Annotated in this window: 38 protein-coding genes, 1 tRNA gene and 3 pseudogenes; 8 read left to right on the top strand and 34 right to left on the bottom strand. The window is 49.4% G+C overall.

Annotated elements, in window-relative coordinates:
* The first annotated feature begins 222 nt into the window (after positions 1-222).
* Entirely contained in the window at positions 223-1,542 is a 1,320-nt protein-coding gene (fadL, locus tag Q1A40_RS13675) for a long-chain fatty acid transporter FadL (protein WP_300000957.1), read from the top strand.
* A gap of 114 nt (positions 1,543-1,656) precedes the next feature.
* On the opposite strand, the gene mlaA is transcribed toward fadL, so the two are convergent.
* Positions 1,657-2,415: a phospholipid-binding lipoprotein MlaA gene (gene mlaA, locus Q1A40_RS13670; RefSeq protein WP_300000955.1), complete on the bottom strand. Its 759-nt coding sequence runs from the start codon at positions 2,413-2,415 to the stop codon at positions 1,657-1,659.
* Between the two features lie 518 nt (positions 2,416-2,933).
* On the opposite strand from mlaA, the gene Q1A40_RS13665 reads away from it, so the two are divergent.
* Together Q1A40_RS13665 and Q1A40_RS13660 are read left to right on the top strand one after the other, a co-directional pair.
* The gene (locus tag Q1A40_RS13665; protein WP_300000953.1) at positions 2,934-3,296 is read left to right on the top strand and encodes a hypothetical protein; all 363 of its coding nucleotides are present in this window, start codon (positions 2,934-2,936) and stop codon (positions 3,294-3,296) included.
* A 404-nt stretch (positions 3,297-3,700) separates the two neighbouring features.
* Positions 3,701-3,775: transfer RNA gene (locus Q1A40_RS13660), tRNA-Arg, on the top strand.
* A 358-nt stretch (positions 3,776-4,133) separates the two neighbouring features.
* Here Q1A40_RS13660 and Q1A40_RS23195 read toward each other — a convergent pair.
* The 9 genes and pseudogenes from Q1A40_RS23195 to Q1A40_RS13620 all read right to left on the bottom strand — a co-directional run.
* Positions 4,134-4,208, bottom strand: a pseudogene (locus tag Q1A40_RS23195) (PAAR domain-containing protein); the annotation flags it as partial.
* Positions 4,209-4,275: 67 nt separating this feature from the next.
* Positions 4,276-7,742: pseudogene (locus Q1A40_RS13655) on the bottom strand (ImcF-related family protein).
* Positions 7,739-8,947: a hypothetical protein gene (locus tag Q1A40_RS13650; RefSeq protein WP_300000951.1), complete on the bottom strand. Its 1,209-nt coding sequence runs from the start codon at positions 8,945-8,947 to the stop codon at positions 7,739-7,741. The pseudogene Q1A40_RS13655 and the gene Q1A40_RS13650 overlap by 4 nt, the downstream one beginning before the upstream one ends.
* 97 nt (positions 8,948-9,044) lie before the next feature.
* Entirely contained in the window at positions 9,045-9,266 is a 222-nt protein-coding gene (locus tag Q1A40_RS13645) for a hypothetical protein (RefSeq protein ID WP_300000949.1), read from the bottom strand.
* Between the two features lie 377 nt (positions 9,267-9,643).
* Positions 9,644-10,348, bottom strand: coding sequence for a hypothetical protein (locus Q1A40_RS13640; RefSeq protein WP_300000947.1), 705 nt, complete (start codon positions 10,346-10,348; stop codon positions 9,644-9,646).
* A gap of 3 nt (positions 10,349-10,351) precedes the next feature.
* On the bottom strand, positions 10,352-12,640 hold the full coding sequence (locus tag Q1A40_RS13635) for a M23 family metallopeptidase (RefSeq protein ID WP_300000945.1): 2,289 nt from the start codon (positions 12,638-12,640) through the stop codon (positions 10,352-10,354).
* 13 nt (positions 12,641-12,653) lie between these two features.
* Entirely contained in the window at positions 12,654-15,005 is a 2,352-nt protein-coding gene (locus tag Q1A40_RS13630) for a type VI secretion system Vgr family protein (RefSeq protein WP_300000944.1), read from the bottom strand.
* Positions 15,002-15,208 (bottom strand): hypothetical protein, encoded by a 207-nt coding sequence (locus Q1A40_RS13625; RefSeq protein WP_300001082.1) that lies wholly within the window; start codon positions 15,206-15,208, stop codon positions 15,002-15,004. Before Q1A40_RS13625 ends, Q1A40_RS13630 begins: the two co-directional genes overlap by 4 nt.
* Positions 15,209-16,045: 837 nt before the next feature.
* Entirely contained in the window at positions 16,046-17,320 is a 1,275-nt protein-coding gene (locus tag Q1A40_RS13620) for a putative acyl-CoA thioester hydrolase (RefSeq protein WP_300001074.1), read from the bottom strand.
* A gap of 350 nt (positions 17,321-17,670) precedes the next feature.
* On the opposite strand from Q1A40_RS13620, the gene Q1A40_RS13615 reads away from it, so the two are divergent.
* Positions 17,671-18,618, top strand: coding sequence for a nucleoside hydrolase (locus tag Q1A40_RS13615; RefSeq protein WP_300000942.1), 948 nt, complete (start codon positions 17,671-17,673; stop codon positions 18,616-18,618).
* 58 nt (positions 18,619-18,676) lie between these two features.
* Here the strand turns inward: Q1A40_RS13615 and potI are convergent, their stop codons facing one another.
* The 10 genes and pseudogenes from potI to Q1A40_RS13565 all read right to left on the bottom strand — a co-directional run bounded on the left by potI (position 18,677) and on the right by Q1A40_RS13565 (position 29,395).
* Positions 18,677-19,525, bottom strand: a complete 849-nt coding sequence (potI, locus tag Q1A40_RS13610; RefSeq protein ID WP_300000941.1) for a putrescine ABC transporter permease PotI — start codon at positions 19,523-19,525, stop codon at positions 18,677-18,679.
* Positions 19,522-20,481: a putrescine ABC transporter permease PotH gene (gene potH / locus Q1A40_RS13605; RefSeq protein ID WP_300000940.1), complete on the bottom strand. Its 960-nt coding sequence runs from the start codon at positions 20,479-20,481 to the stop codon at positions 19,522-19,524. Before potH ends, potI begins: the two co-directional genes overlap by 4 nt.
* Before the next feature lie 13 nt (positions 20,482-20,494).
* Positions 20,495-21,628, bottom strand: coding sequence for a putrescine ABC transporter ATP-binding subunit PotG (potG, locus tag Q1A40_RS13600; protein WP_300001072.1), 1,134 nt, complete (start codon positions 21,626-21,628; stop codon positions 20,495-20,497).
* A 113-nt stretch (positions 21,629-21,741) separates the two neighbouring features.
* Positions 21,742-22,851, bottom strand: coding sequence for a spermidine/putrescine ABC transporter substrate-binding protein PotF (potF, locus tag Q1A40_RS13595; RefSeq protein ID WP_300000938.1), 1,110 nt, complete (start codon positions 22,849-22,851; stop codon positions 21,742-21,744).
* 311 nt (positions 22,852-23,162) lie between these two features.
* Positions 23,163-24,071: a DUF808 family protein gene (locus tag Q1A40_RS13590; RefSeq protein ID WP_300000936.1), complete on the bottom strand. Its 909-nt coding sequence runs from the start codon at positions 24,069-24,071 to the stop codon at positions 23,163-23,165.
* A gap of 297 nt (positions 24,072-24,368) precedes the next feature.
* Entirely contained in the window at positions 24,369-24,902 is a 534-nt protein-coding gene (locus tag Q1A40_RS13585) for a 4Fe-4S binding protein (RefSeq protein ID WP_300000934.1), read from the bottom strand.
* On the bottom strand, positions 24,899-25,495 hold the full coding sequence (locus tag Q1A40_RS13580) for a molecular chaperone (protein ID WP_300000932.1): 597 nt from the start codon (positions 25,493-25,495) through the stop codon (positions 24,899-24,901). The genes Q1A40_RS13585 and Q1A40_RS13580 overlap by 4 nt, the downstream gene beginning before the upstream one ends.
* Positions 25,496-25,547: 52 nt before the next feature.
* Entirely contained in the window at positions 25,548-26,324 is a 777-nt protein-coding gene (locus Q1A40_RS13575; protein ID WP_300000930.1) for a DmsC/YnfH family molybdoenzyme membrane anchor subunit, read from the bottom strand.
* Entirely contained in the window at positions 26,317-26,943 is a 627-nt protein-coding gene (locus Q1A40_RS13570) for a DMSO/selenate family reductase complex B subunit (RefSeq protein WP_300000928.1), read from the bottom strand. The genes Q1A40_RS13575 and Q1A40_RS13570 overlap by 8 nt, the downstream gene beginning before the upstream one ends.
* Before the next feature lie 13 nt (positions 26,944-26,956).
* A pseudogene (locus Q1A40_RS13565) lies at positions 26,957-29,395 on the bottom strand (DMSO/selenate family reductase complex A subunit).
* Between the two features lie 451 nt (positions 29,396-29,846).
* Between Q1A40_RS13565 and Q1A40_RS13560 the strand changes: the two are divergent.
* From Q1A40_RS13560 to Q1A40_RS13550, 3 genes are all read left to right on the top strand, one after another.
* The gene (locus Q1A40_RS13560; RefSeq protein WP_300000926.1) at positions 29,847-31,832 is read left to right on the top strand and encodes a ligand-gated channel protein; all 1,986 of its coding nucleotides are present in this window, start codon (positions 29,847-29,849) and stop codon (positions 31,830-31,832) included.
* A 440-nt stretch (positions 31,833-32,272) separates the two neighbouring features.
* The gene (locus Q1A40_RS13555) at positions 32,273-33,937 is read left to right on the top strand and encodes a carboxylesterase family protein (protein ID WP_300000925.1); all 1,665 of its coding nucleotides are present in this window, start codon (positions 32,273-32,275) and stop codon (positions 33,935-33,937) included.
* A 216-nt stretch (positions 33,938-34,153) separates the two neighbouring features.
* On the top strand, positions 34,154-34,624 hold the full coding sequence (locus Q1A40_RS13550; RefSeq protein WP_300000923.1) for a GNAT family N-acetyltransferase: 471 nt from the start codon (positions 34,154-34,156) through the stop codon (positions 34,622-34,624).
* A 48-nt stretch (positions 34,625-34,672) separates the two neighbouring features.
* Here the strand turns inward: Q1A40_RS13550 and pbpC are convergent, their stop codons facing one another.
* From pbpC to Q1A40_RS13525, 5 genes are all read right to left on the bottom strand, one after another.
* The gene (gene pbpC / locus Q1A40_RS13545; RefSeq protein WP_300000921.1) at positions 34,673-37,042 is read right to left on the bottom strand and encodes a penicillin-binding protein 1C; all 2,370 of its coding nucleotides are present in this window, start codon (positions 37,040-37,042) and stop codon (positions 34,673-34,675) included.
* Between the two features lie 58 nt (positions 37,043-37,100).
* The gene (locus Q1A40_RS13540; protein WP_300000920.1) at positions 37,101-43,112 is read right to left on the bottom strand and encodes an MG2 domain-containing protein; all 6,012 of its coding nucleotides are present in this window, start codon (positions 43,110-43,112) and stop codon (positions 37,101-37,103) included.
* 494 nt (positions 43,113-43,606) lie between these two features.
* A complete protein-coding gene (locus tag Q1A40_RS13535) occupies positions 43,607-43,804 on the bottom strand; it encodes a YbdD/YjiX family protein (protein ID WP_300001070.1) in 198 nt (65 codons plus the stop codon).
* A 59-nt stretch (positions 43,805-43,863) separates the two neighbouring features.
* The gene (gene cstA, locus Q1A40_RS13530) at positions 43,864-45,969 is read right to left on the bottom strand and encodes a pyruvate/proton symporter CstA (RefSeq protein ID WP_300000918.1); all 2,106 of its coding nucleotides are present in this window, start codon (positions 45,967-45,969) and stop codon (positions 43,864-43,866) included.
* A 316-nt stretch (positions 45,970-46,285) separates the two neighbouring features.
* Positions 46,286-47,290, bottom strand: a complete 1,005-nt coding sequence (locus Q1A40_RS13525) for a linear amide C-N hydrolase (protein WP_300001068.1) — start codon at positions 47,288-47,290, stop codon at positions 46,286-46,288.
* Between the two features lie 177 nt (positions 47,291-47,467).
* Here Q1A40_RS13525 and Q1A40_RS13520 point away from each other — a divergent pair, with 177 nt between their 5' ends.
* On the top strand, positions 47,468-48,304 hold the full coding sequence (locus tag Q1A40_RS13520; RefSeq protein WP_300000916.1) for a hypothetical protein: 837 nt from the start codon (positions 47,468-47,470) through the stop codon (positions 48,302-48,304).
* 43 nt (positions 48,305-48,347) lie between these two features.
* Here the strand turns inward: Q1A40_RS13520 and Q1A40_RS13515 are convergent, their stop codons facing one another.
* The 9 genes from Q1A40_RS13515 to Q1A40_RS13475 all read right to left on the bottom strand — a co-directional run.
* On the bottom strand, positions 48,348-50,783 hold the full coding sequence (locus tag Q1A40_RS13515; protein ID WP_300000914.1) for a DUF3772 domain-containing protein: 2,436 nt from the start codon (positions 50,781-50,783) through the stop codon (positions 48,348-48,350).
* Between the two features lie 458 nt (positions 50,784-51,241).
* A complete protein-coding gene (locus Q1A40_RS13510; protein ID WP_300000912.1) occupies positions 51,242-52,147 on the bottom strand; it encodes a DUF6708 domain-containing protein in 906 nt (301 codons plus the stop codon).
* Positions 52,148-52,248: 101 nt separating this feature from the next.
* A complete protein-coding gene (locus Q1A40_RS13505; protein ID WP_300000910.1) occupies positions 52,249-53,190 on the bottom strand; it encodes a DUF6708 domain-containing protein in 942 nt (313 codons plus the stop codon).
* A gap of 101 nt (positions 53,191-53,291) precedes the next feature.
* On the bottom strand, positions 53,292-54,233 hold the full coding sequence (locus Q1A40_RS13500) for a DUF6708 domain-containing protein (protein WP_300000909.1): 942 nt from the start codon (positions 54,231-54,233) through the stop codon (positions 53,292-53,294).
* A 101-nt stretch (positions 54,234-54,334) separates the two neighbouring features.
* Positions 54,335-55,276 (bottom strand): DUF6708 domain-containing protein, encoded by a 942-nt coding sequence (locus Q1A40_RS13495; RefSeq protein WP_300000908.1) that lies wholly within the window; start codon positions 55,274-55,276, stop codon positions 54,335-54,337.
* 101 nt (positions 55,277-55,377) lie between these two features.
* Positions 55,378-56,292 carry a DUF6708 domain-containing protein gene (locus Q1A40_RS13490; RefSeq protein WP_300000906.1) on the bottom strand — a complete coding sequence of 305 codons (915 nt, stop codon included), beginning with the start codon at positions 56,290-56,292 and terminating at the stop codon, positions 55,378-55,380.
* 11 nt (positions 56,293-56,303) lie between these two features.
* Positions 56,304-56,753 carry a hypothetical protein gene (locus Q1A40_RS13485; RefSeq protein ID WP_300000905.1) on the bottom strand — a complete coding sequence of 150 codons (450 nt, stop codon included), beginning with the start codon at positions 56,751-56,753 and terminating at the stop codon, positions 56,304-56,306.
* The gene (locus Q1A40_RS13480) at positions 56,753-57,013 is read right to left on the bottom strand and encodes a toxin VasX (protein WP_300000903.1); all 261 of its coding nucleotides are present in this window, start codon (positions 57,011-57,013) and stop codon (positions 56,753-56,755) included. Before Q1A40_RS13480 ends, Q1A40_RS13485 begins: the two co-directional genes overlap by 1 nt.
* Positions 56,991-57,671: hypothetical protein (locus tag Q1A40_RS13475; protein ID WP_300000901.1), on the bottom strand; the 681-nt coding region annotated here is incomplete at its 5' end. The genes Q1A40_RS13475 and Q1A40_RS13480, both read right to left, overlap by 23 nt.

Raw genomic sequence — 57,671 nt, 5'->3', positions numbered from 1 at the left:
ACCGCTATACGGATTCAACATTACTATTTTTTGCTGCCTCGATCATATTTTCGACAACAACTTACAAATAAACACGAAACATTCTTGCAACACACCCACTGGTCGTACCTATACTCCGGTAACTGGTCTGCTTTCTATCTAACAGCACAGTCCCTACTATGCGCGCTTCTGTTACGGTAAGTAGCATTTCTTATATAAATATAAATCAATGAGGTTTTGGTTATGAGCCAGAAAAACCTGTTTACCAAGTCATTTATAGCAATTGCTGTAGCAATGGTCAGCTTACAAGCTCATTCCGCGGGCTTTCAGTTAAACGAGTTTTCTTCCTCCGGGCTGGGAAGAGCCTATTCAGGGGAAGGCGCTGTCGCAGACAATGCAGGATCGGCCAGCCGCAACCCGGCCACTATCATGATGTTTGACAGACCGTCTTTCTCAGGTGGTGCAGTTTTTATCCAACCTGATGTCAACATTTTTGGTAACTCTCCGGCAGGAGGCAGTACCACCGCCAAAAATATTGCCCCTAATGCTTTGGTACCCAACCTGCATTTCGTTGCCCCAATCAACGAACAGTTTGGCTGGGGTGCATCCGTCACCTCTAACTATGGGCTGGCCACCGAGTTTAATGATAACTATCGCGCGGGTTCAGTCGGCGGAAAAACCGACTTGCAGACCGCTAACTTCAATCTGAGCGGAGCCTGGCGGCTTGATCCTAACTGGAGTTTCGGTTTAGGTCTGAATGCAGTTTACGCCAAAGCGAAAATTGAGCGTTATGCAGGTGATTTAGGTACTATTTTAGCAGGTAGCGGACAGCTTCCTGCCGGAACTGAGGGTCTTGTGAGTAGTATTCCGGCAAACAGACTGATTACCAGCCTGAAAGGGGATAAATGGGGCTTTGGCTGGAACGCCGGTGTTCTTTACGAGATTAACAAGGGAAATCGCTACGCGTTAACCTACCGTTCAAAAATCAAAATTGATTTTGATGGCGACTATAAAAGCGACCTGCCTTCTGCCTATAACCCAATACTAGGAAGTTATGGCTTATACGGTACCGGAGGTGAAACCATCCCGGGTTCTTTAGACCTGAACTTACCTGAAATGTGGGAAGTGTCTGGTTACAATACCGTGGCACCTAAATGGGCGATTCACTACAGTATGGCTTATACCCGCTGGAGCCAGTTTAAAGAGCTGAGAGCCACCGCGAAAGATGGTCAGGTACTGTTCCTGAAAGACGAAAGCTTCAGAGACGCCTATCGTCTGGCTATCGGTACCACCTATTTTATGGACGAGAACTGGACCTTCCGCACCGGTATTGCATTTGATGACAGCCCGGTACCGGCAAATAAACGCTCAATTTCCATTCCCGATCAGGATCGTTTCTGGCTCAGCGCCGGGACAACCTATGCCTTCAATAAAGATGCTTCGGTTGATGTCGGTGTTTCCTATATGCACGGGAAACACGTTGATATTAAAGAAGGTCCTTACAGCTTCCGTTCTGAAGGTAAAGCCTGGCTGTACGGGGCTAACTTTAACTACGCATTCTAATCGCGCTCAACAGGCGGCTTTTAGCAAGCAAAAAGGCGAACTCAGGTTCGCCTTTTTATTGCTGACAAAGAAGGAAAAAACGCGATTTTTCCTTCTTTGTCTTTTCAGGAGATACTACATAGCATCGATCTCCGCGAGAGAGTCCTGAATCGCTGCCGCGTTTGGATTCGTTTCCGGACTCAGTTTGCCGCCATTCGCCAGGAAATCGTAACGCTGGAAGTAAGCCTCACGCACCAGAATATAAGGGTCGGAAGACTGACGGAGCAGGCCATCGCTATCCAGTAAACGCGCACGCGTTTCAATCCCTTCCAGGGTCCATTTGCCGACGGACATCGGCCAAGTCAGCCAGGACAACACCGGATAGAGGGTATCAACAACCTCCCCCCCATCTTCACGCGGCGTGACGCTGCCGTATCCAGGTAACACGATATAAGGGCCGTAACCCACCCCATAGTGTCCCAGAGTGCTGCCAAAACGTATCGGATAGGTTCGTTCCAGTTTCGGGTTTGCCATACCAGCAACATCAATAAAGCCGCCCATACCCAGTATTGTATTCAGGAAGAAACGGGTGAAATGCACCATGCCCTGATAAACGTCACCCTGAGCAAAGTTGTTCACCATAGAGGCCGGCTCTTCAAGGTTACTGGTAAAATTGCTCAAGCCGTTACGCGCAGGCTGAGGCACGTAATCACGCCATGCAACAGCAACCGGACGAACAAGATAAGGATCCAGCACGTTCATATTGAAATTGAACATGGTTCGGTTGAACCCTTCCAGCGGATCGGAACGCTCTTGTGGTTTTTTATCAGCCGAGCTGGCGCACCCCAGCAATAAGGTGGTCGCCAATGCCAGTCCGGTCAGGCGAAAATTCATAAGCGTCTCCAATTTTTTTAATCTGCGCTTTCACTGCTCTGCTCGCCCCTACCGGGCGCAAAAAATAAGGTAGTGGTTGCCAAAAAGTTCATCTTCCCTGGCGGAAGTCTACCCAGATACCTGTTCAGTTTTGTAGCGATTACTGCTTTTACTGTATTATACACTAAATAACAGGTATGACAGGAGAGTCGTCGTTTCCCCCTCCTCATCTTAATAACTTCCCGTAACGCGCCAGCTGCCCCAGTCACGTTTGGTCATATTTGTTACAGCATAACAAAAAAAAGATCCGATCGTCTCAATAAAATCATAGATAGAGCCCTGTTATCAACCTGCAACTTCACATACAAAGAGAGTCATGGAAAAATAGAATGCTGATAAAATGAAGGCTGTATGCCAAATAAATCGGGGCTTTCTGAAAACAATATAAATAAGAGTAAGAAAAACCAGATTAAGACTTATTGAAGATTACCGTAAGCATAATATCTCAGTCGAATATCATAATCATCGCAGTAGTAACAATGCACCTATCTACAGCAGGGGATACCACGGTAAAAAAACATCTGCACTTTGGTCATGGCGATAATGATAGTCTCACCATTACTGGTTTATGCAGGATCTGGTGGCCTGTGGCACCCCGCCTGGACTGGCTTCCGGCGCTGGCAACCACATTAATTCCTGGCGGACTGACATACTATATTGTCAATGACACTTATTACAGAAAGCAAGGCACTGAATATATTCTGATTCAGCCACCAGAATATATGCGGCCCGACCTTAACGTTGTTGATTATAATAACAAGCGTTATTACGCACGCAACGGCAGTTATTATCAGAAAGATATCGATGGTAACTATACCCAAAATAATTCGAGTTGCTTGTAGGCACCCAGTTCAGCCCGTCGATGAGCATAGATAAACTCTGTGATTCGGCGGGCTGGACGCAGGTAACACCCAAGCAACTTGAAGTATGACGGGTATATATTGAAGTCCCTCGCCCTGCCGAACTCTGAGTCTTATTGCATCACTGTATATCATTTATATCGCCGTCATACTTAAAGCATTTTCTATTCAGGCGGTCGTGAAAACTCGCCTGAATAGAGATAACACGCCTCTGTTTGCAACATTTAAACCCTACCTCCCCTGCTGAATAATAAATAAACGAATCGGCACCGACATGAAGTTAATAGCGGAAACTACTGCTCTTAGCCCCATAACAGCTTGATGAATCACCCAATATTGCGTAACATCGAAACGCTTCAAAACGGCGGCAAGTACTCGCCAGTAAAGTCCCCTTAGTTAAATGGATATAACGAGCCCCTCCTAAGGGCTAGTTGCAGGTTCGATTCCTGCAGGGGACACCAGTTGACAATTCTCTCGACTTCGCCGCAGTTCACAAAACCCCGCTATTACTGACTTTCCCAAAACACATTATTCTTAGTCGTTCTCTACAGCTCATTGGCAGCCGCATACTTTAACGGATAATCATATAGAAAAGAGAACCATCAATACTGCGTACAAAGGGAGGAGTCTATGACATATTTTTTGCCATACCAGGTGTCCAACCTGCCTGGCATTCTGTATAACCTTTATGCATTAAAGATGTTGTGTATTTTTCTGAAAAGAAGAACATTCCCAGGACAGTTAACCAGACAGCTCAGGAGAGGTCCGCTTCGGAGCCACTGTAAAACCTGATGCCTATTCTGCAGCGGAAGCTACACTGCCCTTCTCGTACCTATCATCCATCATCGACGGAATAAATTTTGCCTTACAGGGGCAAGTACTGTAGCTGTCGAGGTGCGCAGAAGATATAGCTGCGTGTCGCCAGCCTGACAGGCCGCGACCAGATTCTGCATTGTGCTCATTATTCGACGCCATCCATGTCACTGTTTCCGGTGTTGGCCATCAGCGCCTGGGCAGTGGCCGCGCTGCGACACTGAATATTTGATCCGGCAGCGTGAAACCACGTAGATCCAGCAACGCCAGCGGACCTTTTCCGAGTTGTGAACGCAGGCTCCACTGCAGAGTCCGGCCGTCCGGGGCAGTAAAGCTCATCATCCACTGGCTGCGGTCAAGCTGCTGGCGTTTGCCCTGACCCAGCCAGCGAATAAAGCCCCAGGCTCCGCTGTAATCTCCGAACAAACGCGTACCAGCGTTGACTGAAGTCCAGGTCAGCATCGTCCCCGGCTTGTAAGTCTCTCCCGGCCAGCGGAAGCTCTGCCAGTCAGCTATCTGATTGAAGTAGTGCAGCTTTTGTCCATCGATGGTTAGCTCCGTCTCCACTACCTGCGGCACAGGATGCGCCTGTAGTTCAAAGCTTATGCCCTGGCTGCCATCGGTGAACAGAATATCTGACAGCTGGTTCAGCTGGTTAACGGCCCGCAAAAAGGCCGGGTTAAAGTTCAGTCCATGACTGTTGACCCTATCCGGCACCCACTGGCCGCCCTCTTTGTGCAGGACACCGTTAAGCTCTGTCGATAAGAAGCGATCAATACGTCCACTGTCCCTACGCACAAATTCAGCCAGCATCGGTAAAGAGGCATCACTTTTGCTGGAGGCAAAAGGGAAACGACCATCAAAGGCGGCATGCCAGTTAGCCACCACCGAACGGCTCCATTTGTCATTCAGGCTGGCTGCCGACGGCTGAAGCACGGTTTCCCAGGCTTGGGTCAGTGGCTGCACAAACACTGTCCTGCCAAATCCGCTCCACTCCTCGCCAAGACTTGCCGAAATCAGGCTGCCGTACTGCTGGGTGTCGGTAAGATCCACACTTTTGCCCTGGAACACGGTCTGTGCCAGGGTCTGCATCATTGCCTGCGGGTCAGAAGCGCTGGCCACCTGTTGCAGTCGCAGACGCACGCGGGTGATACGGGTCAGATACGTCTGCAGGCTCAGAGAGTTGTCCGCCGACATGACGTTGTTGTCCGTGTTTTTACCCAAAAGCTGAAGCAGCGGAGCGAAAGTTTCATCCAGCGGTCCCAGGGGCACTGCCGCAGACTGGTCAATTGTGGGTTTGTCTTTTCCACCAACCAGAACTTTTGTCGATTTGATAATGGAGTCCGAAAGACCTTCGTTTTGCAGGCCTGTCTGTCCCTGCCAGGCGAGGGTGTTCATCAGGGCAATCAGGGGCGACTGCCGGACATCGCTCATCAGCGTAAGCTGGTCGGTAACGTCCGCAATATTGTTCGCAGGATTAAGTCGCAGGCTGTTGACGAAGCTCAGCCAGCGGCCAGTAAAGTCAGTGAAGTAGCGTTGCGTCAGACGTGCTTTCAGTGTTTCCGGCGACAGGTCTGAGGACATCGCTTTCCGGTTGTCACTCAGCACCCAGCCAATTTCATCACGGCGCGACGTTGCCGCCTTCTCAATGGCCTGCTGAATACCGCCTTCCCAGGCCTGGCGGGTAAACATGCCCGGCACCACCTCATCGGTGGTGAACAGTCGCCGCGCATCGCTCCCGTTGGTCATGTCTTCCAGAGACACATCGGCAAAGTTACGTCGCACGGATTTGAGCATGTTTTCATACAGGGTACTTTCGGCATTACGCCGTCCGATTTGCTGCAACAGGATCTGGCGACTCTGGCTCACCAGTTGCGCATCCGGCGTGATTTTCCACTGTGGTTGCTCTGCCAGTTCGGTGATATAGAAGACCCACAAATCCGGCGACAGGCTTTGCCACAGGCCGGTTGAAATGCCTATCCGTGTCGGCTGCACGGTTTTCAGGGTCTGCGCATAAAACGCGCCGTCGACTTTATCCGGACGGGCCATCATCAACCAGGCTTTAAGCTGGTCATAACCTGGTTTCGCTAACTGTGCACGCTGGTTGCTGTTGGGGGCTGAGTTTACCAAAACGCTGAGTTTCTGTGTCAGCGCCTGATTCGCCGGGTCGCGTATCAGGCGGTTGTTTGCCACACCGTACCAGGGCAGCAACGCATCGAGCAGTTGCCGGTTATGGTCAAGGCCAAAGCGCTGGTACCAGGGTGTACCTTCCTGAATACGGTGCTTCAGGCGACCGGCGTCATTACGCAGCGTATACAGAGCCGTCAGCTGGTAATCCGATACAGAAGGATGTTCCACCAGGGCATGAACCTGATCGGCAACAGAGACTATCTGCATGCGGTTGATCACGAAAGAAAGCAGTATTCCCACACCCCAGACACCAATAATGGTCATCAGTGTCCAGGCAAGGGTCTGCTCCCAGGCCATACTGACACGGCGTCCATGCACGCGGGTACAGTCATCCACGATGCCCTGCCAGGTTGCTGGCAGGATCAGGGCGTGATGCTGAGATTCGGGGACATATTTCTCAGCGCTGGCTGTTCCCGCAGGCGTATGAACAGGATGACTGTCCGGCAGGCTGAACATCAGACCACGCAGCGGAACACGCTGCTGGGAGGAAGTTAACCATGGCACCAGTTGTTGAGTCCAGCGGGCGATACCGCGGTCTTTGAGGTGCTGACCCAGGCGCAACAGGAAGTCGTGGCCGTTGTTCTCGGCGACCTGACTCACCCCCTGTATTCGCAGGGTCGGCAGCATCAGCTCGAGCTGACGGGTAATATCGTCAGCTTTGGCACGCAGCGGGAAACTGGCTCCTACCGCTTGTTCAGTACGTTTTGCCTGTGACCACTTGCTGTCACACAGCTGCCATAGCCAGACCGGCGCGGAATAACGGAGCAGTTCGCTAATTTTTTCCAGCCCACGTAAATCGTTGTCGCTGATTTGTGGAGTCAGATTAAGCGACCGCGGCATAACGCGCACAATAGCGTCCAGTGGTCGTCCGCGGCGCAGTTTTCGCAGCGCGGTGTATTTCTCTTTATCGGGCTCAGTAGTCAGGCTGCCGCCGTAAATCAGAACGGTACAATTGCCTTCAAGCCACTGGTTTTCCTGCAGGCCAGGTACCAGCTGTTCGATTGCCGCCTCATCGCCAGTGATTAACAACAGACGGGTTTTACGACACCAGTAAAAGCCAGTACGGGCGAGGAGATGTCCCCGAATCTTGTTACACATATCCACCGCAGGGTGAACAGGCGCTTTATCATTTTCCCGTTTCTTTTTCTCATCATCACCGTGGGTGTTGTCGACAAGCGTATTAAACTCCTGCTTACCGGTACTGCATACCGCCACCAGAAGCACCACAGATACGATAAGGACACAGCCTGAAATACATCCGCCAGCGATAAGCCAGTAAATTTGTTGCGGGCTACCATTTTCAATCCCGGCTATATCAGGACGCTTCCAAACCATGAACGTCATAACGGCTAGCAGCAAAAAGAAAATCAATACGGCAGCAAGATAGCGGCCTTCCGTAGTCTTCGGTGCTAAAGGTAGCTTCACGGATCCATCTCCTGTCGGGAAGAAATCGGAGTAATGAGCGTGCTCCACAGCACATTCTGTGTGGTATCACCGCAGATAATCATCTGTGGTGACTGAGTTTGTCGGGCAATTTCAGTAGCAGCAGCGATAGCCAGCCAGGGGGCCGCAGCACCGGCATGTCCCATGGAGGTATCGAGCGAAATGACGGCTCCGTCCTGTACAGACTGCGCAGGGTGAGCATTCTGGCACGCGATAACTTCCGTGCGCTGCTCCCCTGTCAGCCCGGCAAGCCATAAATTTTTCACGATATTTTCTTTGAGCGGGACGTTATAGGCGGCCATGTTCATCCCCTCCCTCAGCTCACCAGTTGGGGCAGCATCTGGCCGGTGCAGCAGCGCGAGAGGTTCGAGTGCCTCTTGGGTCAGGCGGTTGCCAAGGAGCAGAGCAACGGCTGCTTCAGCAGTATTGTCTGAAACAACCGGATCAATCTGAAGGCCAATAATCAATAACATCGCATCATCTTTAATACGCTGATCCAGCCAATGGCTGACTACCCCCGGCCCATTGCTGCCTGTGTACTCAAGAGCGCAGGTTATGCCACTCTCCTGCCAGGCTTCCTGCCAGATATCCCTGACAGCAGGGAATGACAGAGATGACGAGACATCGAGGATGACAACAAGCGAAGCGGTCTCCAGAAACGGGTGAACGGGAAGATCAGCAATGAGTTCAGAGAACAAACGTGAGATGAGCAATCCAGGAGTATCTTCTGGTTCTGCAGTAATACGGCTCAGCCTCCTGCCTTTTTCGCCTTTCCAGTCCGACTGCGAAATGATAATGCTGTGATTATTGAGCATATTATCAGCGACAGAGCGATGTCCGTCTTCCTGATGGGCTGTAATAAATGTCGTATTCAACACCTGAAGTGCACGACGAGCCCTACGCGTCTCACTCAAGATCCATTGCTCCCGACGCCGGTCAAAACCATTCGCTTTACTGTCCAGTAATGACCAGATCAACATGCGAAAACCGAAAGTTACAATCCAAACAACAATGGGGGTAGCAATAGCGACCAACCAGAAATGGTTGTTATCGATGTATCGCCCAAATATACGCATGAAGATCACGCTGATGACCGACATCGCTACCAGGACAACAAACCAGCGCGATATTTTTGGTCGTTCTGGCCTAGGGTAACGTTCAGGAAGATGTTTAAGTGAATACGACATTAATTATCTCGATATGAAATCACCACAAACTAATTTTATGATTATGAGAAACGCTCATCGTAATAAAACTTGGTTTCATACTGCATCCTCAAGATCTCTACTCAGTAGATACCTTGGATAAAACACTTTTAGGGTAATGGCTCAGACATTCAGGGCTTGCACTTACATTAAAATGGCTAACTCGGCCTATAATATTAATATACATAGCATTTACTTCAGGCAATCCATCTTTAGTAATATCACGATAAAATACCCCACCAACTCCACGATTAGATTCACTTAAATATATGACTTCGTTAGTTGGCTTGCCATTTTTCATGCTAAATATAACCAATGAATCTAATTTTAAAAGAGTGTCATTTAAAATATAAGATGGCCATCGATTGTTAACCTGTCGTCACCCCAAGAATAATTTACTTCACTGCTACTCGTTAGAAGAATATATGAATTATCTTTGCTAGCTTCAGTGTTCGTAACTTCATAAACATCAGAAATTACATTAGTACGAATCATAGTGCACATTAACATGGATTCTTTGTCAACATTATCATTTGCAAGACAATAACTTGTAAATAAAAACACGCCAAGAATGTAAAAGATTAAATTTGATATCAATCCACCGATCGCGATAAAAAACTTTTTGAACATCATTATTCATACTCTTACAATTAACAGTAGCAACGACATAATCGCCCCCTAATTGACCTTTTGTTTGTTTCTGCCGTTTAATATTTTTTCATTTACTTTATTATCCAACCCTATTTCCATACTTTCTAAAGTTTTTAATACGTAAGGGATTTGATTACTATCTGAGGCAAGGCTACCTAAACCGCAAAGTGCATTGTAAGTAGAATCTTGAACTAAGCAAAAACTAACCAGTTCCTTTGCATTTTTATAGGTTCCTTTATTATCCTTTGTAATATTTTCATCAAATACAACATATCCTTTAGCATTCTTTGCTTTGATATTGTATAGTTTCAGCGGTTTGTAAGGTCCATCTTGATCTGAAAGAATAATGTCAGATTTTTTATTGTTTACTTTAACCCATGAATATTTACTTTTCGAGTAAATGATTTTTTCATTCATACTTCTGTCATACCCGTTATTGTACACAGTATCGGACGATAAACAGACCCAAGTATTGACAGGGAATGTGTTAGCGGGATTCTTACCTTCGGTGCTTACTGTATTTTTAGGTGAGGACCTATACTCTTTAAATTTTATAATGCTGCAACCGCCAGACTCTGCAGTATTGTAAGAAACCGACGAATTGTCATTAATTTCTCTTGCTATGAAATTATCATCATTAAAATCAGCGGGCATGTTTATCTCAGGATTAATATCTGCAAAAGTAAATTTACAAATTAAAAATATGAACAAAGCAAAATATTTTTTTTCCATCTTTTATCTCCTTAATACAATGCCTTCAGGATTATCTAAAGTAAATGCATTGTTTTCATCAGGGAATTTAATTTCTGTCAACACAGCCAAAGCACAAGTATATGCACAGCAACGTTCTATAAATCCATTTATTCCTTGATAATTTCGTCTGCTAATAGCTCCTGGCAAATTCACGGTTGCACTCGTCCGCCAGAATGCTGGGCTACGATAATAGATCTTAACACCATGCCCAGCAGCTACTGCCTGTCGCTGTAGTTCATGAACTTCATCGGCATATTTTGCCATGCTGGTTAATGACCAATAAAACCCTGCGCTATCGGATGGGGCGAATAGCCCAACATCGACATCTTCACGCCAAGACACCACTTCTTGCTCAAGTTCAGGATGTTGCCCGTCATATAGAATCCTGTTATCTAATCTTTTTTCCCGTTCCCTGAGAGCACGGTCACCCTGGCCCCTTCTGTAGTCACTAACCAGTTCGTCTCGAACATCTTTATTAAATGATCTTCCCCGATATGTAAAATACTTATAGAAATTATCAGGATTAGTTAACTGCAGGAATCCCCTGCCGTACCACGGGAAATACCAAATATTATAATGGTATCTATGCCCATGCTCGTCTGTAGCGGAATATCGATAGTCTTCTCTAGTTACATTCAGCCATTTAGTTTCCTGTACTGAATTCCCTAAAAAACTCACCAATCTGGAAGGTGTGTTAATGCAATATTTCCTAAACATCTTATTCAGCATTGGATAATGTTTTGAGAAGACAGATATATCACTTTCATGAAACGCCACTGGTTCCCAACTATAGCGAGAGCCCATAGGTCTTATTATATTACGTGGCACAACCTGTTTAAATTCATCTCGACTGAGCCAATTACATTTACGAAAATGAGAAATAAATACTTTCGGTTCAAAATGCCACAATCTTCCGCTACCGAGAGTGCCTGAATCAAAGCACAGCGCTTCTGCGTGTTGCTTAAATTTGCCATAGTCTTCCTCACTCATCAGAACACGGTCCTTCTTTTTCTGCGTTCCCGGGATCGTCCATACGGCCGTTCTTTCCAGTGTACACTGCTCCCAGGGCAGGCCCGTCATCAACCATTTATACCTGGCATCTATTGTGCTTTTTTCCCACTCGAATGGTAAACGGCAGATAAGCCTGTTGCTTTGAGTTTCGTAACGGCCTTCTTTCTGCAACTTTTTAACGATCGCCGAATTGCACTGGCTGTGGGTGTCATTGTCATCATCAACCAGCAGCCATCCCGTCCAGTGGGGGAAATCTGCATCGCTAAACTTTTTGATATCGGGAGCGGCAAGATTGACAACCCCTGTTCCACCCGGATAGCTGACCGTCATCCATAATGGTGCGTCAGCCGGCACCAGGGTTTCATTTTCCGTATTGATAATCCGGCCAAAACGAAGCAACTCAAATCCGGCACTGGGGCTATCCTTATAATTCCGCATCGCGGTTTTATAAAGGTTGTATTCATAATCTTCACCATCGGCGTTAACCAGCGGCTCCCCCAGCAGATCATACTTCCCGTCAGTCTGCGTGTTCTTCTGTCGGGTCACCATCGTGCAGTTGCCTTTTGCCAGGGTCATGCTGACATACAGAGGCGCATTGCTGGTATAAAGCGCAGAAAGACCGGTCAGGGAAGTACTGTTATTTGCGGGTGCTTTATCGTAAAACGTTGTTCCTGCTGGCAGATAAAAATGGATATCACCGTAAACCGCATCAGTGCGACCATCTTTCGAAATATCCAGTTCCTTCGTTTTTCGGCCCGTCAGTTTACTGATGCTGGCTTCATCGCAGAAAATCTGAAAGTGAAACTCGTTCTGACCGTCAGTCATTCCGCAAGAGCCTATCGGGTCTTTCCGGTAAATTTTGGCGTCAGCTTTTATCTCAGCTTCCAGAAATTTAAGATGCATATACAAAGAGTAAAATACGACCTTACCGTCCTCGCCGGAACCAATTTCTGTCTCATGTTTCAATAAAACATAACCATCATCCGTCCCTCTTACAGGGGCATACTTCAGTGGGAACTGGTCTCTTTTTTCTGGCGGAGACGGATTGCGGAACGACACCACGGTCCCGTCAGCGATGGCCCTCACTTTCTCCGGTGTTATGCCTGCATCCGTATGTGATATATGGATGCCCCCATGCCAGGACTCTGATGCATTGAGAGGATATCCCCGGCGAGCATTGACAGGCATCATCGCTTCAATCCAGTCGGCGTCAGACTGAGCGGTATCTTTATCTCTCAGAAACGGAGGACTGATAATCATATGTGACTCCTTGTCAGGAAAAGCTGAAGTTACTGGAAGGTTCGGTCGTTTCAGGTGCCACATTCGGAAAGTCTTTTGGCTCATTGGCCTTCTCTTTTCGCCCGTAATGCCCGGCTTTGGTCCGGTACTCTCCCTGAGTGGCAGACTCAATGCCATTGGCATCAAGCGTGATATAACTTCCTCCGCCGTTAATCGTGACTTTTTTCTTCGCAGTAATATGGATTTCATCTTCGGTGCTGGTGAGACTGAGTTCGCCCCGGGCAATCAGATCCATCAGGTCATTCTGCGCCTGTATTTTTACCGGCCCCTGGTTCGCGATAAGCTTGATCCCCAGCTTACGAACGAACACGCTCAGGGCATTACCCACCCCGATGAACAGATTTTTCACCACGCTGACATCTGCATTTTTACCGGCGGTGGCTATCAGATTCTGGCCAGCCGATACCTGCAGATGTTGTCCGCTGGTCAGCGCCATCCCATCCGGTGCGCTGAGCAGCAGCACTGATTGTTTGAGGTCTGTCAGCTGCTGTTCCAGTAGTTTGATTTGCGCCTGGAGATCGGCCGGGTTCGCGGTCGCCTTCTGTGCGTCATCAGAGAGGAATGCCATCTGCTCCCGGGCATCACCCAGATTGCTGACCGCTGGTTGCATCTCCAGCACCTGACCCTGTGCCTTTGCCTGCCCGTCAGCGCTGATAAACAGCCCTTTCTGTGCCCGGATGGCTCCCCGGCTGTCGGTTCTGAGCTCAAAACCCTCACCACGCTTCTGCTTCTCCGCATCCACTAAATGTCCGAGATTCAGCTGACTCTTGCCGCCGTACTCGGTGGAGATCTTGATATGCTCCTGATCACGGCTGTCATCGAGGCGAATTTTGTTTTTCGCCGGGGTGCGCAGGACGTTACGTTTATAGTTTCGGATAGTGACATGATCACCGTGCGCCGAGTCGTGAAGTACACCAGAAATGTACGGTCTGTCCGGATTACCATCTTCAAAGCCAATCGCCACTTCGGTTCCCGCCAGCAGCGGCAGATGCAGACCGTAAGTGTCGCCGGCATACGGACGGGACTGGCGCACCCACAGGCTCTCGAATCCGGTCTCCCAGTTATCACGGTCAAACAGCATGTTGACGCGATAGCGACCATTTTTATCAATATGCCCGTAGGTGTCGTTCTCGGTGGTGCTGGTGACACGTGCTGGCAATGTACCCGCCATCACCGGACGTCTGCCGGGGTCCGGGCGAAAACTAAAATCAGGGCTGTCCGGAATGCCATTGAGGTTGATACCAAAGTCTTCATCCCGCCGCGCATGGCTGTGTATCGCCGTGACGACCACGCCCTGAGCAAACACGTCGGCTACTTCGTACCCGCCGGTGACTTTCAACCGCATACCCGGAGAGAGCGTCGGGCAGCTGGTAATGGCCTGCGTCTGCGTCTGGCCATTCAGGTAGCGCTCATGACGAATGCGGGCATAAAACGTCCCAGACTCGGGGGCCGGATTACGCTCATGCGCACTGCCCGGCGTCAGGTAGTTATCCGCCCAGTGATAGGCATCACCGTACGTGGTGACATCCCCGCGGGTCACATCGACCTGGGTATTCATATCATCCGTGGCCTGACGGTAGTTGTAGTCCCGGGTACTGACCTGCTTCTGCACCACATTGTGATGGCATTCCATGCCCCAGACCGCATCCACCCCGTCCGAATGCTGCCCTGACGGGGGAACTGACGGCAGGATCAGGCCTTTTTCATACCCCTGCTGGCCGTCGTAAAACTCCACCACGTCGATATTCAGGCGCGTGTCAGTGGTGAAGCGAAACCAGATGCCGACTTCCCCCAGCAGGCGGGTAATAAAGTGCAGATCGTCCTCACCGTACTGCATCACCTGCTCACGCCGCGGGTATTCTTTTGACAACGAGAACAGAAAATCCTGGCCGCGCATACCGTGACGTTCGCGCAGGATTTTTTCCACGATTTGCGGGACCGACATGTCCTGGTAAATGGCGTTCTGGTGGGATCGGTTGAGTAGCGCCAGGCGTGGCTGGAGCGTCAGGGCATAGTGAGTTTCATCTTTTGAGGTGCTGAGGCGTTCAAAGCCGCTCACCACCCCCTGAAGGGTGCGCACGGCCTGCTGCATTTTAATGCCGTATCCTTGGTCAACCGTAACCTGCAGCGTCAGCGAACCCTGTTTCATCAGCATCGCTTCTTTGGCGATAGCATGGTCAGAACTTGTGAATTCAATACGGTAGCGGAACGGTGTGCTCAGGGCTTCATCGCCTTCAAACGCCAGCACGTCGAGCGCTGACTCACATCCTTTCACCGCCAGCAGGTGGTGATTATGGCTGAATCTTAACGGAGAATTATTACTCATGCATCCACTCCCTGTTTCACGTCCAATTCCAGCCCGATGCCCTCTTTCTCACTCCAGCTAAAGCGTAACGACTGTGGCTTCAGCTTTGCGGCCATATGGGTTAACAGCTGCTGACTCAGCACCGGCAGAATTTGCTGATTGAGCAGACTATCGACGTTGCGTGCGCCGGTATCCCTGTTCTGTGGAGTAACAGATACGGTCAATGCCAGTGAGAAATAAAGAAGACAAAATTACCCTGCCAGAACAACTTTCCGGTTCGCGTCATCCGACGTAAATAAAATCCCGGAACTAAAAGCGGGCGTATTCCCTCCACCAGCATGCCGACACTGTATTTTTGAGCGTTTGTCTAAAATGAAAAATTTCGGATAAGACCCAATAGCCGGAGTGTAGGAACATAACCTGCCAGATAGGAAATGAAAAAATGCAACAAAACATGACATTCTCAAGCTTCAACAATCACAAGTCATCTTTCTGATTTATAAGAATTTCCTCACATAACCCTTCATGCCTTATGGGATAAGGGTATGCAGTAAACAATCAATTTATCTCAGGGTTAAAAGACGTACAAAATACCACCAGCCATGTGAAATATCTGATTTTGTACTCCGTGTAAATGAACACCTGTCTGTGCGACTGATAATGAAAGGCACCATACTGATGACGTGCTATCAGTACTCGTTACCGTCAACTGACACCAACCCGTTTCAGCGTGAGTTCACGATCAAACGGAGCCGTCTTGATGATTTTCTCCAACGATATTGAGGCTCCCATATGCCTTTGAATGCTCTTCAGGAGAACCGGCAAGCTTGTCGATGAAGGTAAATGATACCTTCAGACTCAGCCACATGAGGCTGACTGTTTTATGGGAGCCATCTGTACAGCGGTTTCTGTTATAACAAGGGTTTTATACCCGTCATACTTCAAGTTGCTTGGGCGTTACCTTCGTCAATCCTGCCGAATCACATAGTTTATCTATGCTCATCGCCAGGATTGACTCTGCGCCTACAAGCAACTTGAATTATTTAGGGTATATACAATAATCACTTTACCTGTCGGGTATTATTAAACTCCCATAATCTATTGAATTCAATATTATTTAAATCACGATCTTGCGCGATATTTCCCCGAAAAGCACGATTGGTTGTTGCCGCTGGCCCCCAGGGAGAGTGGGCATCATATCCGCTATCAAAAGTGGAAAGCATAATCACTGCCTGGCCGTTTGACGTTTTGCCCGGTATATAGCCCGTCGCCCTGGCACCCTGGTCCCAGGCCCTTCCTGACTGGGCATGATTTTTTTCACCAAAACCGTCGTCACTGGTAAAACGGCTCCGGGTGACTAAAAATCCGTAAGGATTATCTGTTAAGGTATTTGGGGCAAGTACATAGGCGCCATCGGCAGTGCGGCTGGAAACAGTGTGAAAATGAACGCCATCAAACACCGCCGTTGCCCGGCCAAAGACATAATCGACGTCTCCCTCAATATAGCTGTCTTTTATCAGCGCGCGGCTGATCCTGTCTGTGACATATCGATTATGCTTATCGCTGGTATTAACAAAAAAGGTATCTTGTCTGCCAATAAGGCGTACGTTGTCGATCTGTACTTTATCGCCGTCAGTACGTAAAGCCACGCCCTGGTGAGCGCTGCTATCGACTGTATCTAATAAGCTATTTTCAACGGTTAAATTGGTTAACTGAAAGCCATTATTTTGTGACCAGACTACGGCAGAACATAACGTCGTAACGACCTCCTCGGGGCTTGTCGCACAGGTCTGGTACATTTCCCATGCCGGATCGCCTGGCTGGTATTGTCCCTGGCTGTTTACCGTTTCACGCCACACTTCAGGTGAAATCATGGAATCCAATGCCAGGGATAACACCACTTGTTGAGGATTTTCTCCGCTACCAAAGAGTGTCACAGGAGGGGCATCTGCTGGAATATACAGCGTGCCGACATAGGTTCCAGGTAAGATCTTGATATAAATTCGGCTCTCTGGGCTGGCCGATTTCTCTTTTAGTGCGGCATTTAGCGCCTGTTGTACAGTCTGATAGGCCGCATCTTTACCCACAACCCAAGGTGTTGATTCATCCGTCTTAACCTGTTCATCTGGAACCCAGGCGTCAGAGAGGGTCTCAGTTAATAAACCTCCCCGTGAGAAATAGTTTTCCTGCGTAAAGGTGGCGACTTCCTGTGGGGTTAACTCTGGCCGAGTTGGGCTACCTGGCGCTTGCTGAGGTTGCGCTGCGTGACTGGGGCTGGTTTGTATTAACAGAGGAAAACAGAAAGACATCAGTGTGAGTTTATAGATTTTTTTTATCATTTTATTTCCTTCTATCTCTAGTCCGGGGGAGAAGTAAGAAAACAAATATTAATGAATAATAATTTTAAAAAAATTGAAATGGCGTTTACTTTTTGCAAAATTGTAATTTTTTCGCAAGCAAATCTCTCTATAAGAAAGAACTCAGGTGGTTAAAAAGCAGGCTAATCGTTCCCCTTTCTGTTTTAACCAGTCATGCATGGCTACAGACACTTTTTTCTACGGAAACACAGTATTATAAAAAGAACGTGAAACACTTTATATGTTTACAGAAACAGCTGGGCATTGCAGAGTGACTCAGCAAAATGAAAACTGGACGTAACACCCTCGTTAAAAAGGAAAATACCGGCATGACGAAGAAAATTATCCTTGATTGCGACCCCGGTCACGATGACGCTATTGCAATATTATTAGCGCACGGTAATCCAGAGATTGAGTTGCTGGCGGTCACTACCGTTGTCGGCAACCAAACCCTGGAAAAAGTGACTAAAAATGCGCTGGCTGTTGCCCGTATCGCCAATATTACCGGGGTTCCTTTCGCTGCAGGCTGCCCAAGACCGCTGGTTCGACAGATAGAAGTGGCGCCGGATATTCACGGCGAGTCGGGACTCGATGGCCCGGTATTGCCTGAACCTGCGATTGATCTGGACACCCGTCATGCCGTTGACCTGATTATTGACACCATTATGGCGCATCCGGCAAAGACCATTACGCTTGTGCCAACGGGAGGATTAACCAATATCGCTCTGGCAGCCAGAAAAGAGCCACGCATTGTTGAGCGAGTGAAGGAAGTGGTCCTGATGGGGGGCGGTTACCATGTGGGAAACTGGAGCGCCGTGGCTGAATTCAATATCAAAATTGACCCTGAAGCAGCCCATATTGTGTTCAATGAGAAATGGCCTCTGACCATGGTGGGTCTTGACCTGACACATCAGGCTCTGGCGACTCCAGAAGTGGTGGATAAAATCAAAAAGGTTGGTACGCAACCTGCCAAGTTTGTCCTTGAATTATTAGATTTCTTTGGCGCTGCGTATAAGGATGCGCAAGGTTTTGACGCTCCGCCGGTGCATGATCCTTGTGCCGTTGCTTATGTGATTGACCCGGCAGTAATGACGGTCAAAAAAGTCCCTGTGGATATCGAACTGACAGGAACACTGACCTTAGGGATGACCGTGGCAGATTTCCGGGCTCCCGCCCCGGCGGACTGCCATACGCAGGTCGCCGTTAAACTCAACCACACTTACTTCTGGGATTTGGTTGTTGATGCACTGACGCGTATTGGGGAAGTGAAAATCTGACGCGAACTGATATCCGGGCAGCGAGTGGGGAACACCCCACCCGCTTGTCCGGTAAAGTTTAGTGCCCGGAGGCGCGTGCTTTCTGAATATCTTTCAGATGCTGTTTCTCTTTCTGAGCCATCAGACGCCAGGCAATAAAGCCAACCAGCCCCACCACAAACAGGATCAGCGTGGCGAGTGCGTTAATTTCCGGATTCACACCCCGTCGTACTGTCGCAAAGATCTGCATCGGTAATGTAGTGGCTCCCGGCCCGGTCACAAAGCTGGATATCACCAGGTCGTCCAGCGACAGCGTAAACGCCAGCAGCCAGCCGGTTACCAGCGCCGGAGCAATCATCGGTACGGTAATCACAAAGAAGACCTTTAACGGCGTAGCGCCAAGATCCATCGCCGCTTCTTCAATGGAACGGTCCAGCTCGCGCAGGCGTGAATTGATGACCACTGCCACATAAGCCGTACAAAAGGTCACGTGGGCCAGCCAGATAGTCAGCATACCGCGTTCAGCAGGCCAGCCAAATGCATTGGCCATCGCCACGAACAGCAGCAGCAGAGACAAACCGGTAATCACATCGGGCATGACCAGCGGAGCTGTCAGCATAAAGGCAAAACCGGTCGATCCTTTAAAACGCCCGAAACGCACAATGACTACCGCAGCAATCGTGCCAAGGATAACCGCAGCGGTCGCCGAGAGCGCGGCTATCGACAGGCTCAGCGTCACGGCGCTTATCATCGCATTGTCCTGGAATAACACCTGGTACCAGCGGAAAGAGAAACCCTCCCAGGCTGCCAGTTGAGATGAGTTAAACGAAAAGATAACCAGCAGCAGCATCGGTGCGTACAGGAAGAAAAAGCAGACAGCGAGGATCGCCGTACGCCACTTGGAGCGAATGGTTGGCAACTGACTCATGGCTTATCCCCCATCTCTTTATTCTGATGCTTATGGAACCAGATAATAGGCAGAATAAGGATCAGCAAAATAATCACCGCCAGCGCAGAAGCCACCGGCCAGTCACGGTTATTAAAGAACTCCTGCCACAACACACGGCCAATCATAATACTGTCCGGGCCACCCAGCAGTTCAGGAATAACGTACTCGCCTACCGCCGGGATAAACACCAGCATCGATCCGGCAATAATGCCGCCTTTGGTCAGGGGAACAATCACACTAAAGAAAGTTTTCAGTGGACGAGCCCCCAGATCCAGCGATGCTTCTACCAGGGAATAATCAATGCGGGTCAGCGCGGTGTAAATTGGTAATACCATAAACGGCAGATAGCAGTACACGATGCCGATATACACCGCCATATTGGTATAGAGAATCGCTATCGGCTGGTCGATAACACCGGTCCATATCAGGAAATTGTTGAGAATACCGTTATTATTGAGGATCCCCATCCAGGCATAGACGCGCACCAGAAACGAAGTCCAGGACGGCAGAATCACCAGCAGCAGCAAAATATTACGTGTTGATGGCGAAGCATGGGCCACTGCCCAGGCCAACGGATAACCTATTAACAAACATATACCGGTTGAGATCGCCGCAACCTGTAGCGAGTGCAGATAAGCATCAATATAGAGCGGATCGTCGGTAAGGGTAAAATAGTTCCCCAGATTCAGCACCATACTGAGACTGTCATCGGCCCAGGTCAGCAGATCAGTGTAGGGCGGAATAGCCCGCGCTATCTCAGAAAAGCTGATTTTCAGGACAATCAGGAACGGTAGCATGAACAGCAGGGATAGCCAGATGTAGGGCAGTGCAATAACCAGCTTGCGCCCGTGGGCGACCTGCAAACGAGTCAGCAACCCCACACGGGCTTTTTGTACACCGGGTGGCCGGGCAGTACGTTCAGAAAATTGGCTCATTATCTTCCCCTGCTTACACCGTCAGAACCACACAGCTATCAGTATCCCAACAGAGGCGTACTTCATCTCCCCAAGTCGGCATACCATTACGGAAGCGGTGGCCGTTTTGCAGCTGAGCGCTGATCATCTGTCCGCTGCGTAAACGAACGTGATAGATAGACAAGTCACCCAAATAGGCAATATGCACCACTTCGCCCACGGCAAAATTGAAACCGTCAGCGGGGATCTCTTCACACAGCATGACTTTTTCCGGGCGCAGTGCCACATAGACTGGTACACCATCCAGTACGGAGACATCTGACTCGACTTTCAGCGGGTGCACCAGACCGGGACAATCAATGATCAATTCATCCGACTGACTCTCACGCAGCAAACCTTCGAAAACGTTAACGGAACCAATAAACTCGGCGCTAAAGCGGGTCGTTGGATGTTCATAGATCTCTTCCGGCTCGCCAATTTGCACAAATTTACCGCGGTTCATGATAGCGATGCGTCCGGCCATGGTCATGGCTTCTTCCTGGTCGTGGGTCACCATGACGCAGGTCGCGCCCACACGCTCAAGAATATCCACCACTTCCAGCTGCATGCGGTCACGAAGTTTTTTATCAAGAGCGCCCATCGGCTCATCGAGTAACAGCAGCTTGGGACGCTTGGCAAGGCTTCTCGCCAGTGCCACACGCTGACGCTGGCCACCGGAAAGTTGATGGGGTTTACGCTTGGCGTATTCCTGCATATGCACCAAAGTCAGCATTTCAACCACACGGCTGGCAATTTCCGCTTTTGGTAGCTTGTCCTGCTTCAGTCCGAAAGCAATATTCTGTTCCACCGTCATATGAGGGAACAGTGCGTAGGACTGAAACATCATATTGATCGGGCGCTGATAGGGAGGCACATGGGAGAGGTCCTGGCCATCCAGCAAAATCAGTCCCTGGGTCGGGCTTTCAAAACCGGCCAGCATACGCAGCAGCGTGGACTTGCCGCAACCAGATGCTCCCAACAGGGCGAAAATTTCACCTTTATAAATAGTCAGGTTGACATCATCCACCGCATGCTGACCATCGAACGATTTCGTCAGGTTGCGGATTTCCAGCAACGGCGTTAATGCCTTGCCTGCCTTACTTTGAGGACGTGGGATCGCGTCGTTCACTACCATTACTCTCCGGCGCTGAATAGCTTCCTGCAGGGAAGCCCAAAATAACAAACAGAGGCCCAAACCTGAGCCTCTGCTGCTTAGCAAAAGTGAGCAAAACTCACTTTCCGTTATTTACCACTTTTAACTTTAGTCCATGCGCGGGTACGCACACGGTCAAGTTTTGGATCCTGCAACTTAAGCGTAAACAGTTTCGCCATGGTTTCTGGTGTTGGATAGATACCCGGATTATTACGGATAGCTTCATCCACAAACGGCAGGGATGTTTTCACGCCGCTGGCATAGAAAATGGTATTTGAGATCTGCGCCATCACCTGCGGTTCCAACAGATAGTTGATGAACTGATAGGCAGCATCGGGGTTTTTCGCATCTTTCGGAATAGCCAGCATATCGAAGAATGCCAGAGCGCCCTCTTTCGGAATGCTGTAATCAATATTTACGCCATTTTTAGCATCTGCCGCGCGTTGTTTCGCCTGCAGAATATCCCCCGCCCAGCCGATAACAACACAGGTGTTGCCGTTCGCAAGATCGTTAATATACTGGGAAGAGTGGAAATAACGAATATTTGGACGCAGTTGCAGCAGCAAATCGGTCGCTGCACCAGAATAGTCTTTGGCATCGCTGCTGTTAGGATCTTTGCCGAGATAGTTCAGTACGGTGGCAAATATCTCTTCAGGGGCATCAAGGAAAGAAACGCCACAGCTTTTCAGTTTTTCCAGGTTTTCCGGTTTCAACACCAGATCCCAGCTATCAACCGGAGCATCTTCACCCAGGGCTGCTTTAACTTTATCGACGTTATAACCGATACCGGTAGTCGCCCATACATAAGGGACAGAGTACTCGTTACCCGGATCGTGCTGTTCCAGCTTTTTCATCAGCTCTGGATCAAGGTTTTTGTAGTTTGGCAGCTTGCTGCGATCCAGCGGCTGAAACACGCCTGATTGCAGTTGGCGCGCCAGAAAGCTGGATGATGGCACTACCACATCATAGCCTGTGCTACCTGCCATCAATTTACCTTCCAGCACTTCATTAGAATCAAACACGTCGTAGACGACTTTGATACCGGTTTGCTTCTCGAAATCCGCCACGGTGTTTGGCCCAATATAATCGGACCAGTTGTAGACGTGCAGTGTTTTATCTTCCGCCAGAGAGCCTGCGGATATCGCCATCAGCGCGCCCGCAACCACACCTGACAACCATTTTTTACGTTGGTTGAACATCTTCCATTCTCCTGAACAGGGATAATTACAGCTAAACCCGAGGGTATATTTCTCCAGCATGCGAACCGGTGGGCGCCTACCGTCAAATACAGGACTACAATGAATCAATATTCACTGTACCGTTAATAGAAAAATCCTATATTTGTAGAAATGTTGCACGCTTTATACAGCAACGCAAGTTCGGATTAAAGTGCAAAATGCAATCCTTATGCATATTTCTTCGCTCTGCAAATATCGCTGAGGATTGTCCGCACGCTATGCACTTCCGTAGCCTACTCTGGTTTCATAATCTAGTGCTAAAATAACCCTTTTCAGGACATGCCGCGCAGACGATTAACGCCTTTGACAGCAAGCAGTACACCACCACCAATCAGAAAACCTAATAATAAATTTGCCATGTTTAAAGCGACCACCGCCCCTAATGCCCCCAAGGCAATGGTGCTCTCTTCAATAGCATGATGGAGCGCGGGAATACCGTGAATGACAATTCCCCCTCCTACCAGAAACATCGCTAACGTCCCCACAATAGTTAATATTTTCATCAACCTGGGAGCCAGGGCTAATAATCCGTTACCCAGACTTTGGGCAATCCGGTTGGTTTTATCTGTTAGCCAGTAACCGAGATCGTCTATTTTGACAATGACAGCCACCAGTCCGTAGACGCCAATGGTCACGAGAATAGCTATCCCCGCAAGAATAAGAACTTGGTTCAACAGTGGTGCGCCCGCCACGATACCCAAAGTAATAGCCACTATCTCAGCAGAGAGAATAAAATCTGTACGTATAGCGCCTTTCACCTTTTGTTTTTCAAATTCACCGCTGTCTTCATTTTCCAGACGCGCCAGGCGCGTCTGTTTTTGCTCGATACTTTCTGGATGACGGCGAGTATGCAGATAATGGAAGACCTTCTCGACACCCTCGAAACAGAGATAAGCCCCCCCCACCATTAATAAGGGAGTAATAGCCCAAGGGGCAAAAGCGCTAATGACCAGCGCTAAAGGGACAAGAATTAATTTATTAATAAAAGAACCTACAGCAACCTTCCAGACAACAGGCAACTCACGATTTGCCCGTAAACCAGAAACTTGCTGGGCATTAAGAGAGAGATCGTCCCCCAGTACTCCTGCGGTTTTCTTGGCCGCAACCTTCCCCATAATGGAAATGTCATCCAGTAATGTGGCTATGTCATCAAGCAATGTTAATAAACTACTTCCAGCCAAAATAGCGATCCTTATCTCATCATTGATAGAGAGTGACATATCACACAAGGGTTCCGATACGTCAAAAAAGTGAGGGAGCCCAGCCAATCAAAAAGCAACGTTATTGCTACAGGCAGTATGCCACCTGTCGCCAGGTTCAAGCTATAACTCAGCGATTTTTGTCTCCATAGCCACATACTTTAACGGCTAAAAACAAATAAAAGCAGTGGGTTTATTTAAGGATCAGAAAAGGCTGTCTGAAAACCGTTACCTACTGATTTTCAGACAGATAATCAGGCGAAGACATTTCCCACCTGATTACTGCAACAGAATAGCGCTATGCGTGCACTGAATAACGCATTCACCGCAGCCGTTGCAAAGCGCGCTATCCACCACGGGCATATGCGTCTCTTCAATCGAACAGGCATTAACCGGGCATGCCTCTACACACTGGTTACAGGATCGTATCCCATTGACACAACTGCGCGTGAATGCCGGACGTAGCCCGGTATCGAAACGAATTTGTGGCTGCAATGCGCCCGTCGGACAGGCCTCGATGCAGCTTGCGCAACCATCGCAGCTGGCAAACTCAATAGCCAGTTGCGGTAGTCCGCTCTCATGTTTTGTTAAAACACCCATCGGACAACTATCCGTACAGGCATGGCACTGCGTGCAATGGGTGACAAATTCGGCAACAGGGAGCGCACCAGGGGGAAGAGGATGGCTAGGCTGTGAGGAAACCGCTGTGGGTGCGACCTCACGCGCTGCCGTTAAAAAGGCACGAAACAGCCCGCGCCGGCTGATATGACGGTGGGACAGGTAGGCTTCATAAAACTTTTCGGATTTACTCATCCGAAAAACATCCGTTTTTCTTCAGGTTGCAGACCAAGCTGCTGCTGAAGATCGGCCAGAAAAAGCGCGGTCACTTCAGCCAGCTGCGCATAAAACGGACTGATTTCATTACGCTGTAATAAACCCAGATAATGCATGGCCCAAGGGAGCAGCCAGCTTTCAAGCAGGGTACGGGCGGCCATTTCATTTTCTTGTTCAAGCAGCGCACTGTACGCGAGCAGCATCAGCCCGAACTGATCTTCCGGCTCATTCTGCTGCCCCGCAAAAGCTATCCCCTGTAAAGACAAAAAATGTCGATAATCGGCAGTGGTGTCCCCCATTAGCAGATTATCTCTTTCCAGATAGACCGATCCCCAGGGCGGGGCAAACATCTTCCCCTGCCCTTCAAATAACACAGAAAACTGCCATGCCAGCGCGGCTTCATCCGGGCAAGCCCAGTGTTTGCTCAGTTGGGCTATTTGATAACGGTCCTGCCAGGGATAGAGATCGGGCAATTCGCTCAGACAGTCAAATAATGCGCGGACTTCCGGGCGCTCCGGAGAGTAATAGAACAGGGCACCAAGAATACGCGGCAAGATAGCATGAGATGACATCTTGTCTCCTCCTTAAAACAGCGGCAGCCAGACCTTTCTGGCCGCCACCCGGTTACATAGGTAAAACCCAAAGATTGTAAAATGCGATACGTCCGGCAAGCTCCGCGGCGATAACCACCAGAAGCGTTGCGGCAAGCACTGACTGCCCCTGCTTAAAGCGCCCACTGACGACAGCCCCCACTACACCCGCTGCCAGCAACAAAGCCTGAGCAGTGAACCAGCTGGTTTGCGCGGAGGTTAACGGGCCATCGGCACTCATCAGCATCGACATATAGCCCGGACGCAGGCAGAAGCTGGCAAGGATGCCCAGCACACTCACAGAAAGCCCAATAAATCGTAGCCCCAACAGTGCTGCCAGAGCACCGCCACCAATCAGTGGTGTGAGTATCATCATGACCAGAGTATAAGAGGAACGCCAGGTCACCACCGTGGGTAACTGGTAAATACGCGGGATCGCAAACAGGAACACGACACCGGTTATCAGCGCCAGCCAGGCCAGTATAGTGAACAGTTTTTTGGCTCCACGATTGAGTAACAGCCCCAGGGCGGCCAAACCGCCTAAAACACCATAAAGTGATGAAAGGGCAATTTCATTACTCATCGGTGAGGCGCCTGTACGAAAAAGCACATTCATTGCACGCAGAGGCTGGCCAAGGTGGAAAGCCGCCATACCCAGGCCTAAAGCAAACAGACACATACTGACGAACAAGCCAATTGCCATACGACGGGCATCAATTTTCCCCAGGGTGCCACCAATCAGCAGCAGAATAAATGCCCCCACTGCGCTTTGGGTGAATACCGTAAAAAAGACCAGCGGTAACTCATGCATGACGGATCTCCCGTGGATTAAGGATTTCGCCCTCTTTATCCCCCGTCGGACGTGCTTTTGGGTGCGGCTTGACGATAAGGTTAGGATGGGTAAATGAAGCAGCGGGCAGTGGCGCAATCTGGTTTTCACTGCCGTATTTTTCCCGCAGCTCGTCAACAGGACCAAAGTCCAGAGCTCGCTGCGGACAGGATTCCACGCATATCGGGCGTAAATTCTGCTCCAGTCTGTCAAGACAACCATCGCACTTACGCATTATTTTTGCCTGCGGGTCAAACTGCGGTGCGCCATACGGACAGCGCATTTCGCAGTAGCGGCAGCCAACACAGATCTCACTGTCAACCAGGACCAGGCCATCTTCCTTACGTTTGTGCATGGCTCCCGTCGGGCAGCCCGCCACACAGGTGGGTTCATCGCAGTGATTACAGGCGATAGACAGGTAATAGGTAAAGGTGTTGTTGTGCCAGCTCTGCCCCTCTTTTACCCAGCTACCACCACCGTATTCATAGACCCGGCGCAGCTTAGGACCCACACCCAAATCTTTGTTGTCTTTACAGCTCACCTGGCAGGTTTTGCAGCCTGAACAGCGCGAGGAGTCGACATAAAAGCCATATTGTTTCATTGAAAATCACTCCTTAGACGCGTTTGATTTCTACCAGATTAGTGTGCTGTGGATTACCCTTCGCCAGTGGCGATGGCAGATGACTGGTCAGCGAATTAATACAGCCGCCAACGTCAACCCCATTGCTGTCAAGACGCGTCCAGGCCCCCTGGGGCATCGCAGCCACGCCGGGCAAAATACGTTGAGTAACCTTGCAGGGGATTTCCACCACGCCACGGTCGTTAAAAACCTGCACCCGATCACCGGATACCAACTGTCGCGGGGCTGCATCAATAGGATTGATCCACACTTCATCCGGAACCGCTTCATGCAGCGCAAGGATATTGGTGTAGGTAGAATGAGTATGACCTTTGGTATGAAAACCGCTCAGCTGTAGCGGATATTTTGCAGTCAGATCTTTGTTGAGATGTGACTCTTTCACCACGCAGAACTCGGGTACTGCCGGAATGCGGTCGCCTTCCGGTAAAGTCCACTTCTGTGCAAGATCTGCCAGCGCCTGAGAATAAATTTCTATCTTACCTGACGGCGTGGTTAATGGGTTTGTGACAGGATCCTCACGGAAATCCTGGAACGCAAGGCTCTCTTTTTCAGTGGCGATACGCTGATCGATAACGCCTTTCTCTTTTGCCACAGACCACTCAGGCAAATAGGATCGTTTTTCTCGGATCTGCTGATAATGTCCCTCTGCCCACTGCGCCTGGGTTTTACCTTCAGTGTATTTATCGCGCAGCCCAAGATGACCGGCGATTTCTGCACACACATCATAGGTACTGCGCACTTCCCACATCGGTGTGATAGTTTTCTGTATGGCAATCATGTAGTTGTGCGAACCCGCCGCATATGAACTGTCGACTAAATCTTCAGCCTCCAGATAACTGGTTTCCGGCAGCAAAATATCGGCATATTTCGCACTGGGAGTCATATGATTTTCAATTACGACAATCGTTTCGCACAGACTTTCATCTGCAAGAATTTTACGCGTCCGGTTAATATCGCCATGCTGATTAATCAGCGTGTTACCAGCCTAGTTGAAAAACAGCTTGATGCCTGTTTTAAGCTTATCCGCGCCTTTTACCCCCTGAGTCGTGGCGGTCATTTTCTCCGGATTAAGAATCGCATCGGTCCATAAATAGCAAGGAATAGAAGTGGTGACAGGATTCGTGCCGACAGGTAAAGAAGGCACGCCGTAAGGTGTACCGTAAGGCCAGTTGCCATTATTGGTGCCCGGACGCCCAAAATGTCCCGTCAGGGCGGGCAGAGTCTGAATAGCCCGTACGGTTTGCTCTCCGTTGGCATGACGCTGCGGACCCCAGCCCTGGCAAATATAGCACGCACGTGCCGCCGCAATTTCGCGCGCCAGTTGTTTAATGCGGGTCGCCGGGATAGCGGTGATTTCCGCCGCCCATTCCGGGGTTTTCTGGATACCGTCACTGCCGGTTCCCATCACATAATCTTTGTAGCTGGCATTAGGCGCAGCCGTCGCAGGCAAGGAACTACTGTCATAACCTACGCAATATTTATTAACCTCTGCTTCGTCGATCAGGTTCTCGCTAATCAAGGTATAAGCGATACCCGCAACCAAGGCAGCATCGGTTGTCGGGCGAATCGGCAACCACTCCGCATGCTCTGTAATAACCGAGTCAGTGTAACGTGGGTCGATAATTATCACTTTGGCTTTTGAGGCTTCCAGGGCACGGCGCAACTCTTCTACCTGGCCGCCTCCCGACATACGCGTTTCCGATAGATTCAACCCGAAGAGCACCACCAAGTCAGAATGGGCTATTTGTGTAAAATGACTGCCAGCATATTTTCCATGCGTGTACGGTGTCGCGGTCGCAATTTGCGCGGTAGAATAGGTGTTGTGATAATTCAGATACCCGCCCGTCAGATTTAACAGGCGTTTCCACGCGGGCGTGCCCTGAGTGTGGTAGTAAGCTCCTGACTGGTAATTATAATAAATCGCTTCACGGCCATATTTTTCGCTGACGCGGGCAAGTTCATTGGCAATAAATGCCGTCGCTTCTTCCCAGCTTATCCGTTTAAATTTGCCTTCACCGCGCTTTCCAACACGCTTCATCGGATATTTCACGCGATCCGGGCTATAGACACGCCAACGACTGGAACGTCCGCGTAAACAAGGGCGAATCTGATGCTCGCCAAATACGGCATCATCTTTCGCATCCTCCGGCTCTATGCGCACAATACGGTCATCTTTCACGATAACTTTTAACGGGCAACGGCTGCCACAGTTCACCAGGCAAGCACTGTGACGGACGACTTCACCTGCATTAACCGCCCCGGCAGATGTGGGTATATTCGCCCGTGCAATTGACGTAAACGGCAGTGAAATCGCATTACTCAAGGCTACGGCTGAACCCAGCTTCGCGGCAGTACTCACTGCCTCTCGCCGGGAAACCGGTGCTGATAAAAAGTTTTTTAGTTTATTTTTCATTAGTTAATTCTCACATTGCATCCCCATACACCGTACGGGAAGTGTGAAAATTAGCCGTTGACTAAGATCAATGGGTTATAAGCTATAACCCAAAATAAGTATAAAACGTGAATTACATGAATCACTTCACAATATACGTATTCCCTCCCATGACCCATACCAGCCTGTAACACAGAGTACGTTGTTGAGGTCCAGGAATCAGTGGAACCCAAGTCTGTGCCAGTGGGACTATCGTGCATTAACTACGATACACAGTAAGTCATAATGCTAAAATTTTCATTTTAATCAACAACATACAAATGAAAATAATTTTCATTTCCATTTGAAAGTCGGCGGTTTTTGTACAATATTGGCCATGATTTATATCGCCACATCACTAACCAGCTCAATATTTGACCCTTTTGATGTTGGTTGTGATCCTTCCAGAATTCATTTTTATGGTATGGAAACAATGAAAATACATTATGTGAAGGTTATTTCATCAGCCATATGTCTCATACACCTGCCGACGCTTGCCGTTGCCGCAAGCAAAGATACCTTAGTAGTGACCGCCTCCGGATTTGAGAAAAAAATTCAGGATGCTCCCGCCTCCGTCACCGTCATCACCAAGAAACAAATCGAGGCTCAGGCCTGGCGGGATATCACTGATGCACTCAGAGATGTTCCGGGTGTTGTCGTCACAGGAGGAGGAAGCAAGAGCGATATCAGTATTCGCGGTATGGCCTCAAAATACACCCTGTTTCTGATCGACGGTAAGCGCATAAATACCCGCGAGACCCGTCCTAACAGCGATAACTCCGGTATTGAGCAAGGCTGGATGCCTCCCCTCGAATCCATTGAACGTATTGAAGTCGTACGCGGTCCCATGTCTTCGCTGTACGGCTCAGACGCTATGGGTGGTGTCATTAATGTCATTACGAAGAAAATTTCAAATACCCGCTCATGGAGCGGTTCACTGCACGCTGATTCGACCTTACAGCAACATCATGATTCCGGAGACCTTTATCAGACAAACCTTTATGCATCAGGTCCTTTAATTGACGGGCTACTTGGCGCAAAAATCACCGGTCTGATATCGCGCCGGGCGGAAGATACTCTCCTTAACGGCTTTAACGAACAGAAAATGCGTAACGGAGGGCTGACGCTTAACTTTACGCCCGATGATAAGAACGACATAGACTTTGAAGTCACCCGGGAATTACAGGATCGTAACAGCACTCCGGGCAAGTCCATTGCCTCAGAGAATTGCCGCAAAGGAACATGTGAGCCTGGCAGCAGAAGCGACAGCCGCTATGAGCATACCGCCTATTCACTGACCCATAGCGGCTACTACGGGGCATTTGATACCACCAGCTATATACAACAGGAAGAGGCGACTAATCCCGGACGGGAAATGAAGTCCTACAATACGGTATTCAATAATCAGAGCCAGATCTTCCTTGACGATAATACTGTGACACTCGGCGGACAGTACCGCTATGAGAAACTGCGTGATAACGGTAATCAGCTCAAGGCCGCTGAAGGGCTCAAACAACTGACCCGCTGGAACGGGTCATTGTTTATCGAGGACGAGTGGCTCGCCGCGGATCGGCTTACCCTTACGGGAGGGTTACGCATGGACAAGGATGAAAAATACGGCATCAACTGGACACCGCGTGGTTATGCGGTATGGCATCTCACCGACCAGTGGACAGTGAAAGGCGGTATATCAGCAGGTTATCGAGCTCCGGATTTACGCCAGTCATCCGCCTACTGGGGGCAGATAACCGGGGGAAGCAGTCTCAAGGGTATTATTGTCGGTAACTCAGGTCTGAAACCAGAAAAAAGTCTCAGCGAAGAGGTCACACTGCTCTGGGATAACAATGATAATCTCAATGCCGGGATAACAATTTATAATACTGATTTTAAAAATAAAATTACTGAAGTCTGGCGGTGTAATAACCGTTCGGAGCCCGACTGTACTATCGGTAATATCCAATACGACTTTATCAGTGACCGCGTGAATGTCGATAAAGCGAACATCCGCGGCATAGAATCCACTTTTGCCTGGAAAATAACCCGCGACCTGGACTGGACAGCAAATTATACCTATACCCAATCAGAGCAAAAGAGCGGCCAGTTTTCAGGTAAACCTTTGAATAAAATGCCCACGAATATGCTTAACACCACGCTTTACTGGCAGGCTGTTCAGAACCTTGGATTCTGGGGTCGTCTCAATTTTCGCGGCGCAAGCTCAGACTATTTAAACCGCAGCTCTATGGCCCAAGGCACACCATCTTATACATTGCTGGATATCGGTCTGCGTTATGACATAAACAAAAATCTGATGGCTTCAGCGGGTGTCTATAATCTGCTGGATAAACGTATCGATTATCGTACCTATGACGCCGTTCTGGACGGACGCCGCTATACCCTGGGTCTGAGCTACAGCTTCTAGGTGGGGAAAAAGGACTGAACGTGGTTGCTCTTCGACGTAGCAACCGCAGGCCGAACAACAGGCTAGATATCCGGACTATTGCTCTCTTTTTGAGAGCATTTTCCCTTTTTTGACAGATGCTTGCGATATTGTAACGGTGACTCCCCAATCCCCTTTAAATGCCGGAATAACGCACAGATATAAAAAAACACGATTTGCTGATTCAGGTATCAACGTTGGATAGCTTTGCCAGCAGAATGGGAAAGCGATAAATACACTGTCATTCTCCTGCAAAGATAAACGAAAATAGCGCCAAAATCTCTTGAGGGTTTATTATCCCCTTAAAAATCAATGAGTAAATATTGCTATTTTGCTAAAAGCAGTTTGCTGTCATAAGAAAATCTTTTAATTTAGTCCGCACCGTTATTCAACAATAATGAGATTATCGTGAGGAGTTACAGATGGTTTCCGTTCTCTGTCGGGCTATATCCTTTACATTATTATCTGCCAGTTGTGTTAGCGCGCTGGCGCAGGACAATCCGTTAATTATTGAAACAAGTTACGGCAAAATTCTCGGGACTGAACAACAAGGCGTCGAATACTGGACGGGTATTCCTTATGCTCAGGCCCCGGTGGCACAACTGCGCTGGCAGCCGCCTGAAACGCCGAAGAAATGGACTGATATACGGGATACCACCCAACCGGCAGCGGATTGTATTCAGGTCACCGCAGACGGGACAAAAGGCCAGGAGGACTGCCTTAATCTTAATGTTTACAGACCACAAACGTCTGACCGCCAATTACCCGTCCTGTTTTATATTCACGGTGGCAATAACCAGGTGGGTACATCCACTGAATTTAACCCGCAGCACTTAGCCACAACCCTTAACGCGGTCATCGTCACGGCTAATTATCGTTTGGGTGCTTTAGGCTTTAATCCTCTGAGCGCACTTAATACTGGCGACGCCCGTCAAGATTCAGGCAACTTTACGTTACTCGATATAAAAAGTGCCCTGGACTGGGTAAAACAAAATGCGTCAGCCTTTGGTGGGGATGCGAATAATATTACCGTTTCCGGTTTCTCCGCTGGCGGTCGCGATGTGATGGCGATGTTAATATCTCCGCTGTTTGCCTCCAGCTTTCAGAAAGCCATCGTCTTTAGCGGGGGCATGACAACCAGCGATAAAAACGAAGCAGAAAAAATCTTTGCCCGCCGCTTTGCCGAACAGGTGGTAAAAGATGGGATAAAACCCACCGTTCAACAAGCAGAAGCCTGGTTATTAGCGGGGGGAGATGAGGTAAAACAGTATCTTTATCATTTACCTGCAGCACAGTTAGCCTCATTCTTTGGCGATGCCGGTATTCGTATGGCGAAATTCCCGCACTTATATCGTGATGGCACGGTATTGCCTGAAAGTGGTTTTGATACGCTTAAGTACAATGCGGTACCGGTCCTGATGTTCAGCGGTCAGAGCGAATTTTCCTTCTTCGCACTGGGTGACCCTTATTTTCAGGCAGCATTTAAACAAGGCACTCTGGCCCAGGATACGGAGCTGCTGAATAAATATGCCTTTGCCAACAAATATGGCAGCCTGCTGTATAGCCTGTTTAACGTCAATCAGTCGGCTGAAAAAATGTATCCGCACTACCCTGCACCGATTTACGGCGCAGAGTTTCGTTTCGGTATGGATGCCTTTGTTACCGGTTCGCGAATGGCACCGATAGGCTCTTTCCACGGGGTCTTTATGCCTTTCTGGGATCCGGTGAAATATGAGGTATTTACCGCAGACGCGATTAAACTGGCCGGGGCTAAAAAATTAGGCGAACAATTTAACGGTTATATTCGTCAGTTTATTCGTACAGGCAATCCTGATGTTCCGGGACAACCTGCCTGGAAAGCCTGGACCCCAGAAAATGTCGCAGCCGGAGAATCGATACTCGAGCTGGATGCCAGTAAACAAAAAGCCCTTATTTCTATGCGCAGTAAGTCATATAACGTCGATGATGTTATCCGCGCGATTGAACAAGACCACAGCATTACCCCGGATGCGAAAAAAGAGATGCTCTCCAGTGTCCTGAAAGGACGCTGGTTTAGCGAAAAACTGGACGCACATTTCGCCCACTAGCTAGATAAGTTAAAACGAAACGGACTCAGAGCGTCACTCTGAGTCCGTTTATCCCACCTAAAAACGACAACGCTCCACTGCAACAGACTTACTGGTAAAAGCATACGGCGGTCAGCCAGCTCCGTCTCTGGAGCCACTTTTTGCTTAACGCTGATGTTGCAACTGAATCGTTTTATGATAAATCTGTACCAATAACCCAAAAAGAACGGAAGAAAAATGACGATCAGACTGGCTGTACCTGAAGAGGCAGAAGCCTGCTGGAATATCAGAAATCTTGCGATCCGTGAAGGATGCAAAACCAGTTATAGTCCCGCCGTACTCGCAGCCTGGACGCCTGATGCAATGCCTGAAAGTTACAGGAAAGTGATTGCAGAAAATCCTTTTTTTGTTGCTGAGATCCCGGGGGGCGAGCGGGTTGCAACCGGGTATCTGGATCTTTCATCAGGAAGCGTGGAGGCTATTTTTACCTTACCGGGTTATTCTGGTCAGGGCTTTGCCGGTCAGATTATTGAAACCATTAAACATGAGGCAATTAAACGAGGACTGAAAAAACTGACCCTGTCTTCCACGCCAAACGCACAAACATTTTATGAACGGCAGGGTTTTATTCTTATCAAAGAAGGTTCCTGTCCATCAAAACTTGCTCAGACAGATCTACGCTGTATGGATATGGCTATCGAATTTTAACTGGGCGTTATCTGCAGATAATTCCGGGTAAAAAGACACGGCTTCCACTTAATTCACAATCTGAATGCTCACTGTTCGGCTGTCGGCGCGTCCCCGATCGTCGACAACACGCACACGATACTGTCCGTTGTTAGCAGGATGCCAGTCGATAGTCGATTTACTGGCAGAACTGCCAAGATAGATATCGTCAACAAACCAGTAAACCGTTTTGCTGTCCGCATCCGTCACCGCATTGAAGGAGATCTTGTCGCGCCCTTGCAGCGATTGTCGCAGGGTGTAGACCGTATTCTTCAGTGGGGAGGTTATTCGTGGCGGATTACCGCTCACGTCAATTCCCGAATTGTTGCACCGACTCACTGGCGGCTTACGTTTTGGCAGTCCGGCCTGGGCGAAAACATTGGCTAAATCCGATGGCCAGAACTCAAAAATCTCGACCCGGGTTTCACTTTCGTCATAAGGAGCACAAGCCACTTCTCCTGTAGCCTTGTCCAACCGTACCGGGCGATAAACGGTATCAACTTTGATCGGTGACTTTCCGGGAATAAACCAGGTTTTACCTTTTTGCTGGCACCATGGTGTAGGCAAGTCCCCGCTGGCAAGACAGATTTCTTCGCGCTTCAATTGCTCAGGGAACGGATGTCTGGGTTCCTGTAATCGCGGATAACTGGCAATGATACTGTCGATAATATTAAAGAAAAGTGGCGCGGCAGCCTCAGCACCAACCAGCGCATTATTCCCTCGACCGTCGAAATTCCCTTCCCAGACCACCAGGACGTAAGGCCCGAAGATCCCCACGCTCCAGGCATCACGGAATCCCCAGGATGTCCCCGTTTTCCAGTACACAGGCAGAGAGGAAGGACGCTGAGCCAGCGTATCCCCCGGGCGGCGATGCTGGCGTAACATATCCAGCGTCATAAAGCTTGCCTCCTCGCTCAGTAATCTGACCGGTGTGGCAGGAACGGTATCGCTTTTTTGCATGCGTAATGGCTGCAACACCCCGCGATTCGCCAGCAGCCCATAGAGTTTTGCCAGCTCCTGCATCGTGATTTCACCGCCTCCCAGTACCAGTGACAAACCGTAGTGATTTTCGCTGGACATATTGGCCACACCCGACAGCCGTAGAAATTGGTAGAAGGTGGGCTGGCGCAACTGGGAAGCCACATAGACCGCCGGAATATTACGGCTGAAATTCAGTGCATCGGTTGCGGTGATCGGCCCGAGAAAGCGGCGGTCAAAATTTTCTGGTGCATAAGCCCCGAAGGCAGAGGGGACATCTCTCAGCACGGTCATCGGGTGCAAAACCCCCTGCTCCATCCCCAGCGCGTAAATAAAGGGTTTCAGCGCCGAACCTGGCGATCGTTTGGCATTCGTGCCATTAACCTGGCCCTGTATCCTGCGATTGTAATAGTCCGCAGACCCGACCAGGGCGCGGATCCCCATATCACGGGTATCCACCAGCAAGGCGGCAGCATTGTTAATGCCCCGGCTTTTATTCCGGACGATAAACGCATTGATCTGACGTTCAATCAAACGCTGGAGATGGGCATCCAGTGTCGTATCAATGCGGGTCTGAGTCTGAACCCATTGCCGGGTCTGCTGGCGAAGCTGCTCAATAAAGTGCGGAGCAATATAAGGCATCTGCTCTGGCTGACGCAGGGCCAGCGGCAGACTGAATAAAGAAAGCTGGCTGTTGTCCGTCGGATAGTGTTTCTGCCAGCGCACAAATAGCCGGTTACGTGCCTGTATCAGCCTGCTATCCGGCAGACCTGATTTGGCATTCATACGAGAGCTGGGGGATTGCGGCAGTACCGCCAGTGTCAGCGCTTCTGGTAAGGTCAGACCCCTCGGTGATTGATTAAAATAGATAAGACTGGCTGCGCCAATACTCTCAATATTACGCCCGAAGGGGGCATAGTTCAGATAGGCTTCGAGAATATCGTCTTTGGAATAACTCAGCTCCAGTTGTATCGCACGCAGAATCTGCATAATTTTACCCGCGGGTGTACGGGTATTAAGGTGCCAGTGCATGCGTGCAAGCTGCATGGTGATGGTCGATCCGCCCTGCATCGTTCCTCCCATCACATAGCTCTGCCAGAAACCACGCATCAGACTGAATGGATTGAACCCAGGATTGAAATAAAACCAGCGATCTTCATGCAGTAATAAACCTTTTATCGCCAAAGGCGATATCTCTTCAAGAGGCGTCCACAGACGATAGCGATCGTCATTTGCCAGCGTGATACGCATAAGTATGCCCTGCTGGTCATAATAAACAGAAGAGAAAGGCAGCCCCTGGGAAAGAGGAGGATGAGGCCAGAGACGACACCCCAGTACCAGTAGCGCCAGTAAAAATATCGCCATCGCGATATTCTGTAGCCATCGACCGGCCATTTTAAAAGAGCGGGGGAAAATATTCATTTTGCTACTCAGAGTCAGTTACGCCCCGCTAAAATCGCGGGGCGTCGTCTGCAGCCAACTATTTTTTAACAACAACCGACTCTTCGGCTGGCACTACCACCAATTTTTTGTCACTTACGGACAATGCCTGCACTTCACGGTTATACATCGCTTCACCATAGGCAGGTGGGATGGTGAAGCTTCCTGTATTCGTCGCCTTGATTTGATAGATAAATTCCTGCACATCAGTGCTGGCACTACCGTAAATCACCACACGATCTTCACGAATATCGCTGTAATCCGGCGCCCAGGTTGATCCCTCCGCAGCAAGGGGTGACTGCCAGGATGCTGAATCTCCCCCTTCTTCTGAATCACTGTTGTCTTCTTCGCCGCTGCTCGCCTGCGGTGGGGTTTGTTGTACCACTTCAAATCCGCCGGGTAGCAAATCAACAATCGCTAAATTATCCTGCCCTTCTTGCGAATTAGCCCGCACTTTCAGGTGTACGTTAATTGTCTCACCCAGCATAACCTGAGTTACCGGTTTACCCTGTTCATTCGTGTAATCGCGGGTAATCTCCAGTCCGCGCGAAAGGGCTTCTTTCGGTGCCGCAAGGCTGAAACCGGCCTCTGTCACCACATACCATGCAGGTGCGTTATTGTCGTTTTGAATACGCAGACGCTCAGCATCCGCCGTGAAATTGGCTTTTGCCAGTAATCCCTGCAGGCTGGAAATCAGCTGTGGCTCGACGCCTTCCGTTTTATCGATCTGGAAGATTTTCAGCGCATCCGGGGACGCGGCTTCGGCCGCGACCTGCGAGGAATAACTTTCCAGCGCCAGGATACTCATCGCAGAAGAGTAGGTTGTATAACGATCTTCTTTCAGCAACTTGACCATGTTTTCCAGTACCTGAGGTGGAATAGCAGACACCTTTTCCGGGAAGTGACGCGTGATCAGATACAGTCTCGTCGCATCCTGAACCAGTGGGTCAAAGTAATTTTGTGTCCACCAGCCTTTATCGTATGCCTGATTCAATTGCTGCCAGGTCGGTTGTAAAAGCCGGGTGGCCTCCTCGTCCATTTTTAACATACGATAAGAGGATGCCAGATACAGCGCACTGAGATCGGTTTTCCAGCGCTCCGGATAAAGCTGCTGTAGCTTGTCCTGAACCGATGCCAGCGCACTGGTGGTGATAATACCCTGGCGCGTCAGCAGATAAATTGCCCAACTGCGTAAACGCAGAGAATATAAATCATCATAGCGGCTGACGGCCAGTTCACGCAGGGCCGCATTGGCTTCATCCAGCATACCCTGTGGCAAGGTGACACCTGCTGCTTTAGCTTCCAGCAGATACTGCACCACATAAGGTGTGACGAACGGATCGGTTTGCGGAGACGATCGCCACATACCCACTGCACCGCTATCATTCTGGCGTGAACGCAGAACAGCCAGCATTTCGTTCAGTTTTTTGCTGTTTTCCGTCTGACTCTGCACACCGCGCATTTCCGGATGCTGGCCTGCGAGGATCAGGGGAATGGAACGGCTGACAATCTGTTCAGAGCAATAATAAGGATAATCTTCAAGGTACTGAGCAAGCCCGTTAGTCAGCACCAGAGGCGAGTTAGAAACCGCCGCAGTACGCACCGCGTAGGCGTCAAACATCTGGCGTAAATTATCAATCTCCTGGCGACTACCACTCATACGCCCCATCACCGATTGGGTACGGTACGGCATTGCCGGACGTACTGAGGTACTGACAGTACGACGACTGGTTTTATCCAGGTATTGTGCGTCAAAAATCAGGGGCGCATCACCCAACACGGCATTCGCCCGCAGACGGAAATTCACCACGCCTTCGCGTTTTTCAGCCAGCGACAGGGCCCGGTCGGCTTCACCTATAACTTCCAGTGACGGCGGTACGGTGAGATGGACATTAATGTCCACAGGCTTGCCGCCCAACTCTTCAAGGTTATTGCTTACGCCGACACTGATATCAAACTCATCACCCGGTGCGACCATCGCCGGTACGTTTGGCGTCATGATAAAGTTGTCGCGTACGGTCACAGCAGTCTGTGCTTTACCGATTTTTTCCGGTGTCACGGCAATCGCCATGACGCGAATTTTACCGTTGAAATAGTCCGGCACCGGATAGTCAAACTGCTGCTTGCCATTGACTTCGGTTATCCCGGACCAGTAAGCAACCGGTTTATCCCGTTTACGTTTGAACGGATTAACATTCAGATCGATCCCTTCACCACCATCGCCACCCGGTGCCGCTGTCAGCTGCATTAACTTACTGAATTCCGGCAGGATCAGATCGAGAATTTGCGAACTCTCCACATCCAGTGAGCGTTTGCGGAAGAAATAGTCCAGCGGATCGGTTAAACGATAACGGGCTACCTGTAAAATACCTTCATCCACGGCAAACAGCGCCACCTGTTGCGGCTCTTCTGTGGTTACCGTCATCGCCAGATTTTCACCCGGTTTAATCACTTCCGGAACGCTCACCTCCAGGGTGCTCTGGCGCGCTTGAGTCCCAATCTTAAATGGCATAACGCCATAACTGAGTGGGCTCATAAAGATTTCATTCGAGTTCACATCGCGTACAAACTGAACATTAATATAGCCGTTACCTTCCATATCAGCAGGCAGACGGATTTTCTGCACAGAACTGGTGGTATCGGTAGAGAACCATTGCCAGCGATACACTTTGTCTTTTTCGATAGTAATCAACCCGCTGCCGGTATAAGGCGCATTGATGGCTATCTCTATTTCCTCATTTGGCAGGTACTCCGCCTTATTGAGTTTGATCTTAAGCTCGGCGTTACGATCCAGCGAACGGCTGAGGTTCGCATTACCCGCAACGGTATAAGAGATACGGTTAAGCACTGTGCCTTGCGCATCTTCCAGCGCCAGCACAAAATCGCCCGGTTTATCTGTTGCCAGTATCAGATCACTGCCCTGCTCAGAGAGCGAAAGCGGCTGTTCTGATAGCGGCACTTCCTTGAGTTTGGACTGATATTTATAGACACCAGAATCCAGCTGAGTCAGCACCGAAATATATTTTTGTTCGATTAACACCACTTTCAAATCAGGCAGAGCAATTTGTTGCAGCTGCGGGTTAATCGCAATGATATTCAGATGGCGAAGCGCATCGCGATTGATATAGCCCAAATCACCATCCGCTTTCACGCCAATCAGATAATCATAAGGTGAAACCAGCACTCGTGCCGCCGCGGAAACTGAACGTCCACCGCCTGCCACAAAGGCTTCTGACAACAGCTGCAGTTGATAGGTGGCATCCGCATAATTTTTCAGATCCAGCGCAATGTCTGCGCGACCGTTTTCATCTGTTGTGCTGTCTTCCAGCTCAGTTTCAAACCCATCGCTGTTGCGGTTATTTTCATAAAAAGCATAGTCCGGGAAGGCATCAAAGCTGGGATACATGGGGCGTAACGTCAGTCGGGATGCGACACGACGATCCTGCGCGGGTGTACCAAACAGGTTCTGCACATCAATACTGGCCTGTAGCTCCGAAGGTTTAACCCAACCCTGTTTACGTTCGGGTGTCAGCTGCAGTTTTACTTTGAGCCGATCCGGCTCGAACTCTTTCACATTAACAGCGGTATGCCCGAGCAACACGGGATACTCATTATTTTTGCCTGACAGATACAGATAGACATTCCACTCACCGGTAGGTGAATTTTCATCCGTAGTGTAGCTCAGTTCATTAAAGCCTGCAGAACCGAGAGTCAGGGGCACAGTGCGCATCAGTTTATCGCGCGGATCGTGGATTTCAGCACGCACCGGTACGCCCGCCAGACCTGTGCTCCAGCTCGCCGCACGGGTGATCAAACCAATATGGAATGTATCGCCAGGGCGATAAACGCCTCTGTCAGAGAACAGATAACTGCTCAATGTACGAGGATCGCTCGGCGTGGCATCCCCGCCCACATTAAAGCGCGAGAAATCGAGCCATCTGTCATTGCTATAGTCAACAGGCAGGAACGATACATCACCTTCTTTTTCAACCAGGAACATGACGGGAGTACGCTCACTGGTGTACACATCCAGCGACGGAAAACGTACATGGCCGTCATCCCCCGTCGTTTGCGTCAGTAACGCGACACCATTTTTACCAATAACCGAGACTTTGGCAGCGCTGACTGGCGTGCCATGGTGAATCGACTGAACAAATATATCGCGGTTTTTATCCTGCGAACGCTTGGCAATAATGCCCAGATCGGTCACGACAACAAAGCGTGAATCCCCGACCGGCTGCTCTTCACTCTCCTCCTGATACGACCGTTCTTCATTATTACCCGCGCTATCTTCCCCCTTGTTCGGATCCCACGCAGAAAGTGTCAGCAGGAAGACGCCGCGATGCGAAGCGGGGTCTGTTGTCAGATAGCGGGAAAGATCGATGCCCTGGTAATGAATTTCACCGGGATTGTCGTTATTTACCGCGCTCTGATAGGTAAAATGCTCAGTAAAATACTCATCGCTCAGGCGATTAAAATCCGTCGATGAATACTTGCGGCTTTTAAATGACACGATATGTTGCAACTGGCTTGGGATCACCCGTTTAATGTCCAGGCGCATTCCCGGCACGTTGCGCGCCGTCACGCTAATTTGCTTGTCACCCTTCACTGACAGCAATGACCCCTGCGACATAAATTGCAAAGACTTCGGATATTCCGGAACACTCACAATCAGGTAACGTTTTTCCGGCATTTTATAGCCACCGGAAGAGGTCAGTACATTATCAATCTCCACCAGCAGAGAGCGCCGGGCAGGCGCATCAAACTGGAAACTAAATTGCGGCTGATAGTCGTTTTCGCCTTCGTTCAGTTGGATGTTAAGCGGTTTGGACTGGGCAAGTACGCTATTGTCGATACGCCCGACATCCCAGCTGGCGTAATCATCCACGCCGGTGCCGGCCTCTGTATCATCAGGATTATGCTGCGGCAGCAACCAGGCTTTTACTGCCCGGCGGATATCTTTGTCCTTTACTGCATCACTGAAATCAATAACCAGCACAGGCTGCCCTTTCGCGCCATCACTGGCAACCAGCTGGGCACTGATATTATCCACCTTCAGACTATAAAGATTCGGTACCGAAACACTGGCACTGCGCGACTGAGTTGTGGCATTGGAGGCGACTGATGCCTTCACGCCCTGGGCTATCGTCATATGCACAGAACCGCCGTAATCAAGGGGTTTCAGCGGTTCAGAATGCACCCAGGCATTGAGTTTTTTCTGATCAAAGACCACGGAATACTTGAGTTTTGATTCGGTTTTCCCTTTACCTTCCCTCAAACCAAGAGCGATATTTTTCTCAAAACTGGCCACATCCACCGGGGCATTAAACCTGACGTTAAAGATTGCGCTGCGCTTTTGAGGGTCCTGCGGATCCTGATAATACTCCGAATGATTTAACTGATAACCGAAGGCTGGCGCACTGAATTCATACTCTGTCTTCTGCAGCTGAATTTGCGGCGCGAGTAAAACCTTGGGAGAGAAATTAACGCGATAGCTTGCCCCCATCGGCAAGGGCTGTTTTGGCGTGAATACCAGCCTGTCGCCAGTGACCCATTTCCATTCACCTGCCACCGCGGGATTTAACGCAATGCCCTTTTCCACCACTTTGTCGATATCCGTGATGGGGGCGACCGAGTGATTAAAAGTAAAAACAACCTGCTGAGGGGCCGGCTTTTGCTCCGTATAATGGATTGTTTCCGGGCCTCTGACCCGCACACTGGCTTTTTGGTACACCATCGGTGCCGGTTCAATAGGTTGCGGGCGATTCAGCCACCAGTGCCAGCCATAGACCCCCGCCCCTGCTGCGCCAAGCAACAGCAGAATCGCCAGAGAAACCGTTTTCGGGTATTTATCTACCCCGCGCTCCATACGCTTAAAACCGCGAGTCAGGAAACCGGACACGACCGGCCACCAGCGGGGAGGATGCCAGGCAATATTGCCCACAACGGGTTTTACGAGACGCCCTGACAGACTAAAAATAAAAGCCAGCAGGCAAAAGAAGCCTTTTATTAAGGTAAAAGGTAAACGGAGCAAAAATCTGAGTAAATCCATCTGCGGCAGTATCCCTGATCCTATTGCCCATGACCCAAAGCAATATTTTATGATTAATTAACGATTTGATATGAATAGTTTTTACTTTATTTTTTCTATTACCATATCATGCCTATAGTATAGGCACTGAACGTACAATAAACCATCGGATAAACGCAATGTTCAGACTGCTGTTAACCCGTTCATTCAGCCTGAATGGTATCGGAACAAGGCTGTGAGGCTGTTTAGCGCTGGGTATATCGCCATCCAGTGAAGGAATAAATGACAATAACCTGTCAGCCATATCAGCGTAAAAAACACCGCCGCTGAGGATTGTTCTTATCCGCAATCGAAAGGCGTTAAACAGACAGAGAACCAGAGGCTAATCGAAGAGTACGGCAGAGGGGATTTCAGGCAGACTTAAGAACGCGATATTCTCTGCTATCGCCTGTAAAATGAAATAAGTCGAGGTGGCGGCAGGAACGCTTTTCACCATACACCGCCTGTCCTGGCCATCAACAACACTTTGCCCCGCCCTTTCCGCCGTAACGCGCATCCTGCCTGTCGCGGAAAAACTCTTCATAGGTCATCGGCGTCTGCTCGGGATGAGTGATGCGGATATGTTCCACATAATTCTCGTAATCCGGTACACCAACCATCATTTTAGCGGCATGGCCGAGGTATTTTCCTGCTTTAGAGAGCGCATCAAACATCATTTTTGTCCTTTTCAGTAAACCCGACCTGTATCTGGCAGGTCGGGTGACATATTACCTCAATGCGTACGATTTGTTGAACCATTCAAATGGGCAGCGTCTGCCGGCATCGGTTCGTACGGTGTCTCTTTTGAAGTCGGTTTGTCTGTCTTTAAGGCTGCCAGAGCTGTTTTGATAGCAAATACAGCCAGGACAATCACCACCACCATAAAGAAGATAGTCAAACCTGCATCCAGACGGTTATTGAATACCAGCTGGGCAAGCTGTGACTCGGTATATTGTGGTGGGATATTACCACTATCAATCATCGCCTGGAATTTGTTAGCAATCGCCAGGAAACCCAGTTTAGTGTCCGGGCTGAATGATTTCTGCCAGCCCGCGGTCAAGGTACAAATTAACAGCCAAGCCGTCGGAACCAAAGCTACCCATGCATAGCGCTGACGTTTCATTTTAAACAGAACGACCGCACAGAGCATCAGTGCCATTCCGGCCAGCATTTGGTTCGCGATACCAAACAATGGCCATAAGGTATTGATACCGCCCAGAGGGTCAACCACCCCTTGGTGCAGAAAATATCCCCAGGCCAGTACACATAACGCAGTGGCTAAGAGGTTAGCCGGTAGCGAGTCAGTACGTTTCAGCCCTGGGCTGACAACGCCCAGCAGATCTTGCAGCATAAAGCGTGCGGCACGGGTTCCGGCATCCACCGCGGTCAGGATAAACAGGGCTTCAAAGAGAATCGCGAAGTGATACCAGAAGGAGACATCCATCAGCCCCCCTAGCGCACCGTGGAGGATATATGCCATACCGACGGCAAGCGTAGGCGCCCCACCTGCGCGGGAGATAATAGACTGCTCACCCACTTCGTTGGCAATTTGATGAAGTAAGTCCGGAGTCACCACAAAGCCCCAGGAACTCACCACTTGCGCGGCAGATGCGACAACATCAACAGTACCCGCAGGAGCCAAAACGGCCATCGGACTGTTCATGGCAAAATAGACACCCGGATCGATGATACAGGCTGCCACCAATGCCATAATCGCGACAAAGGACTCCATCAACATACCGCCGTAGCCGATAAAACAGGCCTGGCCTTCACTGGCGAGCATTTTCGGCGTAGTCCCCGATGAAATCAGAGCGTGGAAACCGGATACCGCCCCACAGGCAATAGTAATAAACAAGAACGGGAACAGATCGCCTGCCCACACCGGACCGCTGCCATCAATAAATTTTGTCAGGGCGGGCATACTGAGCGTTGGGCGCATAATCAAAATGCCGATGGCAAGGCCAACGATTGTGCCAATTTTCAGGAAGGTTGACAGATAGTCTCTCGGTGCTAACAGCAGCCACACTGGCAGTACGGAAGCGACAAAACCATACCCTACCAGCATCCAGGTTAACTGAACCCCGGTATAGTCAAACCACGGCGCCCAGGTTTCACTTTCGGCAACCCAACCCCCGGAAATAATGGCAAACACCAGTAATACCAGGCCAATCACCGAAACTTCACCGATACGTCCAGGGCGCAGATAGCGAATATATATCCCCATAAATAGCGCCAGCGGAATGGTGAATGCGACGGTATACGTCCCCCACGGACTATGGGCCAGCGCTTTCACCACGATCATTGCCAGCACCGCGAGGATGATAACCATGATCATAAAGGTGGCAATCAGTGCCAGTACCCCGGCAGTAGGCCCCATTTCTTCACGCACCAGCTCCCCCAGTGAGCGACCATCCCGACGAGTAGAAACAAACAGAACCATAAAGTCCTGCACGGCTCCTGCCAGCACCACACCTGCAAGCAGCCAAATCATTCCCGGCAGATAGCCCATCTGGGCTGCAAGCACCGGCCCCACCAAGGGACCCGCACCTGCGATCGCTGCAAAGTGATGTCCAAAGAGGACTTTTTTGTCGGTCGGAACATAATCGAGTCCGTCATTATGTTTAATCGCAGGTGTCATCCTTGTGGGATCGACCTGTAAGACATTTTTCGCGATATATCTTCCATAGAAACGGTAGGCGATAAGATAAACGCACACGGAAGCGACGACGATCCACAGGGCGTTAATTTGCTCTCCCCGGTTTAGTGCAATATAGCCAAGGGCGAACGCTCCGATAACGGAGAGTAGCGCCCACATAAGGTACTTTCCTGAATTATTCATAATTATTGTCCGTATTAATTGTAGGGATTGTTACGTTTTGTATCCATTAAACACCTTACATTTAACAATCTTGACACAAAAACAAACAATAGCAGGACATTTACACCAGATTGTTAACATGATCACTTTGAACCAGGAAACAGAGAGAATATAGGAGAGGAAATTGTGCACAAAACCAGTATGTTCCACTGGTAAGATGAGGAGGCGTGGCCATCGGCAGCAGCGCTGGCTCAACAAGTTAATTCATATAAATATTATAAAAATAAAAAGGTCACCGGTCTGCGTAATACAGACCGGTAACGCATAAATCCCCCACTTACACGCCGAGGAATTTAAAGGGTTTTGCCTCTTTATAATGCCCGTTGGCATTTCCGGCGTAAACATGGGTCTGATTCGGCCCCAGATCCAGCTTCATCACTTTGCCGGTTTTCTCAGAAAAATCGAGTGTTTTCAGATCGGTCCAGAAGACGTTAGGCGTAAGCGCGGACTCGAAAAAGTAAACCCGATTCTTCTGATCGGCTACCGTACGCCAGCGCGTAGAGGAAATATTCGGTTGATCCGGCGTTGAAATACCATAAGGAACTGACACATTACGGATCACACTGAAGGTACTGGCAATCGCCTCCACCCGATCCTCGGATTTCGGGATCGCGTTCACGTAGAAAGCTGCTCGGGCAAAGCGGTCAGTCGCATTATTACTGCCTGGCAGCATCACGGTTCCGCCAATCTGCTTCCAGTACTCATCGATCACCAGTTGTTTCTCAAACGTCGGCGAATTCGTCATTACCTGATAGCTACGGCTATGGTGGATAACCTGCTTACCGTCGATATACTCAATAATGGCACTGTCACCGCTGGCATCTGACAATGAAAGGTGCAAAGTCGCCAGACGCTCTTCCCCCGGTACATTATCAGTGACAATGCTGAACGGTTCTTTACTCAGAACGTCCACTGCTTCCTGTACAGTGGCGAAGTTATCCAGCACATACTGCGCCCAGGCCGCAATTGTCAGGCCCGGTTTTTGCGCATCCGGTGCCGGATAGGACGACTCGACCAGCCACAGCACATTGGCGACCAGCCCGGCTTCATTCATCCCATCGGTGGTGGAAATATCATAGCCGGAAGCGATAACGCTGCCGTATTTTGATTTCCAGGTTGCCGAATTTTTACCGGCTTCTCCGCTTCGTTCCATGCCTCGTGGGAATACCCAGAGATTGGTCCCCACATCCACCTTCCAGTCCATAGAACGCGCGGTAATCACCTGGTCATTGGCACCGAGATACACCAGCCGTGTACAGGCCTCAACCGTTGGTATCAACATGCCGGCACACAGAAGCGCGACGCTACAGGTGGAGAGAAATGAATTTTTTTTCAATATCATGGATCTTATCTCATTTTGATTTTGCGGGTTTCACTTCTGTAAGTATAGTAAGCTAAAAAAGACCGGATGGATAAGTGGCTTGTTTATCTATTCCCGTAAATAAAAAGGAGAGAGACTTTGTACCGACTGCCACTTTTCATCGCCCTGTCCCTCTACGCTATCCAGGCCGCGTCAGCCATAGCAACGCCCCCCGAACAAGCGCAGGAACCCCGCAAAAAGCCTGACTGGACCTTACAGGTTACCCCCTTCCTGTGGGCAGCCAGCCTTAACGGAAAAGTGTCGCCATTCCAGCGAGGATCAACCCTGGATGTTGATAAATCGTTTTCTGATGTAATGGAACATCTCAGAGTGGGCGGGTTTCTGAATATCTGGGCACGCCAGCAACGTTTTGTACTTTCCGGAAACCTGATGTATGTCGATACCCGTGATGCCAGGGCTAGTGGTCCACTGTCTGCATTCCAGATTCCGGGGCTGGGTATCACGATTCCGGCAGGCGCCAATGTAGAGGGAAAGGTCGATTCCACACAATTTATGGCAACACTCCTCGGAGGGTATCGCGTACTGGATACGCCAGAGTATACCCTCGATATGCTGGGAGGCATGCGCTTCTGGCATATTTCCAATAGCGTTAGCGTGACCACCAGTCATCCAGCAATAGGGAGTCACTCCGCATCTTACAGTGAAGACTTTAAGTGGGTTGATCCGTTAGTTGGCATGAGGGCGTTCTTCCCTCTCGGCGATAACTGGTCTGTTCAGTCTGAGGCGGATATCGGTGGATTTGGTGCGGGGTCAGATCTCACTTGGTCAGTGCTTGCCAGTGCAACCTACTCTTTCACCGATACGCTTTCCGCATCAGCAGGCTATAAGGCTCTGAAGGTGAATTATGACCATAATGGGCATGTGTACAACACCCTGCTCAGTGGTCCGGTGGTGGGGATGACCTGGCGTTTCTGAATCGGGTCAGGCCGCTACCCAAGCGGTAGCGGCCCTCTGGCGATTACTCAGGCATCTCCTGCAATTCAGTCTTGCCTGCTTTACGTTCAATAATCATCGTTTGTGGCGAGGAGAGCATCACGCCCTCTTTACGCAGACGAGTAAGAATATCAAAAAGCAGATCGCTTTTTGCGCCGCTCACCTGTCTGGGGCTGGCCACTTGCCCCGTTACCGACATGATAATACCGGTCGCAGTCAAATCCTTAAAGGATACCGACGGCTCTGGTGTCTCTAAAATACGCTCATTATCATTGTAGACATCCAGCAATAGCTGGCGTACATGTACAGGATCGATATCCAGTGGGAATGTCAGGGTTATCGTCGCGACCCCCTGTGCATTGCCCATGGTAACATTGCGCACATTTTGTGAAATAAACTGCGAGTTAGGCACGATAACCGTGGACTTATCACTGAGCTGGATCTCCGTCGCACGTACGTTGATACGGCGAATATCCCCCTCTATTCCGCTGATACTGACCAAGTCACCGACTTTAACCGGACGTTCAGTCAACAGGATCAGGCCAGAGATAAAGTTTTTCACTATTTCCTGTAGACCAAAACCGATACCGACTGACAGCGCACTGACAATCCAGGCCAGCTTGTTCCACTGCAGACCCATAATCGACAACGTCATCAAGATTAACAACACAAAACCAATATTGCTGAACAGAGTTATGAGCGAAACGCGTATTCCCCTGTCCATCGTCGTTTTGGGCAGAAAGTCGTTTTCCAGCCAGCGCTTCACCGAGCGAAGCCCCCAACCGCCGATCGCCAGACAAAGCAGGGCATTAACCACATGTGCCGGAACGATATTCATCGCCTCCAGGCCCTGCCCTCCCCAGAACTCAATGGATTTCTGCACCAACTCAATAGGGGTGGCACTGCCCAGAGTTCCATTCAGCAAAGCCATAATTGCCGCCAGCAGCAGCACTGTTTTTCCGATGGCACTCAGCAAGACAGCGACTTGCCCAAGATAACGCTCGTTGATATTCAGAGAAGCCTGCATCCGTTTGCCGGACGCATTATTGGTCGAAAACAGGCTTTCGCAGGCATCTGCGATTAACTGGCTGAAGATATAGAATAAACCAAAGACGATCCCCATCCAGATAAGCTCATAGGCAAGGAAACGTGCGAGGGTAATATAGCCAATCACCAGGGCAACCATGATGGCAAAACCAATCAACGTCAGTGCCATCTGAATCAGCCCGACCAGCGTGGACCGGGCTTCCGGCTGAAACCCTTCCTGAACCATACGTCGGCGAACCAGATTGGTGCGCATACTGATAGCCAGAGCAGTGGCACCAATTAGCAATGCCGTCATACCGTTAGCAAAAATCGTGGTTGAAACGCTGGTATTGGCACTGCTGATAAAATTTTCCACTGCCTGAAAGATAAATACCAGCGTCGCCGTCAAAGGTGGAAAGGGCTTTAATGCCAGCGCAACCTGGTCTGAGATTTGTGGCAAACGCCAGGAAGGTCGGCGGGTGGAGAGAAAAGCACGCCCGAGGCCGGCAATCAATCCGCAGAAGATACTCAGTCCGACCAGCTTATCGGCAAAGACTCGGACATCTTCCCCTACCCCATCGTTACGGGTAAATGCCAAATCGAGGAAATTAAATGCCAGCACAACAGCGGCCAGCGTGGTCAGCACAGTCGCGGCAGCCAGGAAACTACGACGTAAACGCCCTTCCGGTAAATGGTGAATACCTATCCAGGCGAGAAACTCTTCAAGATAGCGTCGACCTAAAGTCGCCACCAGCCCGGCAGCCAAAATCCAGCCCAGAGTACCGAATAGCCAGTCTGGCGCGAAGGAAAGCTCGGCTGATGACGTCAGCTCATCAAAAAAGCGGCTAATTTTATCGCTGTCATCACTTTGGGGATTGATAAGAGGAGCCCAAAAGCGTGGGCTAAAAATGCTGCCAGCATTAAGCGCAAGTTGGGTTTTTACCGCATCGCGGCGCAGGTTAATAATTTGGGCAGAAAGATTTATTGCCCCAGATTTTATCGCCTCCGCCTGTTTAATCTGTTCGTCTGTTTTGCTCTTCTGATTTTCCAGTTTACTGCGTTTACTGGTCACATCCACCAGTTCTTTGACCCCACTGTCCGCCGCCGGAACCGGGCCAAGCACTTCCAGTTGAGCCTGTAGTTGCGTGCTTAAGGACGTCAGCGCCTGAGTCAGACGATCTGCCGTACCGGACAGTTCGAGAGCCAAGTCATTCAGGGCTTTAAGTCGGGTATCATTGGTTTCACCGGAAACCTGCTGCTTAATCTTATCGAGTACTTTCTGCATCTTAGGCAGTTCGACAGCAGCATTAATCTTTACTGACACATCGCCATTTTGCTGAGCGCTATCGCTATCGCTCGCCGCCACAGACCACTGAGGCACAAATGCCACCAGTAGCAACAGGCACACACGAAGAAAAGTTAACATGCCAGACATGTAGATATTCCTGAAAATAATTGAAGATACCAGAGAGTTCGCCTGATTGAGCGCGGCATAGTTTATGCCTTTGTGATGGACTGCACTATAAGATTTGCGATAGAAAAATTGTGTCCGGACAATCAGAATAATCGATGGAACAGCACCAGTAGTATCATCAGTGCTGTAAATTTGGCGGGACAGGAATAACAGCGTAGAGGCAATTAGCTTATCATTAATCAGGTTTTTTCAGCCTGCTGCTTTATCAGCGCATAACGGTTCAGAAGCTGGTTTATCTGCATATCGGTCTGTATCAGATGCCCGGATAAGATCCGGGAATCGGCATCTGCCTGGCTTAGCTTGGCAGAATGCTGGCTGCACGTGTCGGTAATATAGCGCAGTCAGTTCTTCAACATTCGTTCTACCCACTCTTGCTAGAATTTATGCTTCAAAAATCAGCTGTCAGCTCATTGAATTTTTCATTCAGGCGCCGTTCTGGATTCTCTGTCCAGGGCTTCCGGCCAGAGTGACTTTGCCTTTTTTTGAGGTCTGCCATCACCAGGCGGTGGACAGAGCGGATCCATCACCACGGGCTGGTGCTGCATATACTGACACCAGTGGCTCCATAACTGACGCTGGAGCTGTATGTAGTATATCGAATAATTTAAAATAACACGCTCGGCCACCTTCCGGGTGCCGGGCTCGCAGATGGCGCCATACAGGCGAAACCCTTGCTCGAAGCGATCGGTCTCACGGCTGATTTCGCCGTGGATATCCGCCCAGTCGAACACCCTGACGGTGGTCGGCCATTTCGCCCAGGGGTTCCAGGCTTTACGGTGGTGCTCAAAAATATAAATCTTCTGTCGCTTACGATTAAACCGGACAGGCTGGCTTCTCGGGACAAATAAAGCCATTCTTAGATTGAGTATTATCATCGATAACAAAATAAACGCCCCCCCCCATAATATAAAAATCGCACCTATTTGATATCCATTAAATAAATTAAAATTGTGTGAAAAAATCATAGCAATTGGCATACCAATAGCCATAATAAAGGGGACTATCAGAACGATAATGCTAAGCCATGCCAGACCCCACATAATATTTTCATAACGGGGAACCTCCATCCAAATGTCATTAATCTCTGTGACCTGTATGAGCTGCCCCGGAACGACCTGCTTCTCATTATTTGCGGGCAAATCCTCTTCCCAGTTTTTTAGCCGGGGCGTAAGCAGAGGCTTGCGTGAAAAATAGTGGTCTACTGAGGCTTTGATCTGCTCTGGCGTGGCATAGCGCAAGACATCTTTTATCGTGAGTTGGCTTTCACTGACTTCCGGGTTTTGCGTGTTCTTATTCCTTGCTGATTTTCGTTTTCCTTTTTTCATTTTGTCCTTTCTGAACCTTGGCTTTCAGGGTAAGCACAGTCATACTCTGTGGATCGGTTTTCTTCGGGCAACAATATATAAAACAGGGCCACGATTATTGCTCAGAAATCCGATTCAGGTGCCGTTCTGGATTCTTTGTCCAGGGCTTCCGGCCAGAGTGACTTTGCCTTTTTTTGAGGTCTGCCATCACCAGGCGGCGGACAGAGCGGATCCATCACCACGGGCTGGTGCTGCATATACTGACACCAGTGGCTCCATAACTGACGCTGGAAATCTATGTAAAATATCGCCCGATTTAAAATAAAACGTTCAGTCACTTTCAGGGTGCCGGGCTCACAGATGGCGCCATACAGGCGAAAACCCCGATCGAAGCGATCGGACTCATGACTGATTTCACCGTGGATATCCGCCCAGTCGAACACCCTGACGGTAGTCGGCCATTTCGCCCAGGGATTCCAGGGTTTGCGGTGATGTTCAAAAATATAAATTTTCTGTCGCTTACGATTAAACCGGACAGGCTGGCTTCTCGGGACAAATAAGGCCATTCTTAAAAAGAGTATTATCATCGATAAAAAAATAAATGCCCCCCCCCATAAGGCAGAAATCATAAATATATGAGAGCCATTGGAAAGATTAAAATGGTCTAAAAGAATGATCTCAATAGACATACCGATAGCCATAATAAAGGGAACTATCAAAGCAATAACTCCAATCCATGCCAGGCCCCACATAATATTTTCATAACGGGGAACTTCCATCCAAATGTCGTTAATCTCAGTGACCTCTATTAGCTGTCCCGGAACAACTTGCTTCTCATTATTTGCGGGCAAATCCTCTTCCCAGTTTTTTAGCCGGGGCGTAAGCAGAGGCTGACGTGAAAAATAGTGGTCGACTGAGGCTTTGATCTGCTCTGGCGTGGCATAGCGCAAGACATCTTTTATGGTGAGCTGGCTTTCACTCACTGCCGGGTTTTGCGTGTTCTTATTCCTGGCTGAGTTTCGTTTCCTCTTATTTATTTTTGAACTCCGTTTTCCTTTTTTCATTTTGTCCTTTCTGATCCGTGGCTTTCAGGGTAAGCACAGTCATACTCTGTGGATCGGTTTTCTTCGGGCAACAATATATAAAACAGGGCCAGTATTATTGCTCAGAAATCCGATTCAGGTGCCGTTCTGGATTCTCTGTCCAGGGCTTCCGGCCAGAGTGACTTTGCCTTTTTTTGAGGTCTGCCATCACCAGGCGGTGGACAGAGCGGATCCATCACCACGGGCTGGTGCTGCATATACTGACACCAGTGGCTCCACAACTCGCGCTGGAGCTGTATGTAGTATATCGAATAATTCAAAATAACACGCTCGGTCACTTTCAGGGTACCTGGCTTACAGATGGCACCATACAGGCGAAACCCCTGGTCTAAGCGATCGGACTCATGGCTGATTTCACCGTGGATATCCGCCCAGTCGAACACCCTGACGGTGGTCGGCCATTTCGCCCAGGGGTTCCAGGCTTTACGGTGATGTTCGAAAATATAAATCTTCTGTCGCTTACGATTAAATCTAATGGGTTGGTCTCTCGGGACAAATAAAGCCATTCTTAAAAAGAGTATTAGCATCGATAAAAAAATCCCCCCTCCCCCCCATAAAATAGCGATCATAGATATGTCATACCCACTAGAAAAATTAAAATCAGGTAAAAAAATAATGGCAATTGACATACCGATAACAATAATAAAGGCTAATATCGAGGCTATAACGCCAAACCATTCCAGACCCCACATAGTATTTTCATAGCGGGGAACCTCCATCCAGATGTCATTAATCTCTGTGACCTGTATGAGCTGCCCCGGAACGACCTGCTTCTCGCTATTTGCGGGCAAATCCTCTTCCCAGTTTTTTAGCCGGGGCGTAAGCAGAGGCTTGCGTGAAAAATAGTCGTCGACTGAGGCTTTGAGTTGCTCTGGCGTGGCATAGCGCAAGATATCTTTTCTGGTGAGCTGGCTTTCACTCACTGCCGGATTTTGCGTGTTCTTATTCCTTCCTGAGTTTCGTTTCCTCTTATTTATTTTTGAACTCCGTTTTCCTTTTTTCATTTTGTCCTTTCTGATCCGTGGCTTTCAGGGTAAGCACAGTCATACTCTGTGGATCGGTTTTCTTCGGGCAACAATATATAAAACAGGGCCACGATTATTGCTCAGAAATCCGATTCAGGTGCCGTTCTGGATTCTCTGTCCAGGGCTTCCGGCCAGAGTGACTTTGCCTTTTTTTGAGGTCTGCCATCACCAGGCGGTGGACAGAGCGGATCCATCACCACGGGCTGGTGCTGCATATACTGACACCAGTGGCTCCATAACTGACGCTGGAAATCTATGTAAAATATCGCCCGGTTTAAAATAACACGCTCGGTCACTTTCAGAGTGCCGGGCTCACAGATGGCGCCATACAGGCGAAACCCCCGATCGAAGCGATCGGTCTCATGACTGATTTCGCCGTGGATATCCGCCCAGTCGAACACCCTGACGGTGGTCGGCCATTTCGCCCAGGGATTCCAGGCTTTGCGGTGGTGCTCAAAAATATAAATCTTCTGTCGTTTACGATTAAACCGGACAGGCTGGCTTCTCGGGACAAATAAGGCCATTCTTAAATTGAGTATTAGCATCGATAAAGAAATCCCCCCTCCCCCCCATAAGATAGCGATCATAGATATGTCATACCCACTAGAAAAATTAAAATCAGGTAAAAAAATCATAGCAATTGACATACCAATAGCCATAATAAAGACCACTATTGAGGCTATAACGCCAAGCCATGCCCCCCCCCACATAATATTTTCATAACGGGGAACTTCCATCCAGATATCATTAATCTCAGTGACCTCTATTAGCTGCCCCGGAACGACCTGCTTCTCATTATTTGCGGGCAAATCCTCTTCCCAGTTTTTTAGCCGGGGCGTAAGCAGAGGCTTGCGTGAAAAATAGTTGTCGACTGAGGCTTTGAGTTGCTCTGGCGTGGCATAGCGCAAGATATCTTTTCTGGTGAGCTGGCTTTCACTCACTGCCGGATTTTGCGTGTTCTTATTCCTTCCTGAGTTTCGTTTCCTCTTATTTATTTTTGAACTCCGTTTTCCTTTTTTCATTTTGTCCTTTCTGATCCGTGGCTTTCAGGGTAAGCACAGTCATACTCTGTGGATCGGTTTTCTTCGGGCAACAATATATAAAACAGGGCCACGATTATTGCTCAGAAATCCGATTCAGGTGCCGTTCTGGATTCTCTGTCCAGGGCTTCCGGCCAGAGTGACTTTGCCTTTTTTTGAGGTCTGCCATCACCAGGCGGCGGACAGAGCGGATCCATCACCACGGGCTGGTGCTGCATATACTGACACCAGTGGCTCCACAACTCGCGCTGGAGCTGTATGTAATATATCGAATAATTTAAAATAACACGCTCGGTCACCTTCCGGGTGCCGGGCTCACAGATGGCGCCATACAGGCGAAACCCTTGCTCGAAGCGATCGGTCTCATGACTGATTTCGCCGTGGATATCCGCCCAGTCGAACACCCTGACGGTGGTCGGCCATTTCGCCCAGGGATTCCAGGCTTTGCGGTGGTGCTCAAAAATATAAATCTTCTGTCGTTTACGATTAAACCGGACAGGCTGGCTTCTCGGGACAAATAAAGCCATTCTTAAAAAGAGTATTATCATCGATAACAAAAAAAACTCCGCCCCCCATAAGATAGAAATAATGCCTACATGATATCCATTAGATAAATTAAAATCCTGTGAAAAAATAATCTCAATAGACATACCGATAACAATAATAAAGGGTATAACCAAGGCTATAATGCCAAACCATGCCAGGCCCCACATGATATTTTCATAACGGGGAACCTCCATCCAGATGTCATTAATCTCTGTGACCTGTATGAGCTGCCCCGGAACGACCTGCTTCTCGCTATTTGCGGGCAAATCCTCTTCCCAGTTTTTTAGCCGGGGCGTAAGCAGGGGCTGACGTGAAAAATAGTGGTCGACTGAGGCTTTGAGTTGCTCTGGCGTGGCATAGCGCAAGATATCTTTTCTGGTGAGCTGGCTTTCACTGACTGCCGAGTTTTGGGTGTTCTTATTCCTTGCTGAGTTTCGTTTTCTCTTACTCATCCTTGTCCTTCCTAATCGGTAATCTTCAGGGTCAGTGTCATCAGACTCTGGGGATCGTTTTTATCCGGCCAGTAATCAATATTAAGTATCGCCTGGCCGTAACGCGTGCTGACCCATGCCAGCCCTTCTAACACCAGGGCATTGCTATCCCAGCGCTGCGTTAACGTATTATTTAACGGAAGGCTTGGATGACGGGGGTGACGCAGAATATGGGAGCCATCATCTGTTAGTGAAGAAGCGCTATCTTTAATGCCTTTTATACCATACTGACTCACCAGCAATGGCTTGGACCCGCCATCGCCCTGTGCCACAAGTTTAAGATCCCATGCGGAGTCGGTGCTGTTACACCCCGGTAATCTGACGCGCATTTTTACTGCATCTTCAGAATCCCCGCGCTTTCCCATCAGGTTCTGATAATCCATTTCAGCCGTCATGCCGCTCACAATCACTTTATACGCCATCAGCGCGGCGTACAGGTCTTATCCAGCAAGACATATAAGTACCCCATCCGCAAAGTACGCAATGCATATTTAAATTCTCCTCCTGCCAGCTCGACATTCTGCCTGGGAACAACAGGCTTCCAGCCCGAGTTAACCAGGGCTTTTGGCACCGCCGCCACACGCAGTGGAAAAACGGGCACGCCAGTTCTCTGGCAGGCTTTACACCCTGATGGTGTTGATGCCGCTTGTTCACTGGCCTCAGCATACTGATTCATCGTCATGATGGTGTGCTCCTTTATTTTCGTTCTTCCCGGTTACGGCTTTAATATCCTGCTTTAGCGTATCTGGCAGCGTCTGTAGACATTGGGATAAACGCAGGGAAGGATCGGCAATCACCTGTTGTATCAAATTTTTTACTACCGGATGTTGCGCAATATCGACCCCGATGCCCAGACTGTAGGCGGCTAAAAAATAGCTGTCTCTGGTATCAGTCAGCCCCGTGCTTGCCATTTTTTTCCACATCGTCGCGGCCTGTATCGCAGCATCAGATGGCAGGGAAACGTTAACGGCACCCCAGATTTTCAGTATATCGCCAATAGCACGAACATTTTGCTGAGCCCATTCCTCCCCCCAGTTCAGTCGCCATTGTTCAACCGGCTCTTTACCCAACTGACAGGCCAGTTCACCCGCTACCGTCATATACCACCAATGACTGACTGGCCAGATACTCCCGGTCATTCCATTCTGTGCTCTCGTGGTTTGTAGCAATTCGAAACACAACGGCTCAAAGAGTGGCAAAAAAGCGTCACTGACATGATTGCACTGTTCTGCCAGCGAGGCCGCAAGCAACTCAGGTGGCTGCGAACTGGAAAGCCATCCGCACAAATAGCGTTTATCCTGTAATACCTCACTTCTTGCATAATCTTCAGTGCGGTTTAG

Origin of the sequence: uncultured Cedecea sp., assembly GCF_947498825.1 — a bacterium.
GTDB lineage: Bacteria > Pseudomonadota > Gammaproteobacteria > Enterobacterales > Enterobacteriaceae > JGM124.
This window is presented reverse-complemented; position numbering and strand designations above follow the sequence as displayed.

Coding starts and splice junctions, on each gene's coding strand:
- fadL (WP_300000957.1), top strand. CDS start 223: ATGAGCCAGAAAAACCTGTTTACCAAGTCATTTATAGCAATTGCTGTA.
- mlaA (WP_300000955.1), bottom strand. CDS start 2,415: ATGAATTTTCGCCTGACCGGACTGGCATTGGCGACCACCTTATTGCTG.
- Q1A40_RS13665 (WP_300000953.1), top strand. CDS start 2,934: ATGCACCTATCTACAGCAGGGGATACCACGGTAAAAAAACATCTGCAC.
- Q1A40_RS13650 (WP_300000951.1), bottom strand. CDS start 8,947: ATGTCGTATTCACTTAAACATCTTCCTGAACGTTACCCTAGGCCAGAA.
- Q1A40_RS13645 (WP_300000949.1), bottom strand. CDS start 9,266: ATGAAAAATGGCAAGCCAACTAACGAAGTCATATATTTAAGTGAATCT.
- Q1A40_RS13640 (WP_300000947.1), bottom strand. CDS start 10,348: ATGGAAAAAAAATATTTTGCTTTGTTCATATTTTTAATTTGTAAATTT.
- Q1A40_RS13635 (WP_300000945.1), bottom strand. CDS start 12,640: ATGATTATCAGTCCTCCGTTTCTGAGAGATAAAGATACCGCTCAGTCT.
- Q1A40_RS13630 (WP_300000944.1), bottom strand. CDS start 15,005: ATGAGTAATAATTCTCCGTTAAGATTCAGCCATAATCACCACCTGCTG.
- Q1A40_RS13615 (WP_300000942.1), top strand. CDS start 17,671: ATGACGAAGAAAATTATCCTTGATTGCGACCCCGGTCACGATGACGCT.
- potI (WP_300000941.1), bottom strand. CDS start 19,525: ATGAGTCAGTTGCCAACCATTCGCTCCAAGTGGCGTACGGCGATCCTC.
- potH (WP_300000940.1), bottom strand. CDS start 20,481: ATGAGCCAATTTTCTGAACGTACTGCCCGGCCACCCGGTGTACAAAAA.
- potF (WP_300000938.1), bottom strand. CDS start 22,851: ATGTTCAACCAACGTAAAAAATGGTTGTCAGGTGTGGTTGCGGGCGCG.
- Q1A40_RS13585 (WP_300000934.1), bottom strand. CDS start 24,902: ATGAGTAAATCCGAAAAGTTTTATGAAGCCTACCTGTCCCACCGTCAT.
- Q1A40_RS13580 (WP_300000932.1), bottom strand. CDS start 25,495: ATGTCATCTCATGCTATCTTGCCGCGTATTCTTGGTGCCCTGTTCTAT.
- Q1A40_RS13575 (WP_300000930.1), bottom strand. CDS start 26,324: ATGCATGAGTTACCGCTGGTCTTTTTTACGGTATTCACCCAAAGCGCA.
- Q1A40_RS13570 (WP_300000928.1), bottom strand. CDS start 26,943: ATGAAACAATATGGCTTTTATGTCGACTCCTCGCGCTGTTCAGGCTGC.
- Q1A40_RS13560 (WP_300000926.1), top strand. CDS start 29,847: ATGAAAATACATTATGTGAAGGTTATTTCATCAGCCATATGTCTCATA.
- Q1A40_RS13555 (WP_300000925.1), top strand. CDS start 32,273: ATGGTTTCCGTTCTCTGTCGGGCTATATCCTTTACATTATTATCTGCC.
- Q1A40_RS13550 (WP_300000923.1), top strand. CDS start 34,154: ATGACGATCAGACTGGCTGTACCTGAAGAGGCAGAAGCCTGCTGGAAT.
- pbpC (WP_300000921.1), bottom strand. CDS start 37,042: ATGAATATTTTCCCCCGCTCTTTTAAAATGGCCGGTCGATGGCTACAG.
- Q1A40_RS13540 (WP_300000920.1), bottom strand. CDS start 43,112: ATGGATTTACTCAGATTTTTGCTCCGTTTACCTTTTACCTTAATAAAA.
- Q1A40_RS13535 (WP_300001070.1), bottom strand. CDS start 43,804: ATGTTTGATGCGCTCTCTAAAGCAGGAAAATACCTCGGCCATGCCGCT.
- cstA (WP_300000918.1), bottom strand. CDS start 45,969: ATGAATAATTCAGGAAAGTACCTTATGTGGGCGCTACTCTCCGTTATC.
- Q1A40_RS13525 (WP_300001068.1), bottom strand. CDS start 47,290: ATGTTGATACCAACGGTTGAGGCCTGTACACGGCTGGTGTATCTCGGT.
- Q1A40_RS13515 (WP_300000914.1), bottom strand. CDS start 50,783: ATGTCTGGCATGTTAACTTTTCTTCGTGTGTGCCTGTTGCTACTGGTG.
- Q1A40_RS13510 (WP_300000912.1), bottom strand. CDS start 52,147: ATGAAAAAAGGAAAACGAAAATCAGCAAGGAATAAGAACACGCAAAAC.
- Q1A40_RS13505 (WP_300000910.1), bottom strand. CDS start 53,190: ATGAAAAAAGGAAAACGGAGTTCAAAAATAAATAAGAGGAAACGAAAC.
- Q1A40_RS13500 (WP_300000909.1), bottom strand. CDS start 54,233: ATGAAAAAAGGAAAACGGAGTTCAAAAATAAATAAGAGGAAACGAAAC.
- Q1A40_RS13495 (WP_300000908.1), bottom strand. CDS start 55,276: ATGAAAAAAGGAAAACGGAGTTCAAAAATAAATAAGAGGAAACGAAAC.
- Q1A40_RS13490 (WP_300000906.1), bottom strand. CDS start 56,292: ATGAGTAAGAGAAAACGAAACTCAGCAAGGAATAAGAACACCCAAAAC.
- Q1A40_RS13485 (WP_300000905.1), bottom strand. CDS start 56,753: ATGGCGTATAAAGTGATTGTGAGCGGCATGACGGCTGAAATGGATTAT.
- Q1A40_RS13480 (WP_300000903.1), bottom strand. CDS start 57,013: ATGACGATGAATCAGTATGCTGAGGCCAGTGAACAAGCGGCATCAACA.